We start from the raw sequence: 57,671 nt of genomic DNA, 5'->3' as shown, positions 1-57,671 counted from the left end.
CATCGGCATCGGCGAACCGGATTATCCGGCGGCGCTTCGGCAGATCGACGGCGCGCCGCCTCTGCTCGCGGCGAAAGGTCGCTCCGGGGCCACCATCCGGCCTTCCGTCGGCGTTGTCGGATCGCGCAATGCCTCGATCAGCGGCGCCAAATTTGCCGCGATGATCGCCCGCGACGTCGGCCGCGCCGGCTATACCATCACTTCGGGCCTCGCTCGCGGCATCGACACCGCCGCCCACCGCGCCAGTCTCGATACGGGAACGATTGCGGTTCTGGCGGGTGGGCTGGATCAACCTTATCCGCCGGAAAATCTGTCACTCCTGGAGGAGATCACCGACGGCGACGGCCTTGCGGTCAGCGAGATGCCGTTCGGATGGGAGCCCCGCGCCCGTGACTTCCCGCGCCGAAACAGACTGATCGCGGGGATTTCGCTCGGGGTCGTCGTGGTGGAGGCGGCGCAAAGGTCCGGGTCGCTGATCACGGCCCGCATGGCGGGCGATTTCGGGCGGCTGGTTTTCGCCGTGCCGGGATCGCCGCTCGATCCCCGATGCCACGGCACCAACGGTCTTCTCAAGGAGGGAGCGATCGTCACGACCGGGCCGCAGGACGTGCTCGATGCCCTGGCACCGCTCTCGCAGATGGCTCCTCCCCCATCCTCCGTGATCGAGGAGCCGGAACAGGAGGAAGGCGGCAGGTCGTTCCTCCCACCGGACGACAGCGAGCGACAACAGATCGTCTCGGCGCTCGGACCGACCCCGGTCGAAATCGACGACATCATCCGCCATACCGGGCTTGACGCGTCTGCAGTCTACCTCGTTCTCCTCGAGCTTGATATCGCGGGGCGCCTACACCGTCACTCCGGAGGGCTTGTTTCCATTGCCATGAGCGACTGAGCGTGGGCGGCGACCGGACTGCACGTCTCCTGCCTCGACGTAGGCCATCTCGATCAGGTAGCAGAGCATGTCGGCTCCCTCTTTCGAGGCCACCTGATGCAGTTCCCCGAGCATCTGGCGGATGTAGGCGATAGCCTCTGCGTCGCCGGAGCTCTGACGTTCCGATCCCATGATCCACCCTGTCTGACTGGGCCCCTCGCCAGATGCCGAATGCAGCCTGGCAGACGCAGGATAGTCCGGTAATCTAAAATTGCAACCGATAGAATATCATCTAAAGGTTGCACCACGTTGCACCGCTTAATTTGGCCCTGGCACTTGACCGCAACGAAAAGGCCATCCATGTCGGAAGCCAAGATATGCCTGCAACCATGTCGTTGCCCCGGCTCAGCCTCACCTTAGAGAAGCAAATGAACGTCGTCGTCGTCGAATCTCCGTCCAAGGCCAAGACCATCAACAAGTATCTCGGCCCGGGCTACAAGGTTCTCGCATCCTTTGGTCATGTTCGCGATCTTCCTGCAAAGGACGGGTCGGTTCTGCCTGACCAGGACTTCGAAATGCTGTGGGAAGTGGACAGCGCCTCGCAAAAGCGCATGAAGGATATCGCTGACGCCGTCAAAGGCTCCGACGGATTGTTCCTCGCGACCGACCCGGATCGCGAGGGCGAAGCGATCTCCTGGCATGTGCTCGACCTCCTGAAGAAGAAGCGCGTGCTCGGCGACATGCCGGTGAAGCGTGTCGTCTTCAACGCGATCACCAAGAAGGCCGTGCTCGACGCCATGGCCAATCCGCGCGATATCGATGCGCCGCTGGTGGATGCCTATCTGGCGCGGCGGGCGCTCGACTACCTCGTCGGCTTCAACCTGTCGCCGGTGCTGTGGCGCAAGCTGCCGGGCGCCCGTTCGGCCGGCCGCGTCCAGTCCGTCGCCCTGCGCCTCGTCTGCGATCGCGAGACCGAGATCGAGCGATTCATTTCGGAAGAATACTGGAACCTCTCGGCCCTGCTGCGCACGCCGCGCGGCGACGAGTTCGAAGCCCGCCTCGTTTCGGCCGACGGCAAGCGGCTGCAGGGTCGCTCGATCAAGAACGGCGAGGATGCCAACCGCCTGAAGACGCTGCTCGACGGCGCGACCTATGTCGTCGACAGCGTCGAGGCGAAGCCCGTCAAGCGCAACCCCGGCCCGCCCTTCACGACCTCCACCCTGCAGCAGGCCGCCTCGTCCAATCTCGGCTTCAATGCATCGCGGACGATGCAGGTAGCGCAGAAGCTCTACGAAGGCTTCGACATCGGCGGCGAGACCGTCGGTCTGATCACCTACATGCGAACAGACGGCGTGCAGATGGCGCCGGAAGCCATCGATGGTGCGCGCGGCGCGATCCGGGACCAGTTCGGCGACCGCTACCTGCCAGAGAAGCCGCGGTTCTATTCGACCAAGGCCAAGAACGCCCAGGAAGCGCACGAAGCCATCCGACCCACCGATTTCAACCGTTCGCCCGACAAGGTGCGGCGTTATCTCGATAGCGATCAGGCCCGGCTCTACGAACTGATCTGGAAGCGCGGTATCGCCAGCCAGATGGCCTCGGCCGAGATCGAGCGCACGACGGTCGAGATCCTTGCCAGCAATGGCGGCGAGAAGGCCGGCCTGCGCGCCGTCGGCTCCGTCGTTCGCTTCGACGGCTTCCTCGGCGCCTATGTCGATCAGCGCGAAGAAGGCGACAAGCGTGAGGATGACGACGAGGAGGGTCGCCTGCCGCAGATCAACGCCCAGGAAGCGCTCGCCAAGAACAAGGTGAACGCCAGCCAGCATTTCACCGAGCCGCCGCCGCGCTATTCGGAAGCCTCGCTGATCAAGAAGATGGAAGAGCTCGGCATCGGCCGGCCCTCCACCTATGCCGCGACGCTGAAGACGTTGAGCGACCGCGAATACGTCATCATGGACAAGCGCAAGCTCATTCCGCATTCCAAGGGGCGGCTGGTGACGGCCTTCCTCGAAAGCTTCTTCACCCGCTACGTGGAGTATGACTTCACGGCCGATCTCGAGGAGAAGCTCGACAAGATCTCCGCCGGCGAACTGGACTGGAAACAGGTCCTGCGGGAGTTCTGGACGGACTTCTTCGCGCAGATCGAAGACACCAAGGAACTGCGGGTCACCAACGTTCTCGACGCGCTGAACGAGACGCTGGCTCCGCTCGTGTTTCCCAAGCGCGAAGACGGCAGCGACCCGCGGATCTGCCAGGTCTGCGGCACCGGAAACCTGTCCCTGAAGCTTGGAAAATACGGCGCCTTCGTCGGCTGCTCCAACTATCCCGACTGCAATTTTACCCGCCAGCTTTCCACCGAGGGGAGCGAAGCCGATGCCAGCGCGCTGACCGAGCCGAAGGCACTCGGCGCCGATCCGCATACGGGCGAAGAGCTGACGCTCCGGTCCGGGCGTTTCGGCCCCTATATCCAGCGCGGCGAGGGCAAGGAAGCCAAGCGGTCGTCGCTGCCAAAAGGCTGGAAGCCGGAAGACATCGACCACGAGAAGGCCCTCGCGCTGATCGGCCTGCCGCGCGACGTCGGACAGCATCCGGAATCGGGCAAGATGATCTCCGCCGGTCTCGGACGCTACGGCCCGTTCCTGCTGCATGACGGCGGCTATGCGAACCTGGAGAGCATCGAGGACGTCTTCACCATCGGCCTCAACCGGGCGGTTACGGTGATCGCAGAGAAGAAGAGCAAGGGACCGAGCGGACGCGGAACACCCGCTGCCCTGAAGACGTTAGGCGATCATCCGAGCGGCGGTGCGATCACCGTTCGTGACGGGCGCTACGGCCCCTACGTGAACTGGGCCAAGGTCAACGCGACGCTGCCGAAGGGCAAGGACCCGCAGTCCGTCACCCTGGAAGAGGCCATGGCGCTGATCGTCGAAAAGGGCGGCAAGGCTCCTTCCGCCAAGGCAAAGCCGAAGAAGGCTGCCGCCAAGACGGGGACTGCGGCGACCAAGAAGGCTGCACCGAAAGCCAAGGCTGCCGCGGGCGCCAAACCCAAGGCTGCAGCGAAGACTGCGGCCAAGACGACAGCCAAGACGGCGACAAAGGCGAAGAAGACCGGAACGTGACGAGAGAACGACGCGAGAAGACTACGGCCCCCAGGAAGACATCCGCCTCTGACACGGCTGGCAACAAGCCAGCCATCATCCATGGGGCGGTACCGCCGCGCGACGTTCTTCTGGAATTCATCGCCGACAATCCGGACCGGGCATCGAAGCGCGAGATCGCCAAGGCCTTCGGGCTGAAGGGCGAGACGCGCGTCGAGCTGAAGGATATGCTGCGCGCGCTGGAGGACGAGGGCCTTCTCAAGAAGAGCCGCAAGACGCTGGCCCGGCCAGGCGCCCTGCCCCCGGTCACGGTTCTCGACATCACGACACGCGACAAGGACGGCGAACTGATCGGGCGTCCGGCGGAATGGCCGGAAGACATGGGCACCGCACCGGCCGTCCTCATTCGCCAGTCCTCTGACGGTCGCGGAAAAGGCAAGTCCCCTGCCGCCGGCCTGAATGACCGCGTGTTGGCCAAGATCTTCGCCAACAAGGACCGCACCGGCCCGGCCTATACCGCCCGCGTCATCAAGATCATCGACAAGCGCAAGGGCGCCTCGCTCGGCGTCGTGCGCATGAGCGAACACGAAATCCGCTTGATGCCGATCGAGCGGCGCGGCGAGGAGATGGTGATCGAGACCGAGGGTCTCGGCGAGGCCAAGGACGGCGATCTCGTCGAGGTGGAAGTTGCCCGCACCGGTCGCTTCGGCCTTCCGCGGGCCCGCGTGCTTTCGGTCGTCGGCTCCGTTGCAAGCGAGAAGGCGATCTCGATGATCGCCATCTATGCGCATGGCATTCCGCACATCTTTCCTCAGGCCGTTCTCGACGCAGCCGAGGCCGCTCGCCCTGCCCCGATGACGAAGCGGGAGGACTGGCGCGACGTGCCGCTCCTGACCATCGACCCCGCCGACGCCAAGGACCACGACGACGCCGTCTACGCGGAGCTCGACACCAACCCGGACAACCCGGGCGGCGTCATCGTCACCGTGGCGATCGCCGACGTCTCCTGGTATGTCCGCACCGGCTCGCCGCTCGACCGCGAGGCGCTGAAGCGCGGCAATTCGGTCTACTTCCCAGACCGGGTCGTCCCGATGCTGCCGGAACGCATTTCCAACGATCTCTGCTCGCTGCGCGAAGGCGAAGACCGGCCGGCGATCGCGGTGCGGATGGTGTTCTCGCACGAGGGGCGCAAGGCCAGCCACACCTTCCACCGCATCATGATGAAGAGCGCCGCCAAGCTCTCCTACCAGCAGGCCCAGGCCGCCATCGACGGCAAGCCCGACGACAAGAGCGGACCGCTGCTGGAGCCCATCCTGAAGCCGCTGTGGCATGCCTATGCGATCATGAAGCGCGGGCGCGAACGGCGCCAGCCGCTCGAGCTCGACATGCCGGAGCGCAAGCTCATCCTGAAGCCGGACGGCACCGTCGATCGCGTGCATATCCCCGAACGGCTCGACGCCCACAAGCTCATCGAAGAGATGATGATCCAGGCGAATGTCTCCGCCGCCGAGACGTTGGAGAAGAAGCGCCAGCCGCTCGTCTACCGCGTCCATGATGCGCCGGCGCTGTCGAAGCAGGAAACCCTGCGCGAGTTCCTGGCGACGATCGGCTTCTCGATGGCGAAGGGCGGACAGGTTCGGGCCAACTCGTTCAACGGCATTCTGGCACGCGCCGTGGATACACCGCACCAGACCATGGTCAACGAGATGGTGCTGCGCTCCCAGAGCCAGGCGATCTACAGCCCGGAGAACATCGGGCACTTCGGCCTCAACCTGATGAAGTACGCGCATTTCACCTCGCCTATCCGCCGCTATGCGGATCTGATCGTGCATCGCGCGCTGGTGGGCTCTCTGGGGCTCGGCGAAGGCGGCATCACGCCCGAGCAAGAGGCTAGCCTCGACGACATCGCGGCCGAAATCTCTACCTTCGAGCGCCGCGCAATGGCCGCTGAGCGCGATACGGTCAACCGGCTGATCGCGCACCACCTCAGCGAGCGGGTCGGGGAAGAATTCGAGGGCCGGATCTCCGGCGTCACCAAAGCCGGGCTGTTCGTGGCTCTTCCCACATATGGCGCGGACGGCTTCGTGCCGATCTCGACGCTCGGAAACGACTACTTCATCTATGACGAAGCCCACCAGGCGCTGACCGGCGAAAAGACAGGGCTCGGGTACCAGCTCGGGGATTCGGTCCAGGTGAAGCTTGCAGAGGCCATACCACTGGCCGGTGCGCTGCGGTTCGAGATGCTGAGCGAGGGCCGCAAGATGCCGACACCAACCCGTTCCTTCCACAAGTCGGGGCGGCGAGGCGGCGGGCCACAACGGCCGATGGCCGGCACTCGCCCGCGGCGTGGCCGATAGGAGCGAACGGACATGCATAATCCAACCGAGCAGCCGGTCCAGTATGGCGGAGGCAAGCCAGCCGAACGCCCGGTGATGCGATCCATCGGCCGCGGCATGCGCAATCACTGCCCATCCTGCGGCACGGGGAAGCTGTTCCGCGCCTTCCTGAAGCCGGTCGACCAATGCGCAGTCTGCGGCGAAGAGATGCACCATCATCGTGCCGACGACCTGCCTGCCTACCTCGTCATCTTCGTGGTGGGCCATGTCCTGCTCACCGGCTACATGCTGACCGCCTCGGTCTTCGTCCTCTCGCCCTGGGCGCATCTGGCGATTTGGGTCCCGCTCGCGGTGCTTGCCGCCCTGTTGACCATCCAGCCGATCAAGGGTGGCGTCATCGGGCTCCAGTGGGCGCAGCAGATGCATGGGTTCGGCGGCGATTCCGACGAGGATTCGCTACGGCGGCACAGCGGCTCGGATCCCTGACATGCACCTTTCCCACAGACAGCGCGGCACGCGGCAGCGAAAGGGATTATCGGCCTTCAACAGTCCGGATTATTCACCCCGTTCGCGAAGATGTCAGAATCACGCTGCAGGCTGAACCGCCACAGCTACTTAAAAATCGCCTTCCACTCCGCCTGCTACCGTTGAGGACGGTTGGTCCTCCCCTGATCCAGAGACCCTCGGATGTCCCGACCACAGAACACTCTAAACGGCCACGTCGAAGAAATTCACTGGCCCTCGCTGATCGCGGCCATATCTGCGATCAGCGCGGTCGGAATTGCAATCGGTCTCGGGCTGCCGCTGCTCAGCATCATCCTGGAGAAACGCGGGATCTCCTCGACGATGATCGGGCTGAACTCTGCCATGGCGGGTGTCGCGGCCATGATCGCCGCGCCCATCACCACGCGGCTGGCCCATGATTTCGGCGTCGCGCGAACGATGCTTTGGGCCGTCGTCATCTCGGCCATCAGCGCGCTCGGCTTCTACTATGCACAAGCATTCTGGATGTGGTTTCCGCTGCGCTTTGCCTTCCATGGCGCCATCACCACCTTGTTCATCCTGTCGGAATTCTGGATCAACGCTGCGGCACCGCCGCGCCGCCGCGGGCTTGTCCTCGGGATCTATGCAACCGTACTGTCGGTGGGCTTCGCAATGGGCCCCCTGCTCTTCTCGGCGATCGGCAGCGACGGTATCCTGCCCTTCCTGATCGGTTCAGCCGCCATCCTGCTGGCGGCGGTGCCCATTTACATCGCCCGCAACGAAAGCCCGGTGCTGGATGAGAAGCCGGAGCGGCACTTCCTGCGCTACATCCTGCTGGTGCCGACTGCGACGGCGGCCGTCTTCGTGTTCGGCGCCGTGGAAGCCGGTGGACTGTCGCTGTTTCCAATCTATGCGCTTCGCTCGGGCTTCAGCGAGTCCCAGGGCGCGCTGCTGCTGACAGTCATGGGTGTGGGCAACATGATCTTCCAGATCCCGCTTGGAATGTATTCCGATCGCCTGCGGGACCGGCGCCCGCTGCTGGCGGCCATGGCGGTGGCCGGTTGCATCGGTTCCCTCATGCTGCCGCTTCTGATCGAGGACTGGCTGTTGACGGCCGTCGTGCTCCTCTTCTGGGGCGGCTGCGTCTCCGGCCTCTATACGGTGGGGCTTGCCCATCTCGGGTCGCGACTCACCGGCGCCGACCTCGCTGCGGCGAATGCCGCTTTCGTGTTCTGCTACGCCGTCGGCACCGTGGCCGGCCCACAAGCGATCGGCGCGTCGATCGACGTCAGCGGCAACAACGGATTTGCCTGGGCCCTGGCTGCTTTCTTCGGCCTCTATGTGGTACTCTCCATCGGTCGGTATCTTTTTAAACCGAAACAGACTTGACTTTTCGGGCGCGATTTGTAGTTTCGCGCCAGAATTCGCCGTGGACACCAACCGGTCTCCCGCGGCCTCATTTTTCCTAAAGGCAGGACATCATGGCGAAAGCTACAACCATCAAGATCAAGCTGCTGTCGACGGCAGACACCGGCTTCTTCTACGTCACCGAGAAGAACAGCCGTACGATGACGGACAAGATGTCCAAGACCAAGTACGACCCGATCGTTCGCAAGCACGTCGAGTTCAAGGAAGCCAAGATCAAATAAGATCGAGCTTCCGGTTGAAAAAAGGCGCGCGCTGCAAAGTGACGCGCCTTTCTTTTTGGGCTGAACTTGAACGAAAAAAGCGCCGCGCTCCGGTAGGAGGCGGCGCTTTCTAATGGGGGTCGACCAGCTGCAGCACGGCACGAGGAACCGCTTTTATGTGCAACCGGTCGACCGACCCCACGACCCAGGAGATGCGGCGGACCTGAGCATCATGGGGTATCTCTTCCCGCTGGGGAAAATATACTTTCGGAGATGAAAGTCTCTCAAGCGAACAAGAAAATCAACGTCTTCTTAAATTCCCGGCCGACTATGTCTTTTGTTGGTTAAAATCGGGAATAAATCCGGTTTCGTGGCGACAACGGGCCGCTGTATTCTCAGCGATAGTACCAGCAAATTATGATGGTATTACTTCAGCACTATTTCCGTGTTCATAGCTTCGAAATACGAAACATGACGAAACAGTGAAGCACTAAATTAAAACCAAGTTTAAACAAGAAACTGGCAAGAAGCTTTCTACCAGATGAAATGCCAGGGCTATGGTGTCCGGCTTGCCGATGGCAACTACACTGATTCCAACATTCGCCAAGACCATTTTTCGCCTCAGATGCTGGTCAGTCTCTCACCGTTCCAAGGCAACGACGGCAGGCCGCAACTGTTCGTGAATACAACGACGATCAGGCTGCAGCAGCCACGACGCGGTTGCGCCCGCCGTTCTTTGCCTCATACAGGGCCTTGTCGGCCTGCTTGAGCAACTGCTCCGGCGTCTCCGCACCCTTCTCGTTGCAGGCTATCCCCAGTGACGCCGTGATGTTGAGGGCGACCCCGGAGGAGCGGAGCACGAACGGCTCGTTCTCGATCAGGCTGCGCAGCCGTTCGGCGATCATCTCGGCCACGCTGGCATCGGTATCCGGCATCACCACGACGAACTCTTCCCCGCCGTACCGGCAGGCAAGATCGGCTCCCCGCACGGTCGACCGGATGCGGCTGGCAAATTCCTTCAGAACCTCGTCCCCGACATCGTGTCCATAGGTATCGTTGACCTGTTTAAAACGGTCGATGTCCGTGATGCAGACGGAGAGCGAGCGACCACGTGCGGCGGCACGATTGAAGAGCGTCTTCAGATGGCTGTCCAGATAGCGGCGATTGTTGAGCCCCGTCAGTCCATCGGTGACGGCAAGCTCGATGGTCTGGCGGACGCTGGTGCGCAGCCGGTCGTTGTAGCGCTTGCGCTTGATCTGCGTGAGGCTGCGGGCCACCAGTTCGTTGGGGTCGATCGGCCGAACGATGTAGTCGTTGACGCCTATGTCGAGCGCCCGCACGATCACATCCTCGGCACCTGGCTCCGTCACAAGCAGCAGAGGCAGAAAGCGGGTGCGTTCCAGCGAGCGCAGGTGCGAGCAGAGACGAAGCGGGTCGTATTCGTCCAGATTGGCATTGACGATCACGAGATCGAAGGGGTTTTCCGCCGCCTCGAATAGGGCTGCCTGGGGATCCGACATGGCCACCACCTGGGCAACCGGCTTCAGCGCCTTTATGATGCGCTCCTGCGAGCTTGCGCGGCTATCGACCAGCAGCACCTGCCCCGGCTCTTCCCGGCCGTCGGTACCCCTCAGCATGTCCTCTATGCCGACATTCTGGGCCGTTTCCGCGCGAATGCGAAGTTCGTCGCTCAGCGTCTTCAGCCGCACCAGGCTCTTGACCCGTGAAATGAGCTGCAGGTCGTTGACGGGTTTCGTCAGGAAATCGTCCGCACCCGCCTTGAGGCCCCTCACCCGGTCGGCGGGCTGGTCCAGCGCCGTCACCATCACCACGGGAATATGGGAGGTGCGCGGGTCGGCCTTCAGCTGTTCGCAGACGTCGAAGCCGCTGATGCCAGGCATCATGATGTCGAGGAGAACGAGATCCACGGGGGTCTTGTGGCAGATGTCCAGCGCCTTGTAGCCGTCATCGGCAGTGAGCACGTCGAAGTATTCCGCCAGCAGCCGTGCCTCGAGCAGCTTCACGTTCGCCGGGATGTCGTCGACCACCAGAATGCGCGCTGTCATGGTCAGTTCTCCCGTTTCACGCGTCGCCGAGGTAGGTCTTGATGGTCTCGATGAATTTCGGCACCGAGATCGGCTTCGACACATAGGCTTCGCATCCGCCCTGCCGGATGCGCTCCTCATCGCCCTTCATGGCGAAGGCCGTCACGGCAATGACCGGGATGATGTGCAGTTCGTCGTCTTCCTTCAGCCATTTGGTGACCTCAAGGCCGGAGACCTCGGGAAGCTGGATGTCCATGAGGATCAGGTCCGGGCGGTGCTTGCGGGCGAGGTCCATCGCCTCCATGCCGTTGCGGGTCTGGATGGTTTCATATCCGCAAGCTTCGATCAGATCGCGGAAGAGCTTCATGTTGAGCTCGTTATCTTCGACAATCATGACCCGCTTGGGCATGCATTCGTCCTCAAATCCTGCTTCGACCGCTTTTCAACACTCTATATTGTTGCACCGGAGCCGATTTCACTTTGTATGTGGAATCGACCCTATGAGCATTTGGTTGAAAAAGAGGTAACCACTTGGCTGCAATGCCCCGCGATCCCAAAAACGTATCCCATGGAGCCGAGAACGCCGAGCAGACGGCGGTCGCGATCCTCGCATGGCTGGCATCCGAACCGGAGATGCTGAGCCGTTTCCTGGCCCTGACGGGGCTCGAAGCCGGGCAGCTTCGGGGCGCCGTCTCCGATCCCGGGTTTCTCGGCGGCATGATCGACTTCCTGATGGGGCACGAGCCGACGTTGCTCGCCTTCTGCGAAGCGACGGACACCCGGCCGGAGGCAGTAGAAGCCGCCTGGCGCTACTATTCTGGACCCGGCCTGGACTCCGGTGAGTACTGACTGACGAAACGCCCCCTCTGGCCCTTGAGACTTGCACGCGCGAGGCGTAGGGTCAAGATGTTCAACTTATGTTCTCATCATGACACCTGCGCCCGCCCCCAAACCTGGCTTCTGTCGCGACTGCCTTGCGGAGCAGAAGGCCGAGGTGCGTCGGTGCCGCAGCTGCGGCAGCCCCCGCCTCCTCTATCATGCCGAGCTCTACGACCTGCCCATCGCGCACATCGACTGTGACGCCTTCTACGCGGCCGTGGAGAAGCGCGACAATCCGGAGCTTGCAGACAAGCCGGTGATCATCGGCGGCGGCAAGCGTGGCGTCGTGTCGACTGCCTGCTATGTGGCACGCATCCACGGCGTGCGCTCAGCCATGCCGATGTTCAAGGCCCTTGAGGCCTGCCCCGACGCTGTCGTGATCCGACCGGACATGGAGAAATACGCCAAGGTGGGGCGCGAGATTCGCCAGATGATGCTGGAGCTGACGCCGCTCGTGCAGCCTCTGTCGATCGACGAAGCCTTCCTGGATCTTGCCGGCACGGAACGCCTGCACCACGATCCGCCGTCCCGCACGCTGGTCAAATTCGCCAAGCGTGTGGATGCGGAGGTGGGGATCAGCATTTCGATCGGCCTGTCCTACTGCAAGTTCCTGGCCAAGGTGGGATCGGACCTGCAGAAGCCACGCGGCTTTTCCATCGTCGGACGGCAGGAGGCGCTGGCGTTTCTGGCGCCGCGGCCGGTCACGACCATCTGGGGTGTCGGCAAGGCCTTTGAGGCGGTGCTGGCCGCCGATGGCATCCGCACGATCGGCCAGCTGCAGTTCATGGAGGAAGGCGACCTGATGCGCCGTTACGGCTCGATGGGCCAGCGGCTCTACAGGCTTGCGCGCGGCATCGACGAGCGCGACGTTCACCCAAACGACGCCGCAAAGAGTGTTTCCGCGGAGACCACCTTCTTCGACGACATCTCCCGTCACGAGGATCTCGTGCCGATCCTGCGCCGGCTGTCGGAGAAGGTGTCGGCGCGGCTGAAGAAGCATGCGATCGCGGGTCAGACGGTGGTGCTGAAGCTGAAGACCGCGGACTTCAAGAGCCGGACGCGCAACCGCCGGCTGGAGGATCCGACGCAGCTGGCCGACCGGATCTTTCGCACAGGGCTGTCGCTTCTGGAGCGGGAAACGGACGGAACGCGGTTCCGCCTGCTCGGCATCGGCGTCAGTGATCTCTGTGATCCGGCCACTGCGGATCCCCCCGACCTCGTGGACCGGGGCGCCGTTCGACGGGCCGCGGCGGAAGCGGCCATGGACAGGCTGCGCGACAAGTTCGGAAAGGCGGCAGTCGAGACCGGCTACACGTTCGGTGGCCGTCGTCGAGATCCATGAACCGATCAATGAAATGTGATGGGATGGTGCTCCGCTGTGACTTCATCCCCTCCACCGGAAAAGCTTCGTTAAGTCAGTCGCGCTAATTTGACTCAATTGTATTGCGTGTGAGGTCATTGATGTTGCGTCGTATCGTCTTCGGTCTCGGGCTCCTGTCCGCGACCATGCTGTCCTGTTCCGCCCTCGCGAGCGAAGATCGCGCCCTTCAGATCATCATTTCCAAGGATGCGCAGTCGATGACCGTCTACGACGGCGACAAGGTGATTGCGATATCGCGCGTCTCGACGGGCAAGGTCGGCCATACGACACCGAGCGGCATCTTCTCGATCCTGGAGAAGCGCAAGTACCACGAATCCAACATCTATTCGAACGCCCCTATGCCGTTCATGCAGCGGCTGACTTGGTCAGGGATCGCCCTGCACGAAGGCGTGGTCCCGGATTATCCGGCATCGCACGGCTGCGTGCGCGTCCCGACAGGGTTTGCCAAGACGCTGTTTGGCATGACCGACCGGGGCCTGCATGTGATCATCGCCGACGCGCCGGTCGAGCCGGTGAAGATCGAGCACGTCAACCTCTTTGCACCGTTGAAGCCGCTGCCGTCCGAACCGCTGATGTCGGACATCGACCTGCGGCCGACGGTGAAGCGCAAGACTGCCGGTCCCTACGAGGTCGCCATGAACTCCGCGGAGCAGGCACCGGACATGACCACCACCGGTTCCATCTCAGGCGCCGATCGATCGCCGCTCAGGATCCTCATCAAGCGGCGCGAGACCAGGGAAACCGTCCTCGACGCCCAGGTGCTGCTGACGGAGCTCGGCTTCTACGCCGGTACGCCGGACGGGCTTGTGGGATCCATGACGCGCTCGGCGATCGCCGGCTTCAAGCGCTGGAAGAAGTTACCTGCCGATGGTGCTGTTTTATCGAAGGAATTTCTGTCAGCGCTTTATCGCGCCTCAGGCAAGGATGAGCCGCCGGCCGGCCATCTGCTTGTTCGGCGAAACTTCAACCCGCTGTTCGAGGCGCCGGTCGGCCTGAAGGATTCCGAAATCCCGCTCGGCACCCATCTCTTCACGGCAAGCGGCGTCGATCCGGACCGGGAGAAGGCAGACTGGCATGCGGTGACGCTGCCGACCCATCTTTCGTCTGCCGAGATGCAGCGCCTGGGGATCAAGGAGGATGCCACCCCTTCCACGGCAAAGGCTGCGCTCGACCGTCTGGAGATCCCAACCGACTTGCGCGAACGCATTGCCACCCTGATGAGCGACGGCACATCGCTCACCATCACGGACAAGGGCCTCGGCCCGGAAACCGGCAAGGGCACCGACTTCATCACCCTCACCCGCCAGCAACAGTCCGTGGCGCAAGCAGAGCCGGTATCGAGCACGCCGCGCAAGCCGGCCCTCTCGCGGATCCGCTCCTATCAGAACGGCGTCGGCCTCTACTAGGCCGACGTTTCTAGACGAGCTCGACGTCGAGCACCCCAGGCGCCGTGCGCAGAGCGGCGGCGATTTCGGGGGAGATGCGGTACTTCTCGGTCAGTTCGACCTCGATTTCCCGGCGTCCGTCTTCCTTGATGATCACGAAAGATACCAGCCCGTCGCCTCTCGCATTGAGGTGGCGGGCGACCGTTCGCATCGGGCCCGAGTCGCGCACGAACACCCGCAGGGCCTTCTGCATCTGCACGGATTTCTCCTCCAGCGAGGCGGCCGTCTGGATGCGCAGGCCAATGCCTTCCGGGCGCTCCTCCGCCTGAACGGTAATCACCAGCGACTTGCCGGGCTCCAGCAGGTCGCGGTACTGCGCCAGAGCTTCGGAAAACAGCACAGCCTCGAACTGGGCGGTGGCATCCGAAAAGGTCACGATACCCATCTTGTTGCCGGTGCGGGTCTTTCGCTCCTGCCGGCCCGTCACGGTGCCTGCAAGGCGCCCGGCGGTGGCGCCCTGCTTCACCGCGGCGGAGAACTCGGCGAAGTTCTGCACGCGCATCTTGGCCAGCACGTCCTTGTAGGCGTCCAGCGGATGCGCCGAGAGATAGAAGCCCAGCACCTGGTATTCGCGCATCAGCATCTCGGACGGCATCCAGGGCGTGAACGGCGGGAAGACCAGCATCTCGGGGCCTGTTGCCGACGAGGAGCCGAACATGTCGTGCTGGCCGCTCACCTTGTTCTCCTGGGCCCGCTGCGCGTATCCGACGATGCGCTCGAGGCCCGCCACCAGTTCGGCGCGGTCACGCCCGAAGCAGTCGAAGGCGCCCGCCGAAATGAGGCTCTCCATGACGCGACGGTTGATCTGCTTGGGGTCGATCCGCAGGCAGAAGTCCTCGATGCTGGCGAACGGCGTCTCGCCGCGCACCTCGACGATGTGATCGACGGCCGATTCGCCGACGCCCTTGATGGCGGCAAGCGCGTAGTAGATGCGATTGTCATCGGTCTCGAAGCGGCGGAATGAGGTCTGTACCGAAGGCGGCACGACCTTGATGCCGAGACGCCCCGCGTCCTGGCGGAAATCGTTCAGCTTGTCGCTGTTGGCCATATCGAAGGTCATCGACGCGGCCAGGAATTCGGCCGGATAATGCGCCTTCATATAGGCCGTCTGGTAGGAGACGATGGCATAAGCGGCGGCGTGCGACTTGTTGAAGCCGTAGTTGGCGAACTTGGCGAGCAGTTCGAAGATGTTCTTCGCCTGCGGCTTGGAGACGCCATTCTTGATGGCGCCATCGATGAAGCGCTCACTCTGCTGGTCCATCTCCGCCTTGATCTTCTTGCCCATGGCGCGGCGCAGAAGATCGGCTTCGCCGAGCGAATAGCCGGACAGAACCTGGGCGATCTGCATCACCTGTTCCTGGTAGACGATGACGCCCTGGGTCTCCTTCAACAGGTAGTCGATCGTCGGGTGGACCGATTCTATCTCCTCCTCGCCGTGCTTGCGGGCGTTGTAGGTCGGGATGTTCTCCATCGGGCCCGGGCGGTAGAGCGCCACCAGCGCGATGATGTCCTCGATACAGTCGGGCCGCATGCCGATCAGCGCCTTGCGCATGCCGGCAGATTCCACCTGGAAGACGCCGACCGTCTCGCCGCGCGAGAGCATTTCGTAGGTCTTCTGGTCGTCGAGCGGGATGCGGGCGAGATCGATGTGGATATCGCGCTTGGCGACGTAGTCGACGGCGGTCTTCAGGACCGTCAGCGTCTTCAGTCCGAGAAAGTCGAACTTCACCAGACCGGCCTGCTCCACCCACTTCATGTTGAACTGGGTGACCGGCATGTCGGAGCGCGGATCGCGGTACATCGGCACCAGCTTCGACAGCGGCCGGTCACCGATGACGATGCCGGCGGCGTGGGTCGAGGCGTGGCGGTAGAGGCCTTCGATCTTCTGGGCGATGTCGAGCAGGCGGGCGACGACCGGCTCCTTGTCGGCCTCCTCCTGCAGGCGCGGCTCCTCCTCGATCGCCTTCGAGAGCGGCGTCGGATTGGCCGGATTGTTGGGCACCAGCTTGCAGATCTTGTCGACCTGGCCGTAGGGCATCTCCAGCACGCGCCCGACGTCGCGCAGCGCCGCGCGCGCCTGCAGCGAACCGAAGGTGATGATCTGCGCCACCTGCTCGCGGCCGTATTTCTGCTGCACGTAGCGGATCACCTCTTCGCGGCGATCCTGGCAGAAGTCGATGTCGAAGTCGGGCATCGAGACGCGGTCGGGGTTGAGGAAGCGCTCGAACAGCAGCGAGAAGCGCAGCGGATCGACGTCGGTGATCGTCAGAGCGTAGGCCACCAGCGAACCGGCACCCGAACCACGGCCAGGACCGACGGGAATGCCCTGGTTCTTCGCCCATTTGATGAAGTCGGCAACGATCAGGAAGTAGCCGGGGAACTTCATGCGCTCGATGACGCTGAGCTCGAAATCCAGCCGTTCGCGGTAGTCCTGCTCCGTATAACCCGGCGTTATGCCGAGAAGAGCGATCCGGCTCTCCAGACCCTCGATCGACTGGCGCCGCAGTTCGGCGCCCTCGGCCCGGTCGGCCTCGTCGGGGTCATCGCTTGCCCCGGTGAAACGCGGCAGGATCGGCTTTCTGGTCTCAAGGATAAACGAACAGCGCCGGGCGATCTCGACAGTGTTCTCCAACGCCTCCGGAAGGTCGGCAAAGAGCGCGGCCATCTCGGCGCGGCTCTTCAGGTAGTGATCCGGGGTCAGGCGGAAGCGGCTGTCATCGGACACCATCGCGTTGTGGGCAACCGCCATCAAGGCGTCATGGGCGTCGAAGTCGTCGCGGGTGGGAAAGAAGGCTTCGTTGGTGGCCACCAGCGGCAGGTCGTGGTCATAGGCGAGGCTGACCATCTTGTGTTCGTGGCGGCGATCGTAGGACCCGTGACGCTGCAGCTCGACATAGAGGCGGTCCGGAAACAGCGTCTTCAGACGGAGGAGCCGGGCTTGGGCGTGGGAGGGATTGCCGTCCTTCACGCAGACATCGACCGGACCGCCGCGTGCACCTGTCAGCGCGATCAGTCCTTCTGTACCCGCTTCCTCCAGCCAGGAGGCACGCAGATGCACCGCCTGCTGGCTCTCGCCGCCGAGATAGGCGCGGCTGATGAGATCGACGAGCCGCTCGTAGCCGTCGGCGGTGGAGGCAAGCAGGACGATCGCAGGGAGCTTGGCGAGCTGATGATGGTTGCGACGCTCCTCGGTCTGGTCCTCCATGTCGAGGGAGACCTGGCAGCCGATGATGGGCTGCAAACCCTCGTCGATTGCCTTCTGGGCAAATTCCAGCGCCACGAAGAGATTGTTGGTGTCGGCGATGGCGATCGCCGGCTGGTTGTCGGCGACGGCCTTGGAGAGGATCTTCTTGAGCGGCAAAGCGCCTTCGAGCAGCGAGAAGGCGGAATGAACCCGCAGATGAACGAATTGCGGCGTGCCTGCTACGCCGCCCACCACCATGTTTTCCGTCCGCTCTGCCATAGTCTTACATCACCTCATGAATCAGGTGATTTTCCGGCTTCCGGCCCGTGAAGTCCAGTTCTGACTGCGGTCGTCAACGCCTTTCGGCGCCGGCGTGCTTACATCGCCATCATCAGCATGGAAAGGCTGGCGACGAAGGTCGCGATGGAGGCAAATGCAGCAATGTCACGAATGAGGTCCGTCATCGTCATCTCCTTTGTTCCTGTATGTTGGCACTTTGTTCTCTTTTTATTCCTGCGTCAACCCTGACGCAGGAAAAACAGAACAAGGCCGCCGTTGCCGGCAGCCTTGGTGAACAACAGGTTGGAGAATGGCTCGGTTAGAAGTCGACGACCCTGCCGCCCTCGATAGTGACGCGGCGATCCATGCGGGCCGCCAGATCGTGGTTGTGGGTGGCTATCATGGCCGCGAGACCCGATTGGCGCACCAAGGCCTCCAGCGCATCGAAGACGTAGGAGGCGGTCTTCGGGTCTAGGTTGCCGGTCGGCTCGTCTGCCAGAAGAATACGCGGCGCATTGGCGACGGCGCGGGCAATGGCCACCCGCTGCTGCTCGCCGCCGGAAAGCTCGGTGGGGCGATGTTCGGCGCGGTGGCCGATGCGCATGTAGTCGAGAAGCTGCGCCGCCCGCTCCTTTGCTTCCGCTTGCCCAAGGCCGGCGATGAGCTGCGGCATCATGATGTTTTCGAGCGCCGTGAACTCCGGCAGGAGATGGTGGAACTGGTAGACGAAGCCGATGTCGCTGCGGCGGATAGCCGTCCGCTCATCATCAGACAGGCCGTTGCAGGACCGCCCGTTGACCACGACCTCGCCGCCGTCGGGATGCTCCAGGAGACCGGCCAGATGCAGCAGGGTCGACTTGCCCGTGCCGGAGGGCGCAACGAGCGCGACCGTCTCGCCGCTTCTCAGCTCGAAATTGGCGTCCTTCAGGATCGAGAGCATCATCTCGCCCTCGCCGTAGTGCCGTTCGATGGCCGTGAGCTGCAGAACCGTTTTGCTTACCATGAAGATGGATAATCCTATTCGTAGCGGAGGGCCTGGACCGGGTCGAGCTTGGAGGCACGCCATGCCGGGAAGATCGTCGCCAGGAAGGACAGCACCAAGGCCATCATCACCACCGAGAACGTTTCGCTGAAGCTCATTTCCGCCGGCAGCTGGCTGAGGAAGTAGAGTTCCGGATCAAAAAGCACCGTGCCCGAAAGCCAGGAGAAGAACTGCCGGATCGATTCGATGTTGAGACAGACGATGACCCCGAGCAGAACGCCCGCGAAGGTGCCGACCGTGCCGATCGCGGCGCCTGTCATGAAGAAGATCCGCATGATGGCGCCCGAGCCGGCGCCCATCGTCCTCAGGATCGCGATATCGCTCCCCTTGTCCTTCACCAGCATGATCAGGCCGGAGATGATGTTGAGCGCCGCGACAAGCACGATCAGCGTCAGGATCATGAACATGACGTTTCGCTCCACCTGCAGCGCCGAGAAGAAGGTCTGGTTGCGCTGCCGCCAATCGGTAACGTGAACCTGGCGTCCTGCCGCCGCCTCGACGAGGGGTCGCAGGCCTTCCACGTTGTCCGGGTCATCGACGAAAAGCTCGATCGACTGCACGAGGCCATCGGCGTTGAAATAGAGCTGCGCCTCCTCGAGCGGCATGTAGAGAATGGTGGCGTCGTATTCCGACATGCCGATCTCGAAGACGCCGGAAACCGGGTAGGCTTTCACGCGCGGGTTGACGCCCATCGGCGTGACGTCGCCTTCGGGCGAAATCAAGGTGATGTCGTCGCCGGCGGTGATGCCCAGCGACGCCGCAAGCCGGGAGCCGACGAGCACGCCCTGCCCCGAAGCAAAGCCGACGATATCGCCCTGGCGGATGTTGCCGGCAATCTGAGGCAGTTTCTCCAGGTCCTCGGCGCGGATGCCGCGCACCAGAGCGCCGGATCCAGCACCGGCGCGGCCGGATGCCAGCGTCTGCCCCTCCACCAGCGGCAGCGCCATCTTGACGCCGGGCACGGCCTCGAACTTGACGGCAAGATCGGCGTAGTCGGTCAGCGGGCCGTCGATCGGCTGGACGATCATGTGTCCGTTGATGCCGAGGATCCGCGAGATCAGTTCGGTGCGAAAGCCGTTCATGACCGCCATGACGATGATCAGGGTCGCAACGCCCAGCATGATGCCGATGAAGGAAAATCCGGCGATGACGGAGATGAAGGCTTCCTTGCGCCGGGACCTCAGGTAGCGCCACGCCACCATCCGCTCAAAGGCGGAGAATGGTGCGGCCGAAGGACCGAGGTCCATCTTTTCCGTCTGACTATCCGCTGCGCTTGCCATTCTCTATCCTCAACCCGTTTTATCCGACCGCCCGAAGCTGCCGGCTCAGCCGGTGAGCTTGTTCATGGCGGCCTCAAGCGTCATGACCTCGCGTGCGCCGGTCCTGCGATCCTTGACCTCGACCTCGCCGCTGGCCGCAGAACGCGGCCCGACGATGACCTGCACCGGCACACCGATGAGATCGGCGGTGGCGAATTTCGTACCGGCGCGGTCGTCCGTGTCATCGTACAGGACGTCCTTGCCGTCCTTGCCGAGGCCCTCATAAAGCTGGCCGCAGACGCTATCGCAGGCGGCGTCGCCGGGCTTCATGTTGATCAGCATGGTATCGAAGGGCGCGACGGATGCCGGCCAGATGATTCCGTTCTCGTCATGCGAGGCTTCGATGATGGCGGGAACAAGGCGTGTGGGACCGATGCCATAGGATCCCATGTGGACAAGGTGTTCCTTGCCGTCAGGCCCCTGCACCTTGGCGCCCATGGGTTCGGAGTATTTCGTGCCGAAGTAGAAGATGTGGCCGACCTCGATGCCGCGGGCCGAGAGACGATCCGAGGCGGGAATGGCGTCGAAGGCCGCCGCGTCATGCATCTCCGAGGTGGCGGCATAGACGGAGGTCCACTTGTCGAAGATCGCCTGCAGTCCGGCGACGTCATCGAATTCCGTGTCGACCGAGGGAATGTCGAACTCGGTGAAGCTCTTGTGGGAGAACACTTCGGACTCGCCCGTGTCTGCCAGGATGATGAATTCGTGGCTGTGGTTGCCGCCGATCGGGCCGGTGTCGGCGCGCATCGGAATTGCCCGCACGCCAAGCCGCGCGAAGGTGCGCAGGTAGGCGACGAACATCTTGTTGTAGGAATGGATGGCGCCTTCCTTCGTCAGGTCGAAGGAATAGGCGTCCTTCATCAGGAACTCGCGCGAGCGCATGGTGCCGAAGCGCGGACGGATCTCGTCGCGGAACTTCAGCTGGATATGGTAGAGATTGAGCGGCAGGTTCTTGTAGGACTTCACGTAGGAGCGGAAGATGTCCGTGACCATCTCCTCGTTGGTGGGTCCGTACAGCATCGGCCGGTCCTGGCGGTCGGCGATGCGCAGCATCTCTTTGCCGTAGGCCTCGTAGCGTCCGCTTTCCTGCCAGAGCTCGGCCGACTGGAGCGTCGGCATCAGCAGCTCGATGGCACCAGCGCGGTTCTGTTCCTCGCGCACGATCGCATTGACCTTGTCGAGCACCCGCTTGCCGAGCGGCAGCCACGAGTAGATCCCCTGGCTCTGCTGGCGGATCATACCGGCCCGCAGCATCAGGCGATGGGAGACGATTTCGGCTTCCTTCGGGTTCTCCTTCAGGATGGGCAGGAAGTAGCGGGACAGACGCATGGATTTTTCCGGATTTTCGAGATTTCCCTGGCGGGAATCGGCTGTTTTCAAGCTTGCTTTGGCAGCAGCGTCATAGCCGTTTCGGAAGGCGATGGGAACCCGCCCTGACGTGCGTGGGCTCGCGCAACAGCTGTCGGCGCGGAACCCAGATCAGATGAACAAGGGAAATTTGTGACAAGCCTGCGACATTTTTGTCAACTGGAAAATTATTGCAAGAGTGTAGCAAAAATACAAAAAAACTGGGTGACAGGGCTTAATCTTTAGGCTAGGTTTAGCCCATAAAAGAGGCAAGGAGATCAAATCCTTGCTTGATCGCGGTCAAGTCTTGGGAGGATCAGATCTTAGGCGCGCTCGTCGCAGCCCCGGCAACGGTTAAGGATCACGCGAAACTGGAACAAGGCCTCACGGCCTTGTTTTTTTTTGGCCCGTCAACGGCCGACCCTCTCTCCATCAACGAAAGTCGGGGACAATCCGCGGCAGGCTCGCGATGCTCATGCCGAAATAGGTAGAGGCCGCAAACCAGACCCCATAGATGACCGCCGACACCAGCGTGGTGATGATCAGCACCCGGCCCATGCGCATGTGTGCCGGAGCGCTACCAACAGTTCCCAGCGTCACCTCTCCCTCATCGTCCTGCGAACGCATGCCAAGCGGCAATACCGCAAAGAGCGTGAGCCACCAGATGATGAAATAGACCGCGAAGATGGGTAGGAACGACATTCTGAACTTCCTGCTGGGCTTGGCGCACTTATAGCGACATCCGTCGCTGCGTACAAACCCAGCCATAGAGGCGGACTGTCACACCTCCTCCAGCTCTACCAGCGTTCCCGCCATGTCCTTGGGGTGCAGGAAGAGCACCGGTTTTCCATGGGCGCCGGTTTTCGGCGTTCCGTCACCCAGGATCCTCATTCCGGCCCGCTGCAGCTGATCGCGCGCCGCAAGGATGTCGGCGACCTCGTAGCAGATGTGGTGCATGCCGCCGGACGGGTTCTTCTCCAGGAAAACAGCAACCGGCGACCCCTCCCCCAGCGGCTCCAGGAGCTCCACCTTGGTGTTTTCCAGCTCGACGAACACCACCGTCACGCCATGCTCCGGCAGAGCCTGCGGCTGCGAGACCCGCGCATTCAGAAGATCGCGATAGGTCGCCGTCGCCTGTGCCAGATCCGGCACGGCGATGGCGATATGGTTGACGCGTCCCAGCATGCGCGGCCCTCCGCTAGACCTTGTTGAGGAAGACGGTGACCATCGGCTTCTTGCCCCAGGCCTCGTTGGCGGCCGAGCGCACGGCGCGTCGAACCGCCTCCCGCAGCATCCCCAGATCCTTGCGGCGTGCGCGCGGAATGCTCTCGATGGCGTTCAGCACGGCGTCATAGAGCGTGTCCTCCATCTCCTCGCCCTCGTGATCGAGCTCCGGAAGGCCGATGGCCGAGATGTCGGGGTCGCCGAGGAAGTCGAAGCGGCTGTCGAGCAGCACGCCGACCGAGACATGGCCGACGTAGGAGAGCTTGCGGCGATCGTCGATCCCCATTTCCTTCAGGTCGCCGATCAGCTTGCCGTCCTTGAAGACCCGGCCGTGGGGCGCATCACCGATGACTTCGGCAGGACCCGGCGCGATGCGCAGGATGTTGCCGTTGCGGACCTTCGGAATGGAGGCAATGCCGGCCTGTGCACCAAGTTCGGCCTGCGCCGTCAGATGCGCGGCTTCGCCATGGACCGGAACGAGGATCTGCGGGCGCGTCCACTCGTACATGCGCAGGAGCTCGTTGCGGCGGGGATGGCCCGACACATGCACCAGCGCCTCGCGGTCGGTGACGATATGGATGCCCTGCTCGATCAGCGCGTTCTTGATCTCGATGATCGGCTTCTCGTTGCCGGGAATGGTCCGCGACGAGAAGACGACCGTGTCACCCGATGCAAAGGCGACGTTGCGCATCTCGTCGCGCGAGATCTTCGCCAGTGCTGCTCGCGGCTCTCCCTGGCTGCCGGTCAGGATGACGACGACCTTGTCGCGCGGGATATAGCCGAACTCGTCCTCGGCGAGGAAGGGCGCGATGCCTTCCATCAGACCGACGTCGCGGGCAACACCCACCACCCGCTTCATGGAGCTCCCCAGCAGCAGGGTCTGCCGGCCTGCGGCTTGCGCGGCCTGGGCGATCGAGCGGATGCGCCCGACGTTGGAGGAGAAGGTGGTGATCGCTACCCTGCCCTCGGCACTCTCGATGATCTTGCGCAGACCTTCCGAGACTTCCTCTTCCGAGGGAGAAACGCCGTCGCGCTCGGCATTGGTGGAATCGCACATCAGCGCCAGCACGCCTTCGTCTCCGACTGCGCGGAACCGTGCCTCGTCGGTGAACGGTCCAAGCGACGGCGCATCGTCGATCTTCCAGTCGCCCGTATGAACGATATTGCCGAGCGGGGTGCGGATCACCAGAGACATCGGCTCAGGGATCGAGTGGTTGACGCCGATCGCCTCCACCTCGAACGGACCGACGTTGATGCGGTCGCCGGCCTTGAAAGGCGTGATCGGAATCTCCGGCCGGTTTCCTTCGTAGGCGCGCTTGGCGTCCAGCATCCCGGCGGTGAAGCCAGAAGCGTAGACCGGCACGTTCAGCCCGGGCCAGAGGTCGTTCAGAGCACCGTAGTGGTCCTCATGGGCATGGGTAATGATGATGCCCTTCAGGTTCTTGCGCTCGTTCTTCAGAAAGCGGATGTCGGGCAACACCAGATCGACGCCTGGAAGGTCGGGACCGGGAAAGGTCACACCGCAGTCGACCATGATCCACTGGCGCTTGCCTGGTACTCCGTAACCATAGAGGGCGAGGTTCATGCCGATTTCGCCCACCCCACCGAGGGGGAGGAACACCAGTTCTTCTTGCTTGGCCATAATGTCTTTATTCCGTTCTTTCAAAGAATACATCACCGGCGGCAATGGGCACAATCTGCCCGCCGCCCAAATTCAGCATCAGCAGGCCGTCTGCCGCTATGCCATCGAAACGTCCCGTAAGAGATTTATCGGGAAGGTTCACGGTGATCTTTTCACCGACGCCGCAGGCCACTTCGAGCCAGCGGCGGGTGATCTCCGAAATCCCTCTACCTTCATCCCAAATCTTGAGTACAACTGCCATCTCTTTGAAAAGATGGGCAAACAATTCATCTGCGGCAACAAAACACCCGTGCTCCTCCAGGCGCGTCACGGCATAGGGCGCCGTATCGGGCTTGTGGCGGATGTTGACCCCGATACCGATCACCAGAGCGTGTCTGCCGTCCGGCAGCCCCTCGCCCTCGATCAGGATCCCGCAGGTCTTCTTGCGGCCGATGAGGATATCGTTCGGCCATTTCACCTCTATCGGCTCGGCGTCGCGCGGCATCACCGCGGAAACCGCAGCCTGAAGGCCGACAGCGACTGCCAGAGGCAGGGAGGCGACCCGTTCCATGGGAGCGGGATTTATCAGCAATAGAGACGCATATAGGTTGCCCGGTTCGGACGTCCAGACGCGGCCGCGTCTGCCGCGACCGCTCGTCTGACGAACCGCGGTGATCCAGAGGTTGCCCGGATCACCAGCCCTGGCCCGCTCGAGGCATTCCGTGTTGGTCGAGCCGACGTCCTGCAGGGCTTCGTGGCGGAACGCTTCCAGGCTAAAGCGTTCTGCTCTTTCAGACATGCTCAGAAGAAGGAGGCGGCAGCAGCACTGGCTGCGGAGCCGACCGGTCCACCGAAGATCACATAGGCTGTGACGAACAGGCCGGAGAGCCCGAACACCAGTCGCAGTTCACCAGGCACCCGGGCGAATTCACCCGTGGGCTCATCGAACCACATCAGCTTGACGATGCGCAGGTAATAGTAGGCGCCGACGACGGAGGACAGCACACCAATGACGGCAAGCGCATAGAGCTCTGCCTCGATTGCGGCGATGAAGACGAAGTATTTGGCAAAGAAGCCCGCGAGCGGCGGAATGCCGGCCATCGAGAACATCAGCGCCGTCAGCACCACCGCCATGAACGGTTTGGTCGAGGCAAGGCCGGCCAGGTCATCGACGTTCTCGACGTTGTCGCCTTCCTTGCGGCGCATCGCCATGATGCAGGCGAAAGTGCCGAGCGTCATGACCATGTAGATGAGCATGTAGAGAATGACACCGGAAATACCAGTCTCCGTCCCTGCGGCAAGACCCACCAGAGCAAAGCCCATGTGACCAATGGACGAATAGGCCATCAGCCGCTTGATGTTGCGCTGACCGATCGCCGCGAACGACCCGAGAAGCATCGAGGCAATCGATACGAAGACGAGGATCTGCTGCCAGTCGGCGACGAGCGGCAGGAAGGCGTCCGACACGATGCGCACGAGGATCGCCATGGCGGCGACCTTCGGACCGGCTGCAAAGAAGGCGGTCACCGGGGTCGGCGCGCCTTCATAGACGTCCGGCGTCCACATGTGAAACGGCACGGCCGAAATCTTGAAGCAGAGACCTGCGAGCACAAAGACGAGGCCGAAGACCACTCCGAGCGAGCGCGTCTCGCCGGCCAGAACCAGAGCAATCCCGTCGAAGCCGGTGTTGCCGGTGAAACCGTAGATCAGCGACATGCCGTAGAGCAGCATGCCCGAGGACAGCGAGCCGAGCACGAAGTACTTGAGGCCGGATTCCGTGGAGCGAAGGCTGTCGCGGTTGATTGCTGCGACGACGTAGAGCGACAGCGACATCAATTCGAGACCGAGGTAGAGCGCCAGCAGGTCGTTGGCTGAGATCAGCAGCATCATGCCGAGCGTGGCAAGCACCAGCAGAACCGGGAACTCGAAGCGGTCTATCTGCTCGGAACGGGCGTGGCCGACGGTCATGATCATGGCGGTCACCGAGCCGATCAGGGCCACTGCCTTCATGAACCGCGTGAACGGATCCAGAAGGAAGGCACCGCCGAAGGCTTCGCCCTCGCCCGGCACCAGCACCAGCCAGAGGCCCGACGCGATGATGAGGGCAACGGCCAGGCCAGTCACGGTCTGGGCGGATCGTTCACCGGAAAAGACCCCGATCATCAGTAGCGCGAGCGCTCCCACTGCCAGGATGATCTCCGGCATGGCGAGCTGCAGGCTTTCGAGGAGTAATTCAGAGGTCATGTCCTGTCGTGTCCTGTCTCAATGCACCGTGAGTGCAAGATCTTGCGCTGCCTGCAGGGCCGCGGCGTAGTTGTTGACGAGCAGATCCACCGAAGCCGCCGTCGCATCGAAGATCGGGGCCGGATAGACGCCGTAGAAAATGGTCAGGGCGACCAGCGGATAGAGGATCAGCTTCTCACGCCCGGAGAGATCGAGCAGGCCCTTGAGGCTTTCCTTCTCAAGCGCACCCCAGATCACCCTGCGATAGAGCCAGAGAGCGTAGCATGCCGAGAGGATGACGCCGGTGGCGGCGAAGAGTGCAACCCAGGTGTTGACCTGGAAGACGCCGATGACCGTGAGGAACTCGCCGACGAAGCCGGAGGTGCCGGGCAGTCCGACATTGGCCATGGTGAAGACCATCAAGACCACCGCATACTTCGGCATATTGTTGACCAGGCCGCCGTAGGCGGAGATCTCGCGGGTGTGAAGACGGTCGTAGATGATGCCGACGCAGAGGAAGAGAGCGCCCGAGACGATACCGTGCGAGAGCATCTGGAAGATCGCACCCTGCACGCCCTGAACGTTGGCTGCGAAGATGCCCATCGTGACGAACCCCATGTGGGCCACCGACGAATAGGCAATCAGCTTCTTGATGTCATCCTGCATCATCGCGACGAGCGAGGTGTAGATGATCGCCACCACCGAGAGGGTGAAGACGAAGGGCGCGAAGTAGTCGGACGCCAGCGGGAACATCGCCAGCGAAATGCGGATGAACCCGTAGCCGCCGAGCTTGAGCATGACGCCGGCAAGAATGACGGAGCCTGCGGTCGGTGCCTGGACGTGCGCGTCGGGAAGCCAGGTGTGGACCGGCCACATCGGCATCTTGACGGCGAATGCGGCAAAGCAGGCAAGCCACAGCCACGTCTGTATCCCAGCCGGGAAGTTGAAGCGCAGCAGCTCCGTGATGTCGGTGGTGCCGGCCTGCCAGTACATGGCCATGATGGCGAGCATCATCAGCACCGAGCCGGCGAGCGTGTAGAGGAAGAACTTGTAGCTCGCGTAGACGCGGTCCTTTCCACCCCATACGCCGATGATGACGAACATCGGGATCAGCGTCGCCTCGAAGAAGACGTAGAAGAGGACGATGTCGAGGGCTACGAACACGCCGACCATGACCACTTCCAGAAGCAGGAAGGCGATCATGTACTCCTTGAGGCGCTTCTGCACGGAGTTCCAGCTGGCCAGGATGCAGAAGGGCATCAGGAAGGTCGTCAGGATGACGAACAGCATGGAGATGCCGTCGACGCCGAGATGATAGGAAATCCCCGTGCCGAGCCAGGCGTGCTTCTCGATCATCTGGAAGCCCGGGTTCGAATTGTCGAAGCCGATCCAGATGAACAGCGACACGATAAACGTGAAGACCGTCGTCAGAAGCGAGACGTTGAGGATGTTGCGTCGGCCGTAGGCGCTGTCTTCGCGAGTCAGGAGAAGAAGCAGGACGCCCACGAGCGGCAGGAAGGTGACCGTCGAGAGAATTGGCCAGTCGATCATTAGATTGAGCTCCCGAGCATCATCCAGGTGACGAGGGCGGCGACGCCAATCAGCATCGCAAACGCGTAGTGATAAAGATAGCCGGACTGCAGGCGCACCACGCTGCGGGTCACGTCGACGACGCGGGCCGCGACGCCGTTCGGGCCGTAGGCGTCGATGACGCCGACGTCACCCTTCTTCCACAGGAAGCGGCCGAGGCTCTTGGCGGAGCGGACGAACAGGAAGTCGTAGATCTCGTCGAAGTACCACTTGTTGAGCAGGAAGTTGTAGAGGAGGCTCTGCTGCTCGGCCAGGCGCTTCGGCGTGGAAGGCGACTTGATGTACATGTACCAGGCCGTCACGAAGCCAAGCGCCATCGCAATGAACGGGCTCCACTTCACCCACAGCGGCACGTGGTGGAACTCTTCCAGGATCTCGTTCTCCGGCAGCGTGAAGAGCGCCCCCTTCCAGAACTCGCCGTATTCGTGACCGAAGAAATAGCCTTCGAACAGGACGCCGGCGACGACCGCGCCGAGCGCCAGCACGTAAAGCGGCACCAGCATGACCTGCGGCGATTCATGCACGTGGTGCATCACGTCGGCCGAGGCCCGCGGCTTGCCGAAGAAGGTCAGGAACGCCAGGCGCCACGAGTAGAAGCTCGTGAACAGCGCGGCGATAACGAGAAGCGTGAAGGCGAAGCCCGAGGCCACCGAATGGGAGGCATAGGCCGATTCGATGATCACATCCTTGGAGAAGAAGCCGGCAAAGCCGAACATCGTGCCCGGAATGCCAACGCCGGTCAGCGCCAGAGTGCCGATCGTCATCATCCAGAAGGTGACGGGGATGTGCTTGCGCAGGCCACCCATGTACCGCATGTCCTGCTCGCCATCGACGGCGTGGATCACCGAGCCGGCCCCTAGGAACAGGAGTGCCTTGAAGAAGGCGTGCGTGAAGAGGTGGAAGATCGCCGCGCCATAGGCCCCTACCCCCAGCGCCACGAACATGTAGCCGAGCTGCGAGCAGGTGGAATAGGCGATGACGCGCTTGATGTCGTTCTGCACCAGACCGACGGTCGCGGCAAAGAAGGCCGTGATCGCACCGATCACGGTCACGAACAGCAGGGCATCGGGCGACAGTTCGAAGACCGGCGACATGCGGGCGACGAGGAAGACGCCCGCGGTGACCATGGTGGCGGCATGGATGAGGGCCGAGACCGGGGTCGGGCCTTCCATGGCGTCCGGCAGCCAGGTGTGCAGCAGGAACTGAGCGGACTTGCCCATGGCGCCCATGAAGAGAAGGAGGCAGACAATCGTGAGCGCGCCATAGCGGGTCACGTCCATCCCGAAGATGTTGGCGACGACTTCGCCGGCTTCGGCCGCGCCCTCGGCGGGGAGATAGCTGCCCGCGGCGGCAAAGATCGTCTCGAAGTTCAGCGAGCCGAACAGCATGAAGAGGCCGGCGATACCGAGCAGGAAGCCGAAGTCGCCGACACGGTTGACGATGAAGGCCTTCATCGCCGCAGCGGAAGCCGAAGGCTTCTTGTACCAGAAACCGATCAGGAGGTAGGAGGCGAGACCGACGCCTTCCCAGCCGAAGAACATCTGCACCAAGTTATCGGAGGTCACCAGCATCAGCATGGCGAAGGTGAAGAGCGACAGGTAGGCGAAGAAGCGCGGCCGATGCGGATCGTGGTGCATGTAGCCGATCGAATAGACGTGGACGAGCGTCGAGACGGTGTTGACGACGACGAACATCACGGCCGTCAGCGTGTCGATGCGGAAGGCCCACTCGATGTCGATGCCGCCGGACTGGATCCAGCGCATGACGTCGACCTTGATGACCTCGCCAGCTTCGCCATGCGCCAGCGCTACGTTGAAGAAGACGATCCAGGACAGGATGGCCACGACGATCATCAGGCCGCTGGTGATGTATTCGGACGCCTTGGCGCCGATCGAGCGGCCGAAAAGGCCCGCAATCAGGAAGCCGATCAGGGGAAGAAAGACGATTGCCTTGTAGATCATGACCTGATCAGCCCTTCATCATGTTGACGTCTTCGACCGCAATCGATCCGCGGTTGCGGTAGAAGACGACGAGAATTGCAAGCCCGATCGCAGCTTCCGCGGCCGCGACGGTCAGAATGAACAGCGCAAACACCTGGCCGACGATGTCGTTCAGGAAGGACGAGAAGGCGACCATGTTGAGGTTGACCGACAACAGGATGAGTTCGATCGACATCAGGATGATGATGACGTTCTTGCGGTTCAGAAAAATCCCGAAGACGCCCAGGATAAAGAGGATGGCGCTGACCGTCAGGTAGTGGGAGAGACCGATTTCCATGTTCGTATTCCTTCTTCGCCTACCTTAGATGCCCTGGCCCGGCTTGACCTTGACCACCTCAACGGCGGTTTCGGGCGTGCGCGCAACCTGTGCAGAAATGTCCTGGCGCTTGATGTTCTGGCGGTGGCGGAGCGTGAGCACGATGGCGCCGATCATGGCGACCAGCAGCACCATTCCCGCGACCTGGAAGAAGTAGACGTAGTTTGTATAGAGCACGTCGCCCAGCGCCGCAGTATTGGTGCGCTCCAGAGGATTGGGAATGGGCATGGTGATGGACTGCGCCGCCTGTGGCGATAGCACGGTGCCGCCGATCACGACGATCAACTCCGCAGCCACGATCAACCCGACCAGCACGCCGATGGGCGCATACTGAAGGACGCCCGACCGCAGCTCCGCAAAATCGATGTCGAGCATCATGACGACAAAGAGGAAGAGAACCGCGACCGCGCCGATGTAGACGACGAGCAGGATCATCGCCAGGAACTCGGCGCCGGTCAGCAGGAACAGTCCGGCGGCGTTGAAAAAGACAAGGATCAGGAACAGTACCGAATGAACCGGGTTCTTTGCGGAAATGACCATGAAGGCCGAGGCCACAGCCACGAACGCGAAGAGATAAAAGAAAACAGCCTGCAGAGCCATTACGGTGCCTTTTCGTCCTTGTCGGGAACAGGCGAATGCCCCTCCCCGTTCGTCCCGGGCCAGAAGTGCCGACCGGGAATGTCCGTTCAAATTGTCACTCCGCCCGCGGATGCGGGCGGCTACGAATACTCACCGGTATGGTGCGTCCTGCGCCATGTTGCGCGCGATCTCGCGCTCCCAGCGGTCGCCGTTGTCGAGCAGACGCGCCTTGTCGTAGTAGAGCTCCTCACGGGTCTCGGTCGAGAACTCGAAGTTCGGTCCTTCGACGATCGCGTCCACCGGGCAGGCTTCCTGGCAGAAGCCGCAGTAGATGCACTTCACCATGTCGATGTCGTAGCGCACCGTGCGGCGGGTGCCGTCGTTGCGCCGTGGGCCGGCCTCGATGGTGATCGCCTGGGCGGGACAGATCGCCTCGCAGAGCTTGCAGGCGATGCAACGCTCTTCGCCGTTCGGATAACGGCGCAGGACATGCTCGCCCCGGAACCGCGGCGACACAGGGTTCTTCTCGAACGGATAGTTGATCGTCGCCTTCGGCTTGAAGAAGTAGCGCATCGACAGGAAGAACCCCGAAACGAATTCCTTCAGGAACAGCGAGCTGACGGTCTGGGTAAAACTGGCCATCGTTATTCTCCAGTGCGGCTCTGAGCGAGAGGGGACATGTTATGCCCACCCCATCAGCTTGAGCACGAATGCGGTGATGATGACCATGGCGAGCGAGAGCGGAAGGAAGACCTTCCAGCCCAGCCGCATCAGCTGGTCGTAGCGGTAGCGCGGAACGAATGCCTTCACCATCGAGTAGCCGAAGAAGATCAGCAGTACCTTCATGATGAACCAGACGATGCCCGGGACCCAGTTGAGGATCCAGATGTCGACCGGCGGCAGCCAGCCTCCCAGAAACAGGATCGTCGTCAGCGAGCAGATCAGCAGGATGGCCGCATATTCGCTGAGCATCAGCATCATGTACGGTGCCGAGGAATACTCGACCATGTAGCCGGCGACGAGTTCCGACTCGGCCTCGGGAAGATCGAAGGGCGGACGGTTGGTTTCGGCAAGTCCCGAGATAAAGAAGACGATGAACATCGGGAAGAGCGGCAGCCAGTGCCAGTCGAGGAACGACGGCGGCAGCCCCATCATCGTGCCGAGGCCGTCCCGCTGGGCAAAGACCATGTCGGAAAGATTGAGAGAGCCGACGCAGAGCAGAACGGTGACGAGAACGAAGCCGATCGAGACTTCATAGGAGACCATCTGCGCCGCCGAGCGCAGCGCGCCGAGGAAGGGATACTTCGAGTTCGATGCCCATCCCGCCATGATGATCCCGTAAACCTCGAGCGAGGAGATCGCGAAGATGTAGAGAATGCCGACATTGATGTTGGCGATCACCCAGTTCTCGTTGAACGGGATCACGGCCCAGGTGGCGAGCGCCAGCGTCACCGAGACGAGCGGTGCCAGCAGGAAGACGCCCTTGTTGGCGCCCGACGGGATGATCGGCTCCTTGAAGACGAACTTCAGCAGGTCGGCGAAGGACTGAAACAGCCCCCAGGGACCGACGACATTAGGGCCGCGACGCAGCTGGACGGCTGCCCAGACCTTACGGTCGGCATAGAGAATGTAGGCGATGAAGACGAGGAGACAGACGAGGACCAGCAGAGACTGGGCAATCATCACCAGCGCAGGCCAACCGTAGGTCGAGAAAAATGTATCGTCCATAATTCCTGTTACTCCGCCGCAGCCTTGAAATTGTCGCGGGCCAATGCCGAGCATTCGGCCATCACGGCCGAGGCGCGGGCAATTGGGTTCGTCAAATAGAAGTCTTTGATCGGCGACGCAAATCCAGACTTGCTCATCTCACCCGCTTTTTCACCAAGTGCGGCGATTTCACTGACATTGCCCACCGCAATCTCGTCCAGTGCGGCAAAATGCGGGTAGGCCTCGTAGAGCTTGGCGCGCAATGCGTGGAGAGAATCAAACGGCAGCTTCTGGCCCAGCACGTCCGACAGGGCGCGGATGATTGCCCAATCCTCACGGGCCTCACCCGGCGCGAAGCCAGCGCGGTTGCCCATCTGGACGCGCCCTTCGGTGTTGACCCAGGTACCGGACTTTTCGGTATAGGCTGCCGCCGGCAGGATGACGTCGGCATGATGGGCACCGGCGTCACCGTGGCTGCCGATGTAGACCGTGAACTTCGCGCCCTTGCGGGAGAAGTCCAGTTCGTCCGCACCGAGCAGGAAGAGGACATCCATGCCGTTCAGCATGTCGGCAGCGTTCACGCCGTTCGCCCCCGGCACGAAGCCGAGATCGAGGCCGCCGACGCGCGAGGCGGCCGTGTGCAGGACGCCGAAGCCGTTCCACTCGTCCGTCAGCGCACCGACGGCATTGGCCAGCTTCGATGCGGCGTTCAGGATGGCAGCGCCGTCGGCGCGCGACAGGGCGCCCTGCCCCACGATGATCATCGGGTTCTTGGCGTTGCGCAGCTTGTCGAGGAAGTCGCCGGTGCCATTGACGAGTTCGCCCAGGGTATCGGGGCCTGAGCCGAGATACTCATAGCTATAGCGCAGGTCGCCGCCCTCGCCGATCACGCCGATCGGGAAGCCGCCGCGCCGCCAGCGCTTGCGGATGCGGGCGTTGAGGACAGCCGCCTCGAGGCGCGGGTTGGCGCCGATCAGCAGCAGCGCATCGGCCTGGTCGATGCCTTCGATGGTTGGGTTGAAGAGATAGCTGGCGCGGCCGAGCGACGGGTTGAGCGCAACACCATCCTGGCGGCAGTCGAGGTTGTCTGAGCCGAGCGAGCGGATCAGCTCCTTCAGGGCGTACATTTCCTCGACGGCAGCGAGATCGCCGGCAATCGCTCCGATCTTGTCGGCCGAGGTGGCCGATACGGCAGCCTTGATGGCAGCGAAGGCTTCACCCCAGCTGGCGGCCTGCAGGCGGCCATCACGGCGTACGTAGGGCCGGTCGAGGCGCTGCGTCTTCAGGCCGTCCCAGATGAAGCGGGTCTTGTCGGAGATCCACTCCTCGTTCACCTGCTCGTTAATGCGCGGCATGATGCGCATGACTTCGCGGCCGCGCGTATCGACGCGAATGGCGGAGCCCAGCGCATCCATGACGTCGATCGATTCGGTCTTGCCAAGTTCCCAGGGGCGCGCCGTGAAGGCGAAAGGGCGCGAGGTCAGCGCACCGACGGGGCAAAGGTCGATGACGTTGCCCTGCAGCTCGGAGGTCATGGCGTGTTCGAGATAGGTCGTGATCTCGGCATCCTCGCCACGACCGATCAGGCCGAGCTCGGAGATGCCGCCGACTTCGGTCGTGAAGCGGACGCAGCGCGTGCAGTGGATGCAGCGGTTCATCACGGTCTTGACGAGCGGGCCGATGTATTTGTCTTCGACGGCGCGCTTGTTCTCCGTGTAGCGGGACGCGTCCATACCGAAGGCCATGGCCTGGTCCTGCAGGTCGCATTCGCCGCCCTGGTCGCAGATCGGACAATCCAGCGGGTGATTGATGAGCAGGAACTCCATCACCCCTTCACGGGCCTTCTTGACCATTGGCGTGTTGGTATAGACCTCCGGCAGCTCGCCGTTGGGGCCTGGACGGACATCGCGCACGCCCATGGCGCAGGAGGCGGCGGGCTTCGGCGGACCGCCCTTCACCTCGACCAGACACATGCGGCAGTTGCCGGCCACCGACAGGCGCTCGTGGAAACAGAAGCGCGGAACCTCGGCGCCGGCTTCCTCGCACGCCTGCAACAGCGTGAAATGATCCGGAACCTCGATTTCCTTGCCGTCAACCTTCAGCTTTGCCATCGTCTCACTTACGTCCTGTGTTCATCCCGCGGCCTGAAAACCGGGGAAAATCCTTACTCTGCCAGCTTCCTGGCTTGGCCGACCCAGTCATCCCGGCCGATGCGCCCATCGAGCCCGAGAGCCTCGTCGAATTTGGCAATATCGTCCTCGCTCCAAGCTGCAATCTGAGCGAGGCGGTTCACGCCTTTTTCCTGCAGCACCTGTTCAAGCTTCGGGCCGATCCCCTTGATCTTTTTCAGGTCTTCCGTCTTGGCGTCGGCTGCAGGCTTGGCGGCCGGCTTTGCCTTGGCGGTGCGCTTCGGCTGCGCCTTTGGTTCTGTCTCGGCGGCCTTCGCTACCTTGGAAGCCTTGGTGCTGGCCGGCTTGTGGCGTGTCACTTTCGGCTTTGGCGCAGGAGCCGGTTGTGCCGGGACGTCTGCAGCGTTCTGCGGACGCGCCGCGGCGTCGGTCGTCTCGTTCGTGCGGCTTGTCCGCTTTGATGCCTCGAGGGCATTCTGGAGCGCGCCGAAGAAGGCGCTGGCGAACTGGCTGGTGATCGTCAATCCGACGGCCGTCGCGGTCGCCATGGCGGCGGCCGACTGGGCCATGAGCGGGTTCATAGCCAGAGCGTCGGCGAAAGGCGCGCGCGCGGGCTCAGCCGCAGGCTTGTCTGCCGCCGCCTTGTCCTCGGGTCCTGTCACCGGTTTCTTCACCAGGTTACTCCGCTGCTTCCATGACGGCGCCATGCGCCATCGCCTTGTGGGTATAGCTATCGATCCGCGCCTCGATTTCCGGACGGAAATTGCGGATCAGGCCCTGGACCGGCCAGGCCGCCGCATCGCCGAGCGCGCAAATGGTGTGCCCTTCGATCTGCTTGGACACCTGCAGCAGCATGTCGATCTCGCGCTTCTGGGCGTTGCCGGTCACCATGCGCTCCATCACCCGCCACATCCAGCCGGTGCCTTCGCGGCACGGCGTGCACTGGCCGCAGCTCTCGTGCTTAAAGAAGGCCGAAAGGCGGGCGATCGCCTTGATGACGTCGGTCGACTTGTCCATGACGATGATCGCCGCGGTGCCGAAGGACGACTTCTTGTCGCGCATGCCGTCGAAGTCCATGATCGCGTCTTCCATGTCCTCGCCCCGGATGATCGGGCAGGAGGCGCCGCCTGGAATGACCGCCAGCAGATTGTCCCAGCCGCCGCGCACGCCGCCGGCGTGCTTTTCGATCAGCTCCCGGAACGGGATGCTCATCGCCTCTTCCACGGTGCACGGCTTGTTGACGTGGCCGGAGATCATGAACAGCTTGGTGCCGACGTTGTTCGGGCGGCCGATCGACGAGAACCAGCCGGCGCCGCGGCGCAGGATGGTCGGCGCAACGGCGATGGACTCGACGTTGTTGACCGTCGTCGGGCAGCCGTAGAGGCCCATGTTGGCCGGGAACGGCGGCTTGAGGCGCGGCTGGCCCTTCTTGCCCTCCAGGCTTTCCAGAAGTGCCGTCTCTTCGCCGCAGATATAGGCGCCGGCGCCATGGTGGACGAAGATGTCGAAGTCCCAGCCGATCTTGTTGTTCGCGCCGAGGAGGCCCGCGTCATAGCATTCGTCGATGGCGGCCTGAAGCGCCTCGCGCTCGCGCATGTATTCGCCGCGGACGTAGATATAGGCGGTGTGGGCACCCATGGCGAAACCGGCAATCACGCAGCCTTCGATCAGCGTGTGCGGATCATGGCGCAGGATCTCGCGATCCTTGCAGGTGCCCGGCTCCGATTCGTCGGCATTGACGACGAGGTAATGCGGCCGGCCGTCGGATTCCTTGGGCATGAACGACCACTTGAGACCGGTCGGGAAGCCGGCGCCGCCGCGGCCGCGCAGGCCCGACGCCTTCATCTCGTCGATGATCCAGTCGCGACCCTTCTCGATGATCTGCTTGGTGCCATCCCAGTGGCCGCGGCTCATCGCGCCCTTCAGGGACTTGTCCTTGAGACCGTAGATATTGGTAAAGATGCGATCCTGGTCTTTTAGCATGATCTATTCCACCGGTCCGCCGACATCCGAGGTCGGCCATTGATATGCATCATGCAGCCAACGGCATGGCCACACAACAAATAGCATTCCTTAAGAAGTCTCGCCTTCCGGCGTCGGCTTCTTGCGTGAGCGCTTCGGCTTGGCGTCGCCCGAGACGGCACCGGGCTCCGGCGGCGCGCCCTCGGCGGCACTGCCGGCGCGCTTGCGGTCGGGCTTGTCCGTCTTCGCGGTTCCCGACAGCGGCTGCGTCTCGGCCGTCTCGACGCGCTGCTGGGCGCCGGCCTTGTCCGTCAGAGGCGTCTTGATCGACTTGTCCGCCTCTTCCGCCGTGTCCTCGGCGCGCCCTGCATCGGTCGGCGCCATGGGTTCTGCGTCCGGATCCGGCTTCGGCTCCAGGTTGGTGCGCACCGGCTTGATCTCTTCCGTCAGCGTCGTCGGGCCGCCGACGGGGGCAGACACCAGACGGTCCACCTGCGGACCGGGCGTGATCTCATTGCCCCGTCCGGCGTGGAAGCGGTCGATGATGTGCTCGAGCTGCGTCGGCGTCAGATCTTCATAGGCATCCTTGAAGATCATCACCATCGGCGCGTTGACGCAGGCGCCCTGACATTCCACCTCTTCCCAGGACAGCGTGCCGTCCTCGTTGAGGTGGAGGGGGTCGGCGTGGATCTTGCTCTTGCAGACCCTGATCAGGTCCTCGGCGCCGCGCAGCATGCAGGGCGTCGTGCCGCAGACCTGCACGTGGGCGCGGGTGCCGACCGGCTTCAGCTGGAACTGGGTGTAGAAGGTCGCCACTTCCAGGACGCGGATGAAAGCCATGTCGAGCTTCTGCGCGACGAATTCGATGGCCGCGCGCGTCACCCAGCCGTCCTGCTCCTGAGCCCGCATCAGAAGCGGGATCACGGCGGACTGCTGGCGCCCCTCCGGATACTTGCGGATGGTGGCCTCGGCCCAGCCGGCATTCTCCTCACTGAAGGCGAAGGCTGACGGTTGGACATTGTCTTCGGCTAGTCGACGAACGGACATTCTTTCTTACGCCTTATCAGTCTTGGAACCGCACTGCCCGGATGCAGCGCCTGTTGAAGCCACGAAGCGGGTCATCAGCGATCCACCTCACCGAACACGATGTCGAGCGAGCCGAGGACCGCCGACACGTCGGCCAGCTGGTGGCCGCGGCACATGAAGTCCATCGCCTGCAGATGGGCAAACCCCGGCGCGCGGATCTTCAGGCGGTAGGGCTTGTTGGTGCCGTCGGCGACGAGATAGACGCCGAACTCGCCCTTCGGCGCCTCGACGGCCGCATACACCTCGCCGGCCGGCACGTGGTAACCTTCCGTGTAGAGCTTGAAGTGGTGGATCAGCGCTTCCATGGAGCGCTTCATCTCGCCGCGCTTGGGTGGCACGACCTTGCCGTCCAGCGACGAGACCGGGCCGACCTTGGCGTCGCCCATCAGGCGGTTGACGCACTGCTTCATGATCTTCACGGATTCGCGCATCTCGATCATGCGGATCACGTAGCGATCGTAGCAGTCGCCGTTCTTGCCGATCGGAATGTCGAAATCCATGTCGGCATAGCATTCGTAGGGCTGCGACTTGCGCAGATCCCAGGCCGCACCCGAACCTCGCACCATGACGCCCGAGAAGCCCAAGGCCCAGCAGTCTTCCAGCTTGACGACGCCGATGTCGACGTTGCGCTGCTTGAAGATGCGGTTGCCGGTCAGAAGCGCGTCGATGTCGTCCAGCGCGCCCAGGAAGGGATCGCACCAGGCACCGATGTCTTCCACCAGCTCCGGCGGCAGGTCCTGATGAACGCCGCCTGGGCGGAAGTAGGCCGCATGCATGCGCGACCCGGAGGCGCGCTCGTAGAAGACCATCAGCTTCTCGCGCTCTTCGAAGCCCCAGAGCGGTGGCGTCAGCGCGCCGACGTCGAGCGCCTGCGTCGTCACGTTGAGCAGGTGCGACAGGATGCGGCCGATTTCGGAGTAGAGCACGCGGATCAGCTGACCGCGGATGGGAACCTCGAGGCCGAGCAGCTTCTCGACCGCGAGACAGTAGGCATGCTCCTGATTCATCGGCGCGACGTAGTCAAGACGATCGAAATAGGGCAGCGCCTGCAGGTAGGTCTTCGTCTCGATCAGCTTCTCGGTGCCGCGGTGCAGCAGGCCGATGTGCGGATCGACCCGCTCGACGATCTCGCCGTCGAGCTCCAGCACAAGCCGCAACACGCCGTGCGCCGCCGGATGCTGCGGTCCGAAGTTGATGTTGAAGTTGCGGACGTTGTGTTCGTTCATGTTAGGCGCGCTCCGCGCTTGGAGGATATAGCGAATAGCGAATAGCGAATGGTGGGTCCAAACGGTTCATGTCTTTTCCTGCAGACTTCGGATCAACGCTCTGATCATTCGGCCAATTTCATCGCACTGCTCCATGAGGCTCTGAAACTGGGGTGCCGCGAGGATTTCCACCCGGCGCGCGATGATCATGTGCGTCTCCAACTCTTTCAGGGATCCTTGCGCTATCCTCAGGAACTGAATGAAACTGCCGGTGCTGTCTCGCCCGTGGCCTTCCGCAATATTTGCGGCAACCGATGTTGCCGCTCTGCGGACCTGAGCTGTCAAACCGTAGACTTCAGCCTTCGGAAACCCTTCGCTGGCGCGATAGCAGTGAACTGCAAGCTCGATTGCCTGCTGCCAGACCTTGAGATCCCTGTAGGAATTGATCGTCTGCTCGTTCCTTTCGTTTCGGCGAAACAACTATTCGCTATTCGCTACTCGCTATTCGCCCTACCTAATGCCTACTGCCTAATACTTCAGACCTTCGCCTTCTCGTCGCCAGGGAGCACATAGTCGGTCCCCTCCCAGGGCGAGAGGAAATCGAAGCTGCGGAATTCCTGCCGCAGGTTTACCGGCTCATACACAACACGCTTGGCACCGTCGTCGAAGCGAACCTCCACAAAACCGGTCGTCGGGAAATCCTTGCGCAGCGGATGGCCCTCGAAGCCGTAGTCGGTGAGGATGCGGCGCAGGTCCGGGTGGCCGGTGAACAGGATGCCGTACATGTCCCAGGCTTCGCGTTCGAACCAGTCGGCGCCGGGATAGACGCCGAAGGCGGACGGGACGGGTTCGTCCTCGGCCACCAGCACCTTGATGCGGATGCGCGTGTTCTGGCGCGGCGACAGCAGGTGGTAGACGACGTCGAAGCGCTTTTCGCGCTGCGGCCAGTCGACGCCACAGATGTCGATGAAGTTGATGAACCCGCACTGCACGTCGTCGCGCAGGAAGGTCAAAAGCGGGATCAGCTTCTCCGGCGTGGTCATGACCGTCAGCTCGCCGAAGGCGATGTCGGCCGATTCCACCAGGTCCGGATGCATTTCGGCAATATGCGCCGAGAGGTCTCTGAGGGCTTCGCTCATGTCGGTGTCCTTGCCCTTAGCGCTCGATCGTGCCGGTACGGCGGATCTTCTTCTGCAGCAGAAGCACGCCGTAAAGCAGTGCCTCTGCCGTGGGGGGACAGCCCGGTACGTAGATGTCCACCGGCACGATGCGGTCGCAGCCGCGTACCACGGAGTAGGAATAGTGATAGTAGCCGCCGCCGTTGGCGCAGGAGCCCATCGAGATCACGTAGCGCGGCTCGGGCATCTGGTCGTAGACCTTGCGCAGCGCCGGCGCCATCTTGTTGGTGAGCGTGCCCGCGACGATCATCACGTCGGACTGGCGCGGCGAGGCGCGCGGCGCAAAGCCGAAGCGCTCGGCGTCATAGCGCGGCATCGACATCTGCATCATCTCGACGGCGCAGCAGGCCAGACCGAAGGTCATCCACATCAGCGAGCCGGTGCGCGCCCAGGTGATCAGCTCGTCGGTCGAGGTGACGAGGAAGCCCTTGTCGGCGAGCTCGTTGTTGATCTCGCCGAAGAAACGGTCATCGCTGCCGACCGGCTTGCCGGTGGCAGGATCGATGATGCCCTTGGGTTGTGGCGCGACGAGGGTGTTGCCGTGATCGACTACTCCCATTCCAGCGCTCCTTTCTTCCACTCATAAATGAAGCCGACCGTGAGGACGGCGAGGAATACCATCATCGACCAGAAGCCGAACCAGCCGATCTCGCCGAAGGACACCGCCCAGGGGAACAGGAAGGCCACTTCCAGATCGAAGATGATGAACAGGATCGACACCAGGTAGAACCGGATGTCGAATTTCATGCGCGCGTCGTCGAAGGCGTTGAAGCCGCATTCGTAGGCTGACAGCTTTTCCGAGTCGGGCGCCTTGTAGGCGACGGCGAACGGGGCAATCAGCAGAGCCAGTCCGATCACGAGGGCAATACCGATGAAGATTGCGATCGGGATGTAGGCAGTGAGGAGTTCACTCATGGTAGTCGATCCCTGCTTGCCGGTAGCGCCGGGCGGCGCTCGATCAACAATGCACGGGCAAAGCGAACGTGCATTGCAATTGGCCCGTGACTACCGCAGCGCACGCCCGCACGCAAGACATTTAGCGACCGCCGCTTGCGCCTATACGGCACAGCTGCACAGGAACATCGGCGACATCCGGAGGCTTTGCCGCGCAGCCAAAGGGAACGCGTCGAAACCGCATTAAAAGCTGATTTCATCTTATAAAGTCACGACAGCCTGAAAAGGCCACAAAAGCGAGAGCAGCACGTGGCCGCCGGGAGAATCAGTCGATGCCGCCGGGAGAATCAGTCGATCAGCCGCAATCGACCCTGACCCGAAAGATGGGGGCGCTCCCCTGCCTTCGCAAGAGAATCGGCGGCTGTTTTTCAGCAAATTCTAAAACTGGAAACCGGCGCACGGCTGGCGGCAGTTGAAGCGACTGTCGGGAGGGAGGAATTGGGTGAAACTGGCGCGAGTGACGGGGCTCGAACCCGCGACCTCCGGCGTGACAGGCCGGCACTCTAACCAACTGAGCTACACCCGCGCATATGTTTCCGCCTTTCGGCGATCCGACATTCATTGAAGAACATCGGCAGACTTCGAGGATACGAATGGCGCGAGTGACGGGGCTCGAACCCGCGACCTCCGGCGTGACAGGCCGGCACTCTAACCAACTGAGCTACACCCGCGCATTTCGTAAGGGCCAAGACCCTTCCCGGAGCGGCCTCGACCGCCTCGGATGAGCGGCTAACTAAGAGGTTCGCGAACGGGTGTCAAGCGCGTTTCAAGACAAAAGGATGAAGGGTGCAAGCTTTGCCCACAACCACCGCGACGCACCCGCGACCGCATCAAAAAAATCCGCTTCTTAGCAGAAAGCCTCTTGCGGTTTCTCCGCGATCCGCATAGATCACGGCCACCGACGCGCCGGACATGCTCCGCGACGCGAGAGGGCGATTAGCTCAGTTGGTAGAGCGCCTCGTTTACACCGAGGATGTCGGCGGTTCGAGTCCGTCATCGCCCACCATTTTCCCGTTGCCATATATATAACAGGACTTGCTGCGCTGGCCTTATGCGATTACGCAGGAGGTAGCAGCGCGCGGCTCCCCTCAGCGCTATTAAGTGATGTAGCGGAGATGCACGTGAAATCTTCCAATAAGCTGCGGAGCATTGATAGCTTCTTAGTGGATTTCTTTAGCCGCATTGATCCGAATCAGCTCATACCTGATGAAAACTCTTATTCTGCGGATAGAAGGACCCAGTTCAAAGCTCCAGATCACTTTATGTTCGATCGCCGGATCTTAGTTGAGAGAAAATCCCTACAGGCCCACAACAACGCATTCCTCGACCGCATCAATATTGTGACGAAAGAACAGGGCGAAGAGTATGTAGTCTTCGGCGAAGCTAGCGTGAACGCGCTCTTTCGCGGTCTTCAGGATCCAGCCCGAGCACATAGGCGCTTCGAGAAACTGTCTCTTAATAAACTTGAATCTCACATAGTTGACGCACGTGATAAGTTCAACGAGCACAGTTCGGCGACGGGAGTCGTGGCAGCCAGTCGAATCGTCATAATCAGCGACGAAGGTGGGACAGTTGCAACTGATGGAAGGCTGGTCGAGTGGTTTATGGGACAGCTATTCGCACGTCGTAGCAAAACACGAGATAAAGTTGGATCTATAAACTCCATAGTATACATCCGAGACCCTCAGCACACTATCACGGGCGAAAACGCACATTGGTTTAAATGGGTTACGCAAGAGAAAGCCACGACTGAGCAACGTTCTGACATTACTTTTTTTGGAGGGTTGATCTACACAGCGCTTGCTGCCCATTTCAAAGATGTCGGGAAAGACACCCGCAAGTTTGGCGATCCGGTACAGCTTCTCGTATGAAAAGCGCTATGATTACCTGCTCTCGGATCTGAACGGTCGCATTTCTCCCCTCTACAACCGCACCACATCCACCCCGTCCCCCAGCTCCCGCTTGGCCGTCTCCACCACGCTCGTCTGGTGGGTGAAGAGCAGCGTCTGGTGCGTTTCGCCGGCGGCCGCCAGGGTGCGCAGGCCCGCCGCGGTGCGGTCGTCGTCGAAGGTCTGGAAGATGTCGTCGAGCACCAGCGGGGCCGGCTCGTTGCGGCGGCAGTAGTCCTCCAGGAAGGCCAGCCGCAGCGCGAGATAAAGCTGGTCGCCTGTGCCTTCGCTGAGGCCCACAAGCGGCACCTGCTCGCCCGTCTGGCGCTCGACGGCGAGCTGCAGCTCGTCGCGCTCGTCATAGACCTGCAGGAGGCGGGCGAAGCGGCCGCCGGTGAGGCCTGAGAACAGCTCCCCTGCCCGCTTCATCACGGGATCGGCCTGGCGCTCGCGGTAGGCCTCCATCGAGGACGAGAGGAGGCTGGCGGCGAGCTTCAGCACCACCCAGCGGCGGGCAAGCTCTTTGGCCTCCGTTTCGGCGGCAAGCTTCTGGAAGACGGCGCGTTCGGCGCCGACGCCGGTCTCCAGGTCGCGGCGGCGGCGCTCGTTTTCGGCCTGCAGGATGCCGAGCGCATTCATCCGCTCGATCAGCCGGTCCTCGCCGGCCGTCAGCCGGTCGATCTCCAGCCCGGCGGCGATCCGGTCGAAGCCCGCGAGTGCCGCGCGAATCTCCTCCTCCGAGGCGCCGCCGGCGTGTTCGGCAAAGCGGTCGCGGCAGTTGCGCAGCTCCCGCTCCAGATGCTGGCGCCGGCGCAGGTCGTCGAGCACCTGTGGCAGATCTTCCGGCGTTTTCTGCAGCCGTGCGGCAAGACGCTCCGCCTCCTGCGTCAGGTCCGCCTGTTCGACCGCAAGCCGGGTGAGCGTCAGCCCGACGCGCTCCAGTTCGGCCGAGAGCGCTGCGCGGTGCTTGTTTTCCGCTGTCTCCGCCATCAGCCGCTCGTGCAGGAGGCTCGCCGCCACTTCGGCCGGAACCCCGGCGAGATCCGGCGCCACGGCCGCCACCGCCTTGGCGCTTGCCGCCTCGAAGGCCTCCATGTCGCGCATCATGCCGCGCACGCGCCGCTCGCGGTTCTGTCGCTCGAAGAGCGTTTCCGGCACCGTGCGCCAGGCCTCAAGGGCGGCCAGCGCCATGGGCGGCTCGGCATCCTCCGGCAGGCCGACGGCGGTCAGCGCGCTGGCAAAGCCCGATTGCCAGCGGGCGATCTCGTCGAGCAGGCCCCGCTCGCGCTCCTCCAGACGGGCAAGCGCCTGTTCGGCCATGGCCCGCTTCGTCTCGCCGGCGCGGCTTTCCACCCAGGCCTGGGCAATCTCGGCGAGGCGTCGCTCCAGCCCGCGGGCAATCGCCGTGGTCGGCAGGGCGGCGGCGGCAAAGCCGGTCGCATCGGCAAGCGACAGCAGCGCCGGGCGCACCCTGTCCTCCTTCAGCTTCAGCGCCTCCAGCTCGTCGCGCAGCGCGTCGCTCTCGCGCAGCTGGCGGAAGAGCTCGTCGACGCCGCGGCGCCAGTCGATCATCCGCTCCGGCGCCACGGGGCGGATGCCGGCAGTGCGAAAGCCGTCCTCGTAGTCGGTCAGTTCGTCGGAGAGCGTGATGTCGGCCTCTTTCGCCTGCTTGGCCGCCACCGTCAGGCCCTGCTCGAGCTCACGTTGCCGAAGCAGCAGTTGTGCGTGGCGCGACACTCGTTCGGCATCGGAGAGCGCCGTGTCGGCCAGATCGTCGGCCTCGACGATGGCGCCGGCCAGACGGTCGAAGCCGGTGGTGTCCGGCGTGGTACGCAAATCCTCAAGCAGTCCGTCGCGTTCGGCGCGGCTTGCCGCGATCTGTTCGCGGGAAACGATTCGGCCACTGCCTTCCAGCGCCGCCAGCTGGTGCGCCGTCTCCGCCGCCTCCTCCTCCAGCGCCGTCACTTTGGCGGTCGCGGCCTTCGCCTCCAGGCGGGCCTCCTCGATGCGGCGGCGGTGTTCGCCGAGCGCGCCGGCTTCCGGCAGCGGCAGGGCAAGGAGGGCGCGCAGATCCGTGACCGCCGGGACAAGGCGGGCCATGGCGGCAGAGAGATCCGATTCGGCGCGGGAGAGACGCACCTGCAGCGTCTCGGCGCGCTGCAGGTCGGCAAGCTCCGGCTGCAGGGCCGCCAGCTGTTCCGTCCAGGGTTTCGGGTCGAGCAGCCGCCGGTCGGGGCCGCTCTCCTCGATTCGCCGCAGCGTGTCGTGCTCCTCCTCGATGCGCTCGCGGACATCGCGCAGACCGCGGTCGAGCTTTGTCCCCTCCTCCACCAGCGTGCGCAGCCGCGCCAGATCGGCATCCGGTGGCTGGCGGCTTTCGAGATCGGCGACGCCGGACAGGCCGAGACGTCTAGCTGCCTGGGCCAGCCGCTGGTCGAAATCCTCCACCTCGGCGCGCACCCGGCCAATGTCGTTGCGGGCATTCACATAGGCGCCGATGCCGGAGTGAGCGGCCATGATGGCGGCAGAGGCCGAGAGCAGCGGATCGTTGACGTGGATGGCGCGCAGATCGTCGGAGAATTTTGCCTTGTCGGCCTCGGAGCGGCGCAGCGCCGCCTCGTTGTCGCGCAGCCGGTCGAGGAGAAGGGCAAGCTCCGCCTCGAAATCCGCCGGCAGCCCGGCCAGCGCCTCGAAATCGGCCAGTTGCGCGCGCTCCCGGTCGATCTCGCGGATGATCGGGTCGAGCCGCTGCAGCAGGCGCAAGTGCTCCAGTGCCCGCTTCGTCTCCTGCCGCTCGGCGGAGACGGTTTGCAGATCCGATTCGATCTCGGCCTGTTCGGCGATCAGCCGCTTCCAGTCGCTCGCCTTCAGTTCGTTGTCGCGCTCCGCCTTGCGGGCCTCCTCGTGCGCGTCCAGCACCTGGTAGAACAGCCGGTCCTTGGAACGGCGGGGCGCATAGATGACATCCGCCTCCGCCTCCAGTTCCTTGCGCATCTCGGAAAGGCCCGTGAGCCCGGAGGCCGCGGAAAAGAGCAGGCTGCCGATCTCGCCGCCGCTCTTCAGCATGCTCTCGCCGCCGGCCCGCAGTGATGCGGAGTTGAGCCCGAAGGCACGCTCGAAGACGTCGCGGCTCAAGCTTCCGAGGAAGGGCGTCAGCGCATCGTCGGCCAGCGCTTCTTCCGCGTCCGTTGCGGAAAGCAGCGTGCTCTTGCGGCCCCGGCGGCGGCGGAAGGTCAGGCTCGCGCCATCACGGGAAGTGACCTGTGCCCCGACGCGCAGGGAGGCAGGATCGTGCTGGAAACTGTATTGCGCCGCCGTCGGGAAGCCGAACAGCAGGTCGGAGATCGCCGAGAGCGCCGAGGACTTGCCGGCCTCGTTGGGGCCGTAGACGATGTGCAGCTTGGCATCGGCGCGAAACGCCAGGCTTCGGTCGGTGAGCGCGCCGTAGCGCAGGATGTCGAGGCGTTCGAAGCGCATCAGCCGGCCCCTCCCGCACGCCCGATCAGAAGCTCGCGAGCCTCCGCCAGAAGTGCCGCGGCATCGTCTCCCAGCGCCAGCTCACGAGCGCCGATGCCGCCCGGCAGGCGCGCGGTAATCTCCGCCAGCCGTGCCTCGGCCTCCTCCATGAGTTCGGGCGGCAGATCGCCGGGGATCAGGCCCTCGAGCCCGAGCCCGCCGGCCAGCCCCGCCGTTGCGCCAGACATGCCGGCATCCTCGACGCGCACGTCGAGCTTCTCCAGCCAGATGTCCTCGTGGCAGCGGTGGCAGGCGGCCTGCGCCTCGTCGCGGAAATCCTGCGCCCGGGCGAGCAGCTCGCGCCGGAACCGCGTCCTGCCGGTGAGGCGGATGCGCAGCGCCAGCGGCCGGCCCTCCATGATTTCCGCGACATGCTCCAGTGCCGCCTCGATGCGCCGCAGGATGGTGGGCAGATCCTCGTCCGGCTCGACCGTGACGCTGGCTTCGGCAAAGCGGGCGCCGTCGGTGATGATCCGCTCGTGGCGGATCTCGCCATCCTCAACGGTGACGAGCACGGCCCCCTTGGCGCCCTGCTCGCGGATGCTGCGCCCCTGCAGATTGCCCGGGAAGATGATCAGCGGGTCCTCCGCCACCACCTCGTAGTCATGCACATGGCCGAGCGCCCAGTAGTCGTAGCCGCGCGAGCGCAGATCCTCGACGGAACAGGGCGCGTAGGTCGCATGCGGCTCGCGGCCGGTCAGCGAGGTGTGCAGCACGCCGATGTTGAACCAGCCGGGCTGCGGCGGTGGATAGGCGAGCGAAAGGTTTTCCGTTGCCGAGCGTTCGGCAAACCCCTGGCCGTGCAGCGCCACCTTCAGATGGTCGAGCGTGAAACTGCCGGGCTTGTTGACGGGGAACTCGCGGACGTTCTTCGGCAAAGTGATCGTCTTGGTGATGACGCTTTCGGCGTCATGATTGCCCTTCAGGAGGAAGACCGGGATGCCGGCGCGCTCCAGTCGTGCCACCTCGCGGTTGAAGAAGAGGCCGATCTTGTTGTCCTTCCAGTCGCCGTCATAGACGTCACCGGCGACCAGGAAGAAATCCACCTGCCGTTCGACCGCCTGATCGACGAGTGTTGCGAAGGCCTTGCGGCTTGCCTCCAGGAAGAGCTCCGCGACGGCGGCATCCTTCATGGCAAGCCCCTGGAAGGGGCTGCCCAGGTGCAGGTCGGCGGAATGGATGAAACGGAAGGAGGACATCGAATCGCTTGCTTTTGTTGTCTCTGCTGAGCAGGTGTTTTAGGCTATTGCCGGGCATGGCGATAGCGCGGGTATTCGGCCTGTGGACAGTCAGCCCTTATTCCGGAGGAGACAACATGAGACAGCACGCGTTCGGGCGCACATCCTTCACCGTCAGCGAGATCGGCTTCGGCGCCTGGCAGATAGGCGGTTCCTGGGGCGACGTCAGCGAGGCGGACGGCCGTGCGGCGCTGGAAGCCGCGCTCGACGCCGGCGTCACCTTCATCGACACGGCAGACGTCTATGGCGACGGGCGCTCGGAAAAGATCATCCAGAGCGTGCTCGCCGCGCATGGCGGCAGCCGGCCGATGGTGGCCACCAAGGCCGGACGCAGGCTGAGCCCGCACACGGCGGACGGTTACACCAGGGGGAACCTCGAGGCCTTCATCGATCGCAGCCTTGCCAATCTCGGCGTCGAGACCCTCGACCTCGTGCAGTTGCACTGCCCGCCGGCCGAGGTCTTCTACCGGCCGGAGGTGTTCGGGGCGCTCGACGACCTGCGCCAGTCCGGCAAGATCCGGAGCTACGGGGTCAGCGTCGAGAAGGTCGAGGAGGCGCTGAAGGCGATCGAATATCCCGACGTCGTCAGCATCCAGATCATCTACAACCTCTTCCGCCAGCGTCCGGCCGACCTGTTCTTCAAGGAGGCCAAGCGCAAGAACGTGGCGGTCATCGTCCGTGTCCCGCTCGCCAGCGGTCTGCTGTCGGGCAAGATCAGCCGCGAGACGGCCTTTGCGGCCGACGACCACCGTAACTTCAACCGCCACGGCGAGGCCTTCGACGTCGGCGAGACCTTCGCCGGCGTGCCCTTCGAGGTCGGCCTCCAGGCCGTGGAGGAAGTCCGCAAGCTGGTGCCGGAGGGGGCCGCCATGGCCGCCTTCGCGCTGAAGTGGATCCTGATGAACGAGGCCGTCACCGTGGTCATTCCCGGCGCCCGCAACGCCGAGCAGGCCCGTGCCAATGCCGCCGCCGCCGATCTGGCCGCGCTCTCCGACGACGTGATGACGGCGGCCCGGGAAGTTTACGCGCGGCTGATCGCGCCGCATGTCCACCAGCGCTGGTAGGAAGCCAAGGCTTGCGACAAACAGAAAGGCCGGGCATCGCTGCCCGGCCTTTCCGATTCGATCTACGAGAGATCAGTTGGTGACGTTGAGATCGACCTGCCAGAACAGCGTCTCGCCGGAGCTGTCGTCGACGCCATCGTTGTCGGTGACGGCATAGGCCGCACCGGCGGCGTCGAAGGCAAAGCCTTCCAGCTTGTCGACGGCGTAGCCGTTGGTCGCAGCCTTCAGGTCCGGCAGGAAGTCATGAACTTCTTCCTTGGCGACCGTCGGCAGTTCCTCGCCGATCTTGCCGGGCTTCAGGTCGGCGATCGCGACGCGATAGAGCTTCTTCAGCTTGGCATTGTCGCCGATCTGGTTGTCGCGCTCGACGATATAAACGTGATCGCCGCGGGCGGTGATTTCGGAAAGACCGACCCAGCCGGCTTCCGTCGCCTCGAGCGGATAGTGGACCGCGCCCCATTCCTTGGACTTCGGATTGTAGGAAACGAGCTTGACCATGCCCTTCCCGTCGTCCTTCCATTCGCGTTGAACGGCCATCCAGAGCGTCATGTCATCGCCGGTGCCGACGGAGGTGATGCCTTCCAGGCCGAAGCGGGTCTGGCCTGCGAGCAGCTCCACCGGGAAACCGATTTCTGACTTGATGACGCCCTTGGCATCGACATTGTAGATGCCGTGGCCGGTGAGCTTGGCCGGGTCACCTTCGGAGGCCAGCCAGAAGCCGCCCTTGCCGTCGAGCGCAATGCCTTCGATATCGAGCTTCTGGGCAGCTGCTCCACCCCGGGTGACCGGGAGAGCCGAGGTGATCATGGCCGGCTTCTGGGTTGCGTCGATCGTGAAGATCGTCGGCTGCATTCCGTAGAAGCTGTCGTTGACGGCGTAGAGCGTGCCGGCCTTTTCGGCATCGCCGACGAGACCGGACAGCGCACCCCAGCCGATCGGCGCACCGTCGACCATGGCGGACTGGATCATCGGATAGGCTGCTTCGCCTTCCGCCAGTTCATAGATCATCACGTGGGAGCGGGCGCCGCCGTCTTCACCGAGATCGGCCTCGTTGGAGGTCGCCAGCAGGTTGCGGGCCGGGATGGCAATGGCGCTTTCCGGCGAGATGCCGGAAGGCAGCAGCTGCACCAGTTCCGGCTCGGCACCGGTGTCCTTGTAGACGGCAACGATCGAGGCGCGCTCGGCCATCACGAAGAAATACTTCTGATCGCCGAAGGTCGCGGCTTCCAGGCCTTCGGGCTCGACGCCCTTCGACTTGGCGCGCTTGTCCGGAAAATGACCGATCTGGGCGATCGCCAGTTCCAGCGACGGGCCCGATTCGTAAAGCACCTTGCCGGTCTTGTCGAAGATCGTGAAGCCGCGCGATCCGCCCTTGTAGTCGCCTTCGTTGGCCACCACGAAACGGTCGTCGTCCAGCCACTTCAGGGCGTCCGGCTCGCGGGCTACATCTTCCAGCTTGCCGGTAAACTTCAGCGCGCCGTCCGACTTGGTGTCGACGCCGTCGAGATCGACCGTGCCGGCGGAGAAGTGGGTCTTCACCTCGCCCGTCTTCCCGTCGATGATGACGATGTGGTTGTTCTCCTGCAGCGTCAGGGCGATTTCGCCGAGGCTGTTGATGGAGACGAATTCCGGCTCCGGATCGTCGCCGGCCACATCGGCAAGGCCAGTCACGTCCACATGCTTGATCGAACCGCAATCTGCAACGCCGTCGTTCAGCGTGATGATCGCCAGGTCGCCGGCAGGCATCTGCGGGATCTCGCCGTCGTTGAGATCCTCGTCGCGCTCGTTCTCGATCGCGATTGCCGCAAAGCTCTTGTCGCCGGAGATGGCAACCGAGTCCGGCTGACCGCCAAGATCGCAACTGGCTTCGATCGACTTAGATGCGAGATCGACGACGACGAACTTGCCCGACGGCTTGACGAAGCTTTCGGACGTGTTGACGGCGACCAGAACCTTGGAACCGGCAACGGTGACGGACGTCGGTTCGCCGTCCATCATCAGCGCGCCGGCGGCCTTGGGCGCCTTGGCATCGGTGATGTCGACAAAGCCGATGCCGCCGAGCGGGCTGTCGGAGTAGATCAGCGTGTTGCCGTCCTCGGACGCGGTGATGATTTCAGCCGATGTCGTCGTCATATTTTCCTTGTCGGCCGGCAGATTGGAAGCGACGGGGAAGGACGCGATACGGTTGAAGACCGGCTCGGCAGACGCGGGAATTGCAGCAGAAGCAAGCAGTGCCGCAGTCAGTGCGGCGCGTACGGAAATTCTCATGGGAAGCCCTCCTGTCCATGAAGCGAACAAGGGCGCTTGTGCGGCACGGGCATGACAGGCAGATGACACGCTGCTCACGTTAGGCGCTGCTGAAAAACATCCAGGGAAAAAGAAAAAAGGCCCGGACCAAGCCGAGCCTTTCAAGAAACAAGAGGCAAAAGCTTACTTGTTGTTGACCGCGTCCTTCAGGCCCTTGCCGGCCGAGAACTTCGGCACGTTGCGTGCCGGGATGTCAACTTCGGCGCCGGTCGAAGGATTGCGACCCTTCGATGCTTCACGCCGGGAAACGGAAAAGCTGCCAAAACCAGCCAGGCGGATATCGCCGCCATTCTTCAGTTCGGACTGAACAGTCTCAAATACGGCGTCGACAGCCGAAGCGGCATCAGCCTTGGAGAGGCTAGCCTTTTCCGCAACTGCGGCAACCAGTTCATTCTTGTTCATGTTTCCACCCTTTCAAACGGTATTGAAACGACTCAAGTTTAATCGGGCCCAGCACAAATCGATGTGAGCCTTCACTCGTCACAAGCGCCGCTATCGCCTGAAAAACAAGAGGTATTGAGGCCTTTTCACAAAAAAAGCCGGCTTCTAACCGGCTTTTTTTCGTCATCGTGCCAATTTGGCATAGTCACGCCCCCCAGATATTGAGGGGCGAAGTGTCAGTGGGCGAAGGTGCTTCCCGCTTCGTCGACGCCGTCGACCGTGGCAATCACAGGTGTCTCCACGGTTCCGTCCCACTCGATGGGCTCAGGCTTGCGCAACAGCGCATGCTCGATGACTTCGCCCATCCGGGACACCGGGATGATCTCCATGTTGTTCTTCACGTTGTCCGGAATCTCCGCCAGATCCTTGGCGTTCTCTTCCGGGATCAGAACCTTCTTGATGCCGCCACGGAGGGCTGCGAGCAGCTTCTCCTTGAGCCCGCCGATAGGCAGGACTCGTCCTCGCAGGGTGATCTCGCCCGTCATCGCGACGGTCTTGTCCACCGGAATGCCGGTCATGATCGAGACGATGGCCGTGGCCATGGCGACACCGGCAGACGGACCGTCCTTCGGGGTTGCGCCTTCGGGCACATGCACGTGAATGTCCGACTTGTCGAAGCGCGGCGGCTCGATGCCGAAATCGACCGCACGCGAACGGACGTAGGACGCCGCCGCAGAAATCGATTCCTTCATCACTTCCTTCAGATTGCCCGTGACTGTCATGCGGCCCTTGCCCGGCATCATGACGCCTTCGATGGTCAGCAGTTCACCGCCGGCTTCCGTCCAGGCAAGACCGGTCACCACGCCCACCTGGTCCTCGCCCTCGGCTTCGCCGTGGCGGTAGCGCGGAACGCCCAGATAGTCGTTGATGTTGGCCGCCGTGACATGGATCGACGTCGACTTGCCCTTGATGATCTCGGTCACCGCCTTGCGGGCAAGCTTCATCAGCTCACGCTCGAAGTTACGGACACCGGCTTCGCGGGTATACTGCTGGATCACCGACATCAGCGCATCGTCGCTGACTGAGAATTCGTTCGGCTGCAGCGCATGCTCCTTGATCGCCTTCGGCAGAAGGTGACGCTTGGCGATTTCCCGCTTTTCATCTTCCGTGTAACCGGCGATGCGGATGATCTCCATGCGGTCCATCAGCGGTGCCGGGATGTCCAGCGTGTTCGCCGTGGTGATGAACATCACGTCCGAAAGATCGTATTCGACCTCCAGGTAATGGTCCATGAACGTGGCGTTCTGGGCCGGATCGAGCACTTCCAGAAGCGCCGAAGACGGATCGCCGCGGTAGTCCTGGCCCAACTTGTCGATCTCGTCGAGAAGAAACAGCGGGTTGGACTTCTTGGCCTTCTTCATCGACTGGACGACCTTGCCGGGCATCGAGCCGATGTAGGTGCGGCGGTGGCCGCGGATTTCGGCTTCATCGCGAACGCCGCCGAGAGCCATCCGGACATACTCGCGACCGGTTGCCTTGGCGATCGACTGGGCAAGCGACGTCTTGCCGACGCCCGGAGGGCCGACGAGGCACAGGATGGGACCCTTGATCTTCGTGGACCGCGCCTGGACTGCCAGATACTCGATGATCCGTTCCTTGACCTTATCAAGGCCAAAGTGGTCCAGCTCCAGCACCTTCTCGGCATGGTTCAGATCGGTCCTGACCTTCGACTTCTTGTTCCATGGAATCGACAGCAGCCAGTCGAGGTAGTTGCGCACGACGGTCGCTTCCGCAGACATCGGGCTCATCGACTTCAGCTTCTTCATTTCGGCGTCGGCCTTTTCACGGGCCTCCTTCGAAAGCTTCGTCTTGGAGATGCGCTCCTCCAGTTCGGCCATCTCGTCGCGGCCGTCCTCACCGTCGCCGAGCTCCTTCTGGATCGCCTTCATCTGCTCGTTCAGGTAATATTCGCGCTGGGTCTTCTCCATCTGGCGCTTCACGCGCGAGCGAATGCGCTTCTCGACCTGAAGGACCGAAATCTCGCCTTCCATGAAGCCGAGCGCCTTTTCGAGGCGACCCTTGACGCTGACCGTCTCGAGCATCTCCTGCTTCTCGGTGATCTTGATGGAGAGATGCGAGGCGACCGTGTCGGCAAGCTTCGAATAGTCCTCGATCTGGCTGGCAGCACCGACGACTTCCGGAGAGATCTTCTTGTTCAGCTTGACGTAGTTCTCGAACTCCGAGACCACGGAGCGCGACAGGGCCTCGACCTCGACGGGATCTTCTTCCGGCTCGTCGAGCACGGAAGCCGAAGCCTCGTAGAATTCTTCACGGTCGGTGTAGCTGGAAATCTTGGCGCGCGCACGGCCCTCGACCAGCACCTTGACGGTGCCGTCGGGCAGCTTCAGCAGTTGCAGCACGTTGGCGACCGTTCCGACCTCGTAGATGGCCGACGGCTCAGGATCGTCGTCACCGGCATTGATCTGGGTGACCAGCATGATCTGCTTGTCGGAACCCATGACCTCTTCCAGAGCGCGGATCGACTTCTCTCGCCCAACGAACAGGGGGACGATCATATGCGGAAAAACCACAATGTCGCGCAGGGGCAGCAGCGGGAAGGTATCGACGCTGGGTGCCTCGGACGTTGAATTTGTCATTCTTCTTCCTTTCATATCCCGTTACCGGGATTGCCCCAGACCACTCATCCGGGGATTCCACTTGAGCCGCAAGTGGAGTGTCTGACCAATGATTTCAAGCCTCGTTCACCCTTTGGGCCCGTCGACAGGGGAAGGCGCCAGGGGCGAGGAACGCAGATACTCGTCATGCCGGAAATGGTGCTTCAGACAATCATTGCCCGTGCCGCCATCAGCGCTGGCGATTCCTGATCTTTACCCATACCCCCAAATCGGAGTCGAGCGAAGCAATATACATCGTATCACAGCAGCATGACATCGCTGAACCCGAATACGGAAACGAAAAGAGGCCCTTGCGGGCCTCTCACATCATCAATCGGGCCCGGCATCAGGCCGAGACGTTGGTCTTTTCGTCCTGCCGATCGGCATAGATGTAGAGCGGGCGGGCGTTGCCGCGCACGACATCCTCGGAGATCACCACTTCCCGGACACCTTCCAGCGCCGGAAGCTCGAACATGGTGTCGAGCAGGATCTTCTCCATGATGGAGCGCAGTCCGCGGGCACCGGTCTTGCGGGTGATCGCCCGACGGGCGATCTCGCGCAGAGCGTCCTCGTGGAACGTCAGTTCCACGTCTTCCATCTCGAACAGCCGCTGGTACTGCTTGACCAGCGCGTTCTTCGGTTCCGACAGGATCTGGATCAGCGCATCCGCATCGAGATCTTCGAGCGTCGCCAGGACCGGCAGACGACCGATGAACTCGGGGATGAGGCCGAACTTGACCAGGTCTTCCGGCTCCAGTTCGCGCAGGACCTCGCCGACGCGGCGATCGTCTTCCGCCTTGACCGATGCACCAAAGCCGATCGAGGTCTTCTCTCCACGAGCGGAGATGATCTTGTCGAGGCCGGCGAATGCACCGCCGCAGATGAACAGGATGTTGGTAGTGTCCACCTGCAGGAATTCCTGCTGCGGATGCTTGCGGCCACCCTGCGGCGGAACCGAAGCCACGGTGCCTTCCATGATCTTCAGAAGCGCCTGCTGGACGCCCTCGCCCGACACGTCGCGGGTGATCGAGGGGTTGTCCGACTTGCGCGAAATCTTGTCGACTTCGTCGATGTAGACGATGCCGCGCTGTGCGCGCTCGACATTGTAGTCCGCCGACTGCAGCAGCTTCAGGATGATGTTTTCCACATCCTCGCCGACGTAACCGGCTTCGGTCAGCGTCGTTGCGTCAGCCATGGTGAAGGGAACGTCGATGATGCGGGCCAAGGTCTGCGCAAGATAGGTCTTGCCGCAACCGGTCGGGCCGACCAGCATGATGTTCGACTTCGCCAGTTCGACATCGCCACCCTTGGACGCATGCGCCAACCGCTTGTAGTGGTTGTGCACCGCGACCGAGAGGATGCGCTTTGCCTGCTGCTGGCCGATCACATATTCGTCGAGAACCTTGATGATGTCCTGTGGGGTCGGCACGCCTTCGCGCGACTTCACCATGGAGGTCTTGTTCTCTTCCCGGATGATATCCATGCAGAGTTCGACGCATTCATCGCAGATGAACACCGTCGGTCCGGCAATCAGCTTGCGGACTTCGTGCTGGCTCTTGCCGCAGAACGAACAATACAGGGTATTCTTGGAGTCGCCGCCGTTGCTGCCGCTGACTTTGCTCATATCACTTTCCTTCCAGCACTCCGCTCTCCCGTTTCCGGGTGCGGTCCACTCTTGCTTGCCGCCACGTCCACCTTGCGTGACAACGCGCCGGTCTTGCCTGGGGTACTTCTACCGGTCTGGACGCCGGTCCGGATCGGCGGCAACGAATCCCCTTCAGAATACCAAATGCTATGCGGCAAAAATCTACACAACATTAATAGGTACTAATACCGCTTTCCCTGCCGGTTGAAACCCCCGCATCGTCACATGCGGGTGACATTGGAAAGCGATACTAGAAGATTAATTCGCCGGAGCACCCTCAAGTTCCTCACGCGAGGTCAGGATCTTGTCGATGACACCCCATGCCTTGGCCTCGTCCGAGTCCATGAAATGGTCGCGGTCGAGGGTCTTTTCAACTTCTTCGTAAGTCCGACCCGTGTGTTTCTCGTAAACCTGGTTCAGACGACGCTTCATCTTCAGTATGTCGCGAGCGTGGCGCTCGATGTCGGATGCCTGTCCCTGAAAACCGCCCGAGGGCTGGTGCACCATGATGCGCGAGTTGGGTGTAGCAAAGCGCATGCCGTTAGCACCGGCTGCCAGGAGCAGCGAGCCCATGGACGCAGCCTGGCCGATGCACAGCGTCGAGACGGCAGGACGAATGAACTGCATCGTATCGTAGATCGCCATGCCGGCGGTGACGACGCCGCCCGGCGAATTGATGTAGATCGCAATTTCCTTCTTCGGGTTTTCGGCCTCGAGGAAGAGGAGCTGCGCGCAGACGAGCGAAGCCATGTGATCTTCGACCGGACCTGTCAGGAAGATGATCCGTTCCTTCAGCAGCCGCGAATAGATGTCGTACGACCGCTCGCCGCGATTGGTCTGTTCGACGACCATCGGGACCAGAGCCATGGCTGTATCGACGGGATTTCTCATATCAGTCCTTTGTCATCGCTTGGCCGGGCGGAGAAACCCCGGAATCAAAGTGGAATAGGTCAATCCCTACATAGAGTGTCAAGGGCAGGCACTTCAAGACGGAGCAGGCGATATCCTTAATCGTCGTAGCCTTTCTCAGCCGCTTGTAGCGGATCGTATCCGGCTGCACAGTCCGGCTGGAGCATGAATGGGGGTGCGTCACAGCTTTCTGCCGGGATTTGGTAAACCGAAGCTGAACAAGAACAGCCCGATTTTCCCGATGGTCGCACCGCAACTGCAACCTGCCCTTAAAGACTCTCCGATAGATCTGTCCTCCTCCAGGCTCGGAAAGGGCGCACTCGCATGGACATTCTGACAGGCCTCGTCATCTGGGCCGCCCAGGCACTGACGCTGGGCGTGCTGCTGCTCGCATGGTGGTATCGGCAACCCAGCCAGATCTATCTGCGCAGCTGGAGCGCAGGATTTGGTCTTTTGGGAATCGGTCTGCTGCTGCTCAGCCTGCGGGGCGACATTCCGGACTTCCTCTCGATACAGATCGCCAACACCTTCAATCTCGCGGCGATCGGAATATTGGTCGGCGGCATGCAGCAGTTCGACGGAAAGCGCGTCGAACCCTATATTGCCATCCCCGCTCTCCTCTGGATCGGCGGCATGCTGCTGCCCTTTGTCCGGGACAGCTTTCCCACACGGATGATCCTGGGTCACTTCTCGGCCGCTGTCGGCTTCGCGATGCTGATCACCATTCTGCTGCAGCGCCCCGGCAATTCGACCTGGACCCGGGTCATGCTGGCAAGCGTCCTCGGTATCCATATCGTTTCCAGCCTGGGAAATTCCATCTTCGCGGCATTTCAGGGAACGACGTCCTTTGCGACCGTCCCCTCGCCTGCCCTGATCCTTCTTCCGGGCGCATTCTGCTTCGTATCGATCATGCTGATGGGTGCGCAGATGCTGACG

Annotated in this window: 46 protein-coding genes and 3 tRNA genes (2 of these 49 only partly in view); 13 read left to right on the top strand and 36 right to left on the bottom strand. The window is 62.5% G+C overall.

Translation table 11 applies throughout. The features are described from left to right. On the top strand, positions 1 to 892 hold the 3' portion of the coding sequence (dprA, locus tag M1E10_RS15185; RefSeq protein ID WP_499173655.1) for a DNA-processing protein DprA. Its footprint begins 260 nt before the window's first position; only the last 892 of its 1,152 coding nucleotides appear in the window; the start codon falls outside the window, past its left edge; the stop codon is at positions 890 to 892. Here the strand turns inward: dprA and M1E10_RS15180 are convergent. Then, positions 845 to 1,063, bottom strand: a complete 219-nt coding sequence (locus tag M1E10_RS15180; RefSeq protein ID WP_499173653.1) for a hypothetical protein — start codon at positions 1,061 to 1,063, stop codon at positions 845 to 847. The two genes, dprA and M1E10_RS15180, sit on opposite strands and share 48 nt — an antisense overlap. Before the next feature lie 236 nt (positions 1,064 to 1,299). On the opposite strand from M1E10_RS15180, the gene topA reads away from it, so the two are divergent. From topA to rpmG, 5 genes are all read left to right on the top strand, one after another. Next, positions 1,300 to 3,990 (top strand): type I DNA topoisomerase, encoded by a 2,691-nt coding sequence (topA, locus tag M1E10_RS15175; protein WP_499173651.1) that lies wholly within the window; start codon positions 1,300 to 1,302, stop codon positions 3,988 to 3,990. Beyond that, on the top strand, positions 3,987 to 6,326 hold the full coding sequence (rnr, locus tag M1E10_RS15170; RefSeq protein WP_499173649.1) for a ribonuclease R family protein: 2,340 nt from the start codon (positions 3,987 to 3,989) through the stop codon (positions 6,324 to 6,326). The genes topA and rnr overlap by 4 nt, the downstream gene beginning before the upstream one ends. Before the next feature lie 12 nt (positions 6,327 to 6,338). After that, positions 6,339 to 6,791, top strand: coding sequence for a DUF983 domain-containing protein (locus M1E10_RS15165; RefSeq protein ID WP_499173647.1), 453 nt, complete (start codon positions 6,339 to 6,341; stop codon positions 6,789 to 6,791). Positions 6,792 to 6,992: 201 nt separating this feature from the next. After that, complete coding sequence (locus tag M1E10_RS15160) at positions 6,993 to 8,177, top strand: MFS transporter (RefSeq protein ID WP_499173645.1); 1,185 nt, start codon at positions 6,993 to 6,995, stop codon at positions 8,175 to 8,177. A gap of 92 nt (positions 8,178 to 8,269) precedes the next feature. Continuing rightward, on the top strand, positions 8,270 to 8,437 hold the full coding sequence (rpmG, locus tag M1E10_RS15155) for a 50S ribosomal protein L33 (protein WP_029618620.1): 168 nt from the start codon (positions 8,270 to 8,272) through the stop codon (positions 8,435 to 8,437). A gap of 674 nt (positions 8,438 to 9,111) precedes the next feature. Here the strand turns inward: rpmG and M1E10_RS15150 are convergent. Together M1E10_RS15150 and M1E10_RS15145 are read right to left on the bottom strand one after the other, a co-directional pair. After that, a complete protein-coding gene (locus M1E10_RS15150; protein WP_499173644.1) occupies positions 9,112 to 10,482 on the bottom strand; it encodes a PleD family two-component system response regulator in 1,371 nt (456 codons plus the stop codon). 16 nt (positions 10,483 to 10,498) lie between these two features. Further along, positions 10,499 to 10,870 carry a response regulator gene (locus tag M1E10_RS15145; RefSeq protein WP_029618618.1) on the bottom strand — a complete coding sequence of 124 codons (372 nt, stop codon included), beginning with the start codon at positions 10,868 to 10,870 and terminating at the stop codon, positions 10,499 to 10,501. 131 nt (positions 10,871 to 11,001) lie between these two features. Between M1E10_RS15145 and M1E10_RS15140 the strand changes: the two genes are divergently transcribed. The 3 genes from M1E10_RS15140 (at position 11,002) to M1E10_RS15130 (ending at position 14,127) form a co-directional block, all read left to right on the top strand. Next, positions 11,002 to 11,310: a DUF3572 domain-containing protein gene (locus M1E10_RS15140; RefSeq protein WP_499177191.1), complete on the top strand. Its 309-nt coding sequence runs from the start codon at positions 11,002 to 11,004 to the stop codon at positions 11,308 to 11,310. Positions 11,311 to 11,389: 79 nt separating this feature from the next. Continuing rightward, a complete protein-coding gene (locus M1E10_RS15135) occupies positions 11,390 to 12,682 on the top strand; it encodes a DNA polymerase IV (protein ID WP_499173642.1) in 1,293 nt (430 codons plus the stop codon). A 119-nt stretch (positions 12,683 to 12,801) separates the two neighbouring features. After that, on the top strand, positions 12,802 to 14,127 hold the full coding sequence (locus M1E10_RS15130) for a L,D-transpeptidase family protein (protein ID WP_499173640.1): 1,326 nt from the start codon (positions 12,802 to 12,804) through the stop codon (positions 14,125 to 14,127). A gap of 10 nt (positions 14,128 to 14,137) precedes the next feature. Here M1E10_RS15130 and dnaE read toward each other — a convergent pair whose 3' ends face one another. The 26 genes from dnaE to M1E10_RS15000 form a co-directional block, all read right to left on the bottom strand. Further along, complete coding sequence (gene dnaE, locus M1E10_RS15125) at positions 14,138 to 17,629, bottom strand: DNA polymerase III subunit alpha (RefSeq protein WP_499173639.1); 3,492 nt, start codon at positions 17,627 to 17,629, stop codon at positions 14,138 to 14,140. A 319-nt stretch (positions 17,630 to 17,948) separates the two neighbouring features. Beyond that, the gene (locus tag M1E10_RS15120) at positions 17,949 to 18,632 is read right to left on the bottom strand and encodes an ABC transporter ATP-binding protein (protein WP_499173638.1); all 684 of its coding nucleotides are present in this window, start codon (positions 18,630 to 18,632) and stop codon (positions 17,949 to 17,951) included. Between the two features lie 14 nt (positions 18,633 to 18,646). After that, a complete protein-coding gene (locus M1E10_RS15115) occupies positions 18,647 to 19,951 on the bottom strand; it encodes an ABC transporter permease (RefSeq protein ID WP_499173637.1) in 1,305 nt (434 codons plus the stop codon). 45 nt (positions 19,952 to 19,996) lie between these two features. Further along, a complete protein-coding gene (proS, locus tag M1E10_RS15110) occupies positions 19,997 to 21,319 on the bottom strand; it encodes a proline--tRNA ligase (RefSeq protein WP_499173635.1) in 1,323 nt (440 codons plus the stop codon). A gap of 450 nt (positions 21,320 to 21,769) precedes the next feature. Next, the gene (locus tag M1E10_RS15105) at positions 21,770 to 22,039 is read right to left on the bottom strand and encodes a DUF1467 family protein (protein ID WP_499173634.1); all 270 of its coding nucleotides are present in this window, start codon (positions 22,037 to 22,039) and stop codon (positions 21,770 to 21,772) included. A gap of 78 nt (positions 22,040 to 22,117) precedes the next feature. After that, entirely contained in the window at positions 22,118 to 22,522 is a 405-nt protein-coding gene (gene mce, locus M1E10_RS15100; protein WP_499173633.1) for a VOC family protein, read from the bottom strand. Positions 22,523 to 22,535: 13 nt separating this feature from the next. Further along, entirely contained in the window at positions 22,536 to 24,203 is a 1,668-nt protein-coding gene (locus tag M1E10_RS15095; protein ID WP_499173632.1) for a ribonuclease J, read from the bottom strand. Between the two features lie 7 nt (positions 24,204 to 24,210). Next, a complete protein-coding gene (locus M1E10_RS15090; protein WP_499173631.1) occupies positions 24,211 to 24,981 on the bottom strand; it encodes a biotin--[acetyl-CoA-carboxylase] ligase in 771 nt (256 codons plus the stop codon). Positions 24,982 to 24,983: 2 nt separating this feature from the next. Next, on the bottom strand, positions 24,984 to 26,426 hold the full coding sequence (nuoN, locus tag M1E10_RS15085; RefSeq protein ID WP_499173629.1) for an NADH-quinone oxidoreductase subunit N: 1,443 nt from the start codon (positions 26,424 to 26,426) through the stop codon (positions 24,984 to 24,986). Positions 26,427 to 26,444: 18 nt separating this feature from the next. Continuing rightward, entirely contained in the window at positions 26,445 to 27,956 is a 1,512-nt protein-coding gene (locus tag M1E10_RS15080; protein ID WP_499173628.1) for an NADH-quinone oxidoreductase subunit M, read from the bottom strand. Beyond that, positions 27,956 to 29,956 carry an NADH-quinone oxidoreductase subunit L gene (gene nuoL / locus M1E10_RS15075; RefSeq protein ID WP_499173627.1) on the bottom strand — a complete coding sequence of 667 codons (2,001 nt, stop codon included), beginning with the start codon at positions 29,954 to 29,956 and terminating at the stop codon, positions 27,956 to 27,958. Before nuoL ends, M1E10_RS15080 begins: the two co-directional genes overlap by 1 nt. 7 nt (positions 29,957 to 29,963) lie before the next feature. Further along, positions 29,964 to 30,272 carry an NADH-quinone oxidoreductase subunit NuoK gene (gene nuoK, locus M1E10_RS15070; protein WP_029618603.1) on the bottom strand — a complete coding sequence of 103 codons (309 nt, stop codon included), beginning with the start codon at positions 30,270 to 30,272 and terminating at the stop codon, positions 29,964 to 29,966. A gap of 24 nt (positions 30,273 to 30,296) precedes the next feature. After that, positions 30,297 to 30,911 (bottom strand): NADH-quinone oxidoreductase subunit J, encoded by a 615-nt coding sequence (locus M1E10_RS15065; protein WP_499173626.1) that lies wholly within the window; start codon positions 30,909 to 30,911, stop codon positions 30,297 to 30,299. Positions 30,912 to 31,040: 129 nt separating this feature from the next. Further along, positions 31,041 to 31,532, bottom strand: a complete 492-nt coding sequence (nuoI, locus tag M1E10_RS15060; RefSeq protein ID WP_499173625.1) for a NuoI/complex I 23 kDa subunit family protein — start codon at positions 31,530 to 31,532, stop codon at positions 31,041 to 31,043. 39 nt (positions 31,533 to 31,571) lie between these two features. Beyond that, a complete protein-coding gene (gene nuoH, locus M1E10_RS15055; RefSeq protein WP_499173624.1) occupies positions 31,572 to 32,618 on the bottom strand; it encodes a complex I subunit 1/NuoH family protein in 1,047 nt (348 codons plus the stop codon). An 8-nt stretch (positions 32,619 to 32,626) separates the two neighbouring features. Next, positions 32,627 to 34,708, bottom strand: a complete 2,082-nt coding sequence (gene nuoG, locus M1E10_RS15050) for an NADH-quinone oxidoreductase subunit G family protein (protein ID WP_499173622.1) — start codon at positions 34,706 to 34,708, stop codon at positions 32,627 to 32,629. Positions 34,709 to 34,761: 53 nt separating this feature from the next. Further along, positions 34,762 to 35,400 (bottom strand): helix-hairpin-helix domain-containing protein, encoded by a 639-nt coding sequence (locus M1E10_RS15045; RefSeq protein ID WP_499173620.1) that lies wholly within the window; start codon positions 35,398 to 35,400, stop codon positions 34,762 to 34,764. A gap of 4 nt (positions 35,401 to 35,404) precedes the next feature. Beyond that, a complete protein-coding gene (nuoF, locus tag M1E10_RS15040; protein WP_499173619.1) occupies positions 35,405 to 36,709 on the bottom strand; it encodes an NADH-quinone oxidoreductase subunit NuoF in 1,305 nt (434 codons plus the stop codon). 90 nt (positions 36,710 to 36,799) lie between these two features. Further along, positions 36,800 to 37,735, bottom strand: a complete 936-nt coding sequence (gene nuoE / locus M1E10_RS15035; protein ID WP_499173618.1) for an NADH-quinone oxidoreductase subunit E — start codon at positions 37,733 to 37,735, stop codon at positions 36,800 to 36,802. 74 nt (positions 37,736 to 37,809) lie between these two features. Then, the gene (locus M1E10_RS15030) at positions 37,810 to 39,000 is read right to left on the bottom strand and encodes an NADH-quinone oxidoreductase subunit D (RefSeq protein WP_499173617.1); all 1,191 of its coding nucleotides are present in this window, start codon (positions 38,998 to 39,000) and stop codon (positions 37,810 to 37,812) included. A gap of 66 nt (positions 39,001 to 39,066) precedes the next feature. Continuing rightward, positions 39,067 to 39,426 carry a four helix bundle protein gene (locus M1E10_RS15025; RefSeq protein ID WP_499177190.1) on the bottom strand — a complete coding sequence of 120 codons (360 nt, stop codon included), beginning with the start codon at positions 39,424 to 39,426 and terminating at the stop codon, positions 39,067 to 39,069. An 89-nt stretch (positions 39,427 to 39,515) separates the two neighbouring features. Next, positions 39,516 to 40,118, bottom strand: coding sequence for a complex I 30 kDa subunit family protein (locus M1E10_RS15020; protein WP_499173616.1), 603 nt, complete (start codon positions 40,116 to 40,118; stop codon positions 39,516 to 39,518). Between the two features lie 16 nt (positions 40,119 to 40,134). After that, positions 40,135 to 40,716, bottom strand: a complete 582-nt coding sequence (locus M1E10_RS15015; RefSeq protein WP_029618593.1) for a NuoB/complex I 20 kDa subunit family protein — start codon at positions 40,714 to 40,716, stop codon at positions 40,135 to 40,137. Then, positions 40,707 to 41,072, bottom strand: coding sequence for an NADH-quinone oxidoreductase subunit A (locus tag M1E10_RS15010; protein WP_499173615.1), 366 nt, complete (start codon positions 41,070 to 41,072; stop codon positions 40,707 to 40,709). Before M1E10_RS15010 ends, M1E10_RS15015 begins: the two co-directional genes overlap by 10 nt. 488 nt (positions 41,073 to 41,560) lie before the next feature. Then, positions 41,561 to 41,637, bottom strand: a tRNA-Asp gene (locus M1E10_RS15005). 68 nt (positions 41,638 to 41,705) lie between these two features. Further along, positions 41,706 to 41,782, bottom strand: a tRNA-Asp gene (locus M1E10_RS15000). Between the two features lie 259 nt (positions 41,783 to 42,041). Here M1E10_RS15000 and M1E10_RS14995 point away from each other — a divergent pair. Both M1E10_RS14995 and M1E10_RS14990 read left to right on the top strand, forming a co-directional pair. Continuing rightward, positions 42,042 to 42,117: transfer RNA gene (locus M1E10_RS14995), tRNA-Val, on the top strand. A 115-nt stretch (positions 42,118 to 42,232) separates the two neighbouring features. Next, complete coding sequence (locus M1E10_RS14990; protein WP_499173614.1) at positions 42,233 to 42,982, top strand: hypothetical protein; 750 nt, start codon at positions 42,233 to 42,235, stop codon at positions 42,980 to 42,982. A gap of 51 nt (positions 42,983 to 43,033) precedes the next feature. Here the strand turns inward: M1E10_RS14990 and M1E10_RS14985 are convergent, their stop codons facing one another. Both M1E10_RS14985 and M1E10_RS14980 read right to left on the bottom strand, forming a co-directional pair. Then, positions 43,034 to 46,477: an ATP-binding protein gene (locus M1E10_RS14985; RefSeq protein WP_499173613.1), complete on the bottom strand. Its 3,444-nt coding sequence runs from the start codon at positions 46,475 to 46,477 to the stop codon at positions 43,034 to 43,036. Beyond that, a complete protein-coding gene (locus M1E10_RS14980) occupies positions 46,477 to 47,715 on the bottom strand; it encodes a metallophosphoesterase family protein (protein WP_499173612.1) in 1,239 nt (412 codons plus the stop codon). Before M1E10_RS14980 ends, M1E10_RS14985 begins: the two co-directional genes overlap by 1 nt. Before the next feature lie 116 nt (positions 47,716 to 47,831). On the opposite strand from M1E10_RS14980, the gene M1E10_RS14975 reads away from it, so the two are divergent. Then, positions 47,832 to 48,818 carry an aldo/keto reductase gene (locus tag M1E10_RS14975; RefSeq protein ID WP_499173611.1) on the top strand — a complete coding sequence of 329 codons (987 nt, stop codon included), beginning with the start codon at positions 47,832 to 47,834 and terminating at the stop codon, positions 48,816 to 48,818. 72 nt (positions 48,819 to 48,890) lie between these two features. Here the strand turns inward: M1E10_RS14975 and M1E10_RS14970 are convergent, their stop codons facing one another. The 5 genes from M1E10_RS14970 to clpP all read right to left on the bottom strand — a co-directional run bounded on the left by M1E10_RS14970 (position 48,891) and on the right by clpP (position 56,717). Further along, entirely contained in the window at positions 48,891 to 51,086 is a 2,196-nt protein-coding gene (locus tag M1E10_RS14970) for an esterase-like activity of phytase family protein (protein WP_499173610.1), read from the bottom strand. A gap of 162 nt (positions 51,087 to 51,248) precedes the next feature. Next, positions 51,249 to 51,527, bottom strand: coding sequence for a non-specific DNA-binding protein Hbs (gene hupB / locus M1E10_RS14965; RefSeq protein ID WP_029618586.1), 279 nt, complete (start codon positions 51,525 to 51,527; stop codon positions 51,249 to 51,251). A 215-nt stretch (positions 51,528 to 51,742) separates the two neighbouring features. After that, the gene (gene lon, locus M1E10_RS14960) at positions 51,743 to 54,163 is read right to left on the bottom strand and encodes an endopeptidase La (RefSeq protein WP_499173609.1); all 2,421 of its coding nucleotides are present in this window, start codon (positions 54,161 to 54,163) and stop codon (positions 51,743 to 51,745) included. A 364-nt stretch (positions 54,164 to 54,527) separates the two neighbouring features. Then, positions 54,528 to 55,805, bottom strand: coding sequence for an ATP-dependent Clp protease ATP-binding subunit ClpX (gene clpX / locus M1E10_RS14955; protein WP_499173608.1), 1,278 nt, complete (start codon positions 55,803 to 55,805; stop codon positions 54,528 to 54,530). A gap of 279 nt (positions 55,806 to 56,084) precedes the next feature. Next, on the bottom strand, positions 56,085 to 56,717 hold the full coding sequence (gene clpP / locus M1E10_RS14950) for an ATP-dependent Clp protease proteolytic subunit (RefSeq protein WP_499173607.1): 633 nt from the start codon (positions 56,715 to 56,717) through the stop codon (positions 56,085 to 56,087). 342 nt (positions 56,718 to 57,059) lie between these two features. Between clpP and M1E10_RS14945 the strand changes: the two genes are divergently transcribed. Beyond that, positions 57,060 to 57,671, top strand: the 5' portion of a protein-coding gene (locus M1E10_RS14945) for a GGDEF domain-containing protein (RefSeq protein WP_499173605.1). Its footprint extends 642 nt past the window's final position; the window shows 612 of its 1,254 coding nt (coding positions 1-612); it begins with the start codon at positions 57,060 to 57,062; its stop codon lies off the right edge, out of view.

The organism is Rhizobium sp. PK7-22, assembly GCF_056530405.1.
This window is presented reverse-complemented; position numbering and strand designations above follow the sequence as displayed.

What these genes read in the sequence shown, in the direction of transcription:
- M1E10_RS15095 (WP_499173632.1), bottom strand. Translation starts at nt 24,203, where the DNA reads ATGGCCAAGCAAGAAGAACTGGTGTTCCTCCCCCTCGGTGGGGTGGGC.
- M1E10_RS15135 (WP_499173642.1), top strand. Translation starts at nt 11,390, where the DNA reads ATGACACCTGCGCCCGCCCCCAAACCTGGCTTCTGTCGCGACTGCCTT.
- M1E10_RS15090 (WP_499173631.1), bottom strand. Translation starts at nt 24,981, where the DNA reads ATGTCTGAAAGAGCAGAACGCTTTAGCCTGGAAGCGTTCCGCCACGAA.
- lon (WP_499173609.1), bottom strand. Translation starts at nt 54,163, where the DNA reads ATGACAAATTCAACGTCCGAGGCACCCAGCGTCGATACCTTCCCGCTG.
- hupB (WP_029618586.1), bottom strand. Translation starts at nt 51,527, where the DNA reads ATGAACAAGAATGAACTGGTTGCCGCAGTTGCGGAAAAGGCTAGCCTC.
- clpX (WP_499173608.1), bottom strand. Translation starts at nt 55,805, where the DNA reads ATGAGCAAAGTCAGCGGCAGCAACGGCGGCGACTCCAAGAATACCCTG.
- nuoI (WP_499173625.1), bottom strand. Translation starts at nt 31,532, where the DNA reads ATGGCCAGTTTTACCCAGACCGTCAGCTCGCTGTTCCTGAAGGAATTC.
- nuoH (WP_499173624.1), bottom strand. Translation starts at nt 32,618, where the DNA reads ATGGACGATACATTTTTCTCGACCTACGGTTGGCCTGCGCTGGTGATG.
- nuoG (WP_499173622.1), bottom strand. Translation starts at nt 34,708, where the DNA reads ATGGCAAAGCTGAAGGTTGACGGCAAGGAAATCGAGGTTCCGGATCAT.
- M1E10_RS14970 (WP_499173610.1), bottom strand. Translation starts at nt 51,086, where the DNA reads ATGAGAATTTCCGTACGCGCCGCACTGACTGCGGCACTGCTTGCTTCT.
- M1E10_RS15010 (WP_499173615.1), bottom strand. Translation starts at nt 41,072, where the DNA reads ATGAGTGAACTCCTCACTGCCTACATCCCGATCGCAATCTTCATCGGT.
- M1E10_RS14980 (WP_499173612.1), bottom strand. Translation starts at nt 47,715, where the DNA reads ATGTCCTCCTTCCGTTTCATCCATTCCGCCGACCTGCACCTGGGCAGC.
- M1E10_RS15030 (WP_499173617.1), bottom strand. Translation starts at nt 39,000, where the DNA reads ATGAACGAACACAACGTCCGCAACTTCAACATCAACTTCGGACCGCAG.
- M1E10_RS15160 (WP_499173645.1), top strand. Translation starts at nt 6,993, where the DNA reads ATGTCCCGACCACAGAACACTCTAAACGGCCACGTCGAAGAAATTCAC.
- nuoE (WP_499173618.1), bottom strand. Translation starts at nt 37,735, where the DNA reads ATGTCCGTTCGTCGACTAGCCGAAGACAATGTCCAACCGTCAGCCTTC.
- M1E10_RS15105 (WP_499173634.1), bottom strand. Translation starts at nt 22,039, where the DNA reads ATGTCGTTCCTACCCATCTTCGCGGTCTATTTCATCATCTGGTGGCTC.
- M1E10_RS15115 (WP_499173637.1), bottom strand. Translation starts at nt 19,951, where the DNA reads ATGGCAAGCGCAGCGGATAGTCAGACGGAAAAGATGGACCTCGGTCCT.
- clpP (WP_499173607.1), bottom strand. Translation starts at nt 56,717, where the DNA reads ATGAGAAATCCCGTCGATACAGCCATGGCTCTGGTCCCGATGGTCGTC.
- M1E10_RS15020 (WP_499173616.1), bottom strand. Translation starts at nt 40,118, where the DNA reads ATGAGCGAAGCCCTCAGAGACCTCTCGGCGCATATTGCCGAAATGCAT.
- M1E10_RS15140 (WP_499177191.1), top strand. Translation starts at nt 11,002, where the DNA reads ATGCCCCGCGATCCCAAAAACGTATCCCATGGAGCCGAGAACGCCGAG.
- M1E10_RS15080 (WP_499173628.1), bottom strand. Translation starts at nt 27,956, where the DNA reads ATGATCGACTGGCCAATTCTCTCGACGGTCACCTTCCTGCCGCTCGTG.
- M1E10_RS15165 (WP_499173647.1), top strand. Translation starts at nt 6,339, where the DNA reads ATGCATAATCCAACCGAGCAGCCGGTCCAGTATGGCGGAGGCAAGCCA.
- mce (WP_499173633.1), bottom strand. Translation starts at nt 22,522, where the DNA reads ATGCTGGGACGCGTCAACCATATCGCCATCGCCGTGCCGGATCTGGCA.
- M1E10_RS15180 (WP_499173653.1), bottom strand. Translation starts at nt 1,063, where the DNA reads ATGGGATCGGAACGTCAGAGCTCCGGCGACGCAGAGGCTATCGCCTAC.
- proS (WP_499173635.1), bottom strand. Translation starts at nt 21,319, where the DNA reads ATGCGTCTGTCCCGCTACTTCCTGCCCATCCTGAAGGAGAACCCGAAG.
- M1E10_RS15120 (WP_499173638.1), bottom strand. Translation starts at nt 18,632, where the DNA reads ATGGTAAGCAAAACGGTTCTGCAGCTCACGGCCATCGAACGGCACTAC.
- M1E10_RS15150 (WP_499173644.1), bottom strand. Translation starts at nt 10,482, where the DNA reads ATGACAGCGCGCATTCTGGTGGTCGACGACATCCCGGCGAACGTGAAG.
- M1E10_RS15065 (WP_499173626.1), bottom strand. Translation starts at nt 30,911, where the DNA reads ATGGCTCTGCAGGCTGTTTTCTTTTATCTCTTCGCGTTCGTGGCTGTG.
- M1E10_RS14975 (WP_499173611.1), top strand. Translation starts at nt 47,832, where the DNA reads ATGAGACAGCACGCGTTCGGGCGCACATCCTTCACCGTCAGCGAGATC.
- nuoF (WP_499173619.1), bottom strand. Translation starts at nt 36,709, where the DNA reads ATGCTAAAAGACCAGGATCGCATCTTTACCAATATCTACGGTCTCAAG.
- rpmG (WP_029618620.1), top strand. Translation starts at nt 8,270, where the DNA reads ATGGCGAAAGCTACAACCATCAAGATCAAGCTGCTGTCGACGGCAGAC.
- dnaE (WP_499173639.1), bottom strand. Translation starts at nt 17,629, where the DNA reads ATGGCAGAGCGGACGGAAAACATGGTGGTGGGCGGCGTAGCAGGCACG.
- nuoL (WP_499173627.1), bottom strand. Translation starts at nt 29,956, where the DNA reads ATGATCTACAAGGCAATCGTCTTTCTTCCCCTGATCGGCTTCCTGATT.
- M1E10_RS15145 (WP_029618618.1), bottom strand. Translation starts at nt 10,870, where the DNA reads ATGCCCAAGCGGGTCATGATTGTCGAAGATAACGAGCTCAACATGAAG.
- M1E10_RS15015 (WP_029618593.1), bottom strand. Translation starts at nt 40,716, where the DNA reads ATGGGAGTAGTCGATCACGGCAACACCCTCGTCGCGCCACAACCCAAG.
- M1E10_RS14985 (WP_499173613.1), bottom strand. Translation starts at nt 46,477, where the DNA reads ATGCGCTTCGAACGCCTCGACATCCTGCGCTACGGCGCGCTCACCGAC.
- topA (WP_499173651.1), top strand. Translation starts at nt 1,300, where the DNA reads ATGAACGTCGTCGTCGTCGAATCTCCGTCCAAGGCCAAGACCATCAAC.
- M1E10_RS15130 (WP_499173640.1), top strand. Translation starts at nt 12,802, where the DNA reads ATGTTGCGTCGTATCGTCTTCGGTCTCGGGCTCCTGTCCGCGACCATG.
- nuoK (WP_029618603.1), bottom strand. Translation starts at nt 30,272, where the DNA reads ATGGAAATCGGTCTCTCCCACTACCTGACGGTCAGCGCCATCCTCTTT.
- nuoN (WP_499173629.1), bottom strand. Translation starts at nt 26,426, where the DNA reads ATGACCTCTGAATTACTCCTCGAAAGCCTGCAGCTCGCCATGCCGGAG.